Below are 54,930 nucleotides of genomic sequence, written 5' to 3'. Positions count from 1 at the left end.
CTGACCAAGCGCGGCCAGATCTTCGTTCTGGACCGTGAAACCGGCAGGCCGATCTTCGACGTGGAAGAAAAAGCCGTGCCGCAGGGCGCTGTTGAGGGCGACTGGACCGCAGCAACCCAGCCCTATTCGACCGGCATGCCGACCATTGGCGCCGAGCGTCTGACGGAAGCGAAGATGTGGGGGGCGACGCCTTTTGACGCCCTGATGTGCCGCATCGAGTTCCTGTCCTACGACTATGAAGGTGACTTCACCCCCCCGAGCGAAAAGGGTGCGATCATGTGGCCAGGCTTTGCCGGCGGCATGAACTGGGGCTCGGCCTCGATCCAGGAAGAGACCGGCTATCTGGTCTTCACCGAAAGCCGCGCCGCCCATGTCATTAAAATGGTCGGCCGTGAAGAGGCAGACAAAGCCGATGCGAAAGACTCGCACGCGGGTCTGTCGTCGCAGTTCGGCACGCCCTGGGGCGCTGCGAAGTGGTACCTGATGTCGCCGCTCGGCGTGCCCTGCCAGGAACCGCCCTTCGGCACCATGACCGCGATCGACCTGAAAACACAGCAGGTTGCATGGCAGATGCCGCTCGGCACCGTCGAGCACATGGGCCCGCTGAACATCCCGACCCGTCTGCCGATCCCGATCGGGATGCCGGGCACCGGCGGTGCAGTGACCACCCAGTCGGGCCTCGTCTTCTACGGCGGCACCATGGATAAATATATCCGCGCCTTCGATCTGAAGACCGGCCAGGAAGTCTGGAAACATGAAGTGCCGGTGGGCATCCAGGCGACCCCTTCGGTCTATGTCTCGCCGAAAACCGGCCGCGAATATGTGGTCGTCACCGCCGGGGGCACCCGCACCTCGCAGGAGCGCGGCGATTATGTGATGGCCTTCGCGCTGCCGCAGTAAACTTTCCGGAAGGGCCGCCTCAGGGCGGCCCTTTTCATTTGCGCCCCCCCTGCCCGCGTCCGCATTCCCGTCCCGATCCGGCGCAGACTGTGGCAGGATGTGACGCCGCCCCCGGGCTTCAGCGGGCGGCGCAGAAAAATTTTCGGACGGCGGGATAAATTTCTCACCGGCAACGTCAGTAGAGTAATGAGTAACGAATCCGACTCTCTTGCACGGGAACTTCCCGCCCTGCACCGCTTTGCCCTCGCGCTCACGCGCGATCCTTCTGAGGCAGAGGATCTGGTGCAGGAAGCGCTGCTGCGTGGCCATGAACGGCGGCGCAGTCTGCGCGGCGGTGCGCAGCTGAAAAGCTGGCTGTTCTCCATTCTGAAGAACTGCTTTCTCGATGGTCGCCGCAGCGTGAAGGCGCGCCGGAGCCGTGAGGCGGAAATCGCCTCGCTCTCAGAGCAGAGCTTTGATGCGCCGCAGGAGGCCACGGTGCGCCTCGGGCAGCTGCGCGGGGCCTTTCTGGAACTGCCGGTTGAGCAGCGCGAAGCCCTGTCGCTGATCGCGCTTGAAGGCCTGAGCTATGCTGAGGCCGCGCGGGTCGCGGATATTCCCCTTGGCACCCTGATGTCGCGCGTGGCCCGGGCCAGGGCTGCGCTGCGGGCCTTTGAAGCGGGCCAGCCCGCCCCTTCCCTGCGGCTGATCGGAGGTCGTGATGCCCATGAGAGCTGAACCCGGCATGACCGAGCTGGACCTGACGGCCTATGTCGACGGCCAGCTGGATGAATGGCACGCCGCCCGTGTTGAGGCATGGCTCGGCGATCATCCGCAGGATGCCGCGCGGGTCATGCAGGACATCCGGCTGCAGCGCGAGCTGCGTCTGGCGCTCAGCGGTCCGGTCAGCGCGGGGGCGCAGCGGGCCTCTGAACGGCTGGCACGGGGCTTTCGGCGCGATGCCTGGCTGGGGCGGGGGCTGAAACTCACGCCCGCCGTCCTGGTCTGCGCACTGCTTGGCCTGTTTGTCAGCGGCGTGCTGCCGGTTCCGGTCGGCCCGCTGTCCGCCTCGGTGCGCCCGCCGGATTATGTGACCGCCGCCTTCGCCGCGCGGGAGGCGATTGAGGTGCGTCTGCCCATGCAGTCGATGCCCGAAGATCCCTTCATCGACGCCGAGGAGCTGCGGGCGGCGACCGGGATCATTCTACCGCTCTTCGACCGCGACTGGCAGGTGATCGACGCTCAGGTCTTTCCCTCGCCCCAGGGGCCGGGGATTGAGATCCTTTTTGAGACCCCCGATCTCGGGCGGCTGCATCACTTCGCGGTGCGGCCGGGTGATTTTGCGCTGACGCCGCCGCAAAGCCTGATGTCGGGCGGCGCGCCGGTGGCCTGGTTTCAGATCGGCGAGACCGCTCATGTGCTGATCGCCGCACGGGGCAGCGCCGCGGAACTCACGCGCAAGGCTGAGGCACTGAGCGCCAATCTCTACTGACCATTCCCCAAAGGAATCCGGGCCCCTGACCCGGCTGCAAGACTGACTGAAGGAACTACCGCCATGGATCAAAACGACCGTCGTGCCATCGAGGGCCTCTTTGACAGGCTGAACCAGACCGCGCAGACCCACGCACAGCGCGACGCTGAGGCTGAAAGCTTCATCGCGGGCCAGATCGCCCGCCAGCCGGGCACGCCCTATTACATGGCCCAGACCATCGTGATGCAGGACTATGCGCTGCAAAATGCGCAGGCGCGGCTTGAGCAGCTTGAGGCGGAACTCGAGGCCGCCCGGCATCAGGCCGCAGCGCCTGGCACGCAACCCGCAGGCGGTCTTTTCGGGCGTCTTTTTGGCGGCGGCGCGCAGCCTGCGCCCCGAAGCCGGCCCCCGCGCCCCATGGCCGCGCCGCAACCCATGATGTCGCAGCCGCCTCAGGGCGGCGGCTTCCTGGCGGGGGCTGCGCAGACCGCGATGGGCGTGGCCGGCGGCGTGCTTCTGGGCAATGCCATCGGCTCGATGTTTGGCGGCGGAGCAGCAGAAGCAGCCCCCGCGCCGGTTGACGCACCGGCGGAACCGGTTCAGGACTTCGAAGAGGATGCCGGTTACGAAGGCGAGGATGAGTGGGAATAATCCCTGAGCGCGGCGGGCAGCGGCGGCGGGACGGCGGGCGGACCCCTCTGCCCGGCCCCTGCCCCGTCACGCCCCGGCGCGGGAACCGGATTGTCACTTTCTGCCTTTCCCTGCGGATCACTGCGCCGCAGGTCTGACCGGCCGCCGGTCTTTTAAACTGCTTCGGGGCGGAGACACCGCCCCGGGGCCGCCTGCTCCGGGCAGACACCACAGAAGGATCCGACCCAACGTGCCCCCAGACCCCTGTCCTCTTTCTCGCAGGCTTCAGTCACCGCCGCGGGTGCTGCTGTGATTGAAGCGTCTTTATTGTTGCTGATCGGTATTCTGGTCATCGGTGCGAATATCGCGGCCACGGCTTACTTCGTCGCCCAGGAATTCGCTTATATGTCGGTGGATCGCACGCGTCTGGCGGTCCGGGCGCAGGAGGGGGATCCCTCGGCTCAGCGCGCGCTCACTGTGACGAAACGCACGAGCTTCATGCTCTCCGGCGCACAGCTCGGGATCACCATCACCGGGCTTCTGGTGGGCTTTCTCTCAGAACCGCTGCTGGGCGAGCCTCTGGGCGTGCTGCTGAGCGGCCTGGGCATCCCGCCGGAAATCGGCGTCACCATCGGCACGCTGTTCTCGCTGATCGTCGCCACGGTGGTGATGATGATCTTTGGCGAGCTTTACCCCAAAAACCTTGCCATCGCCAATCCCGACCCGCTGGCCCGCGGGCTTTCGCGCTCGACCCTGATCTATCTGAAGCTCTTCGGCCCGCTTATTGGCTTCTTCGATAAATCCGCCAATGTGGTGCTGCGTATGCTGCGCATTGAGCCGGTCCACGACCTTGATGTCAGCGCCTCCGCCGAGGATCTGCCGCGCATCATCGCGGATTCGCGCGAAAGCGGTGATCTGCCGCTGGAGCAGTCGCTGATGATGGACCGGATCCTCGATTTTCCGAACCAGAATGTCGAACATGCCATGGTCCCGCGCTCGCAGGTGGGCTGGGTGCGGCCGGTCACCAGCGTCAGCGATCTGCTGGAGCTGATGTCGCGGGCGCACAGCCGCTATCCGGTGCTCGATGAGACGGATTCCCCGCTGGGCGTGGTGCATCTCCCCGATCTGCTGGAGCGGATGGGAGAGGGGCAGACCGAGGCCACGGCCGCCGATGTCATGCGTCCGGCGACCGTTCTGCCGACGCTGATGCCGCTGCCCGATGCGCTCGAGCATCTGACCGGCTCGCGCAACCACCTGGCCTGCGTGATCGATGAATATGGCGGCTTTGCCGGGGTTCTGACCCTCGAAGACCTCGCCATGGAGATCGTGGGGGAGATCACCGATGAGCATGACGCCAGCGTTCCCGATGCCATCGTTACAGAGGGGCCGGACAGCTGGGTGATGGACGGGGATGTTCACCTCGATGAGGTGCACCGCCTGATCGTCTATGACCTGCCCGAGACCGAGGCTGAGACCATCGCCGGTCTGATGATTGATGAGCTGGGCGCTTTGCCCGCGCGGGGTGACCGCGTCCGCATTGATCTGCCCACGGACCCGGCGGAGCTGATCTCAGACACGCCGATGGACCGCTGGCTCTTGACCGAAGTGCTGAAAATCGAGCGCCATGTGCCCACGCGGGTGCGTGTGAGCCTAGTCGAAGCGGCCATGACGGGGGATGAGAAATGAAAGATCCGCTTGTCGTGATCCTGGTCACTCTGGCGCTGATCGCGCTGAGTGCGCTGTTCGTCATCATCGAATTTGCGCTTCTTGGCGCAAGGCGTCACCGTCTGGAAGAGCTTGCCCCCGAAAGCCTGACCGCGCGTGCGGCGCTCAGGGGGATGAACGATCTGACGCTGATGCTGGCGCTGGCGCAGCTTGGCATCACCGCCTGCACCTTCGCGCTTGGCGCGATCACCAAGCCGGCGGTGGACAGCTGGATCGGCCCGGCGCTGCTGCAGGCGGGTCTGCCACAGTGGCTGGCGGGCAGCGCCTCTTTTGCCATGTCGCTGTTTATCGTGACCTTCCTGCATCTGGTCGTGGGCGAGATGGCCCCGAAGTCCTGGGCCATCGCCCATCCCGAACGCTCAGCCCGCACGATCGGCGTGATCGCGCAGACCCTGGCCTGGCCGCTGCGTCCGCTCCTGCGCTGGATGAACACCATCGCCAACAGCCTGGTGCGCGCCTCCGGCGTCGAGCCGGTGGAAAGCGCGGCTGTGGGCGGCCAGGACATCGCCACCATCCGCCAGCTTGTCGAGCATTCGGCCAAAGTCGGCGCGCTGGAGCCCGGGATGCAGCGCCAGCTCTCGGCCTTCATCGATCTGAGCAGCATCCCGGTCAGCGATCTGGTGGCCAAAGGCAGCCGCCCCACGGCGGTCAGCTCCTTCGCCACTGCGGCTGAGGTGCGCGCGGCCGCGCGGCAGTCGGGCCATATGCGCATCCTGATGCTGCCGGAACGGGGCCGCGCGATGTCCTTCATCCATGTGCGCGACACGCTGATGCTGGCGGATGATACTAAGGCAGCCGGTGTTGCCCGCCCGGCCTTCCGCCTCGATGCCCATACCCCGGTCTATGAGGCTCTGGCCCGTCTGCGCGCCGCCAGCGTTCAGATCGCGGTGGTGACCCGCGATGGCGAGCTTTGCGGGATCATCACCCTTGCGGATATCCTGCGGCTCATGCTGCCCGCAGGTATTCAGATCAGAAAAGAGGCGGAAAACGCCGCTCTGTGACCCCACCCCCGCCGCGCCTTTCAGGAGCGGCGGGGACCTCTCCGCCGCATTGCCCCGAAAAACGACATTCTCTGCGACGGGAATTGCAGAAGCGGGCCCGGTCTTCTTTCCCTACACTCCCGCCGGGACGGCGCGGCACAGAGCCCCGCCACAGAAGGGAGTTTTCACATGCCGACATTCCGGATCTATCTTGACCACAGCAAGGCGGATCAAAGCCGGGTCTTGATCGACCAGGCCTGGCCCATGATGAGGGCGGCAGCGATGGAGGCTTTTGATGTCCCTGCGGGCGTCTGCAAGCTCTCGGTGATCCGCGTCGAAAACGATCCTGACACCTGTCCGATCAGCGTTGAGATCAGCTTTCTGGAGAAATCGGGAAGGACGCCGGAAAAGACCGGCCTCATTTGCGATGCGACCTTTGAGGCGATCCGCAGCCTGACCGGCATCAGTCCCTTCGTCGGCGCCTCGATGCGCGCGCCTGAGACCTTTGTGTTTCGCAAATGAGCGACAGGCCCGCCCGGGGCGGGCCGTTTTCTGATCTCAACTCCGCTCCCAGGTGTTCTCGACCTGAAAGCGTTTCTGCCCGCCCGCCAGCCGCGCGGTCAGAAAATCCAGAAACACCCGGATCTTTGCGGGAATGACCATGCTGTCGAGGATCGCCACATAAAGCCCTCCTGGACGCGCCGAGCTGCTGATTGAGATCTCAGGCAAAAGCCGGACCAGACGCCCCTGTTCGATATCGCGGCGCACCAGATAATCGTCCAGAACCGCCGCCCCGCCCCCGCGCCGCGCCAGTTCCAGAAGCACCGCTCCGTGGTTCGACAGAAAGCGCGGCTGAAACGGCACCCGCTCTTTGCTGCCATCGGCGTGGGTCACCCACCATTGCGCCGTGGTGGTCGTCGAGAGGTAAGCCATGCAGTTATGGCGCTCGAGATCGGCGATGCTCAGGGGCAATCCGCTTCGGGCGATATATTCCGGCGAGGCGACGAGCCAGCGTTCGGAGGAATAGATCCGGCGCCGCCGCACCCCCGGCTCGTCCGGCTCGCTGAGGCGAAAATCGATATCGATCTTTTCGCGCCGCAGATCGGCAGGCTCTTCGCCAAGGATCAGCTCGACGGTGATATCGGGATAGGCCTCAGCAAAGGCCGGCAGCAGCCGGGTCAGCACGCCGATGCCAAACATCGACCGCGAATGAATACGCAGCAGACCCGCCGGAACCGTGCTCAGAACCGACATCGACTGATCAAGCTCTTCGAGACTGGCCAGGATCTCCACCGCGCGGCGGGCATATTCCTCTCCGGCCTCAGTCAGCCGCACATTCCGCGTCGAGCGGGTCAGAAGGCTTTGGCCAACCCGCTCTTCCAGCATGGAGATGGAGCGCGAAACGGAAGTCGAGGACAGCCGGAACATCTGAGCCGTCGCGCTGAAGCTTCCGGTTCTCTTTAAGGAGACCAGCAGCTCAAGGGCTCGGACACGATCGGACATTTCAGCAATTCCCGCATTACTCTGGGAGAAATTCTACAATTATCAGGGCCTCAGGCTAACAGCTAGAACAGCGGGACGCCATATGAGGAGAGGTCAGGGATGAAGTTCGGAGTCTTTATTCTCGCGCAGCGCCGCAGCTATAAGCAAAGCTCTGCCGAGGTCATCCACAATGCCATGGAGCAGACGGTTACGGCTGAGGCGGCGGGATTTAACACCGCCTGGTTTGCCGAGCATCACTTCAACAAGTACTCGCTGACGCCCTCGCCGCTGATGGCCGTGGCCCATGCGGCGGGACGCACCAGGACGATCCGTCTTGGCACGGCGGTCTGCATTCTGCCGCTTTATCAGCCCGCACGTTTTCTGGCGGAAGTGGGCTTTGCCGATACGGTCTCTGACGGCCGCCTGGAACTGGGGGTCGGCTCCGGCTATCAGCAGTTTGAATTTGAGCGCTTCGGCACCACGGTCGATGACTCCTGGCATGTCTATAACGAGTTTCTCGATGTGATCGACATCGGGCTGCAGGGCAAAAACTTCGAGTATCAGGGCAAATACATTCAGATGATGCCGACCTCGATCGCGGTCGATACGGTGCAAAAGCCCGGCGTGCCGATGTGGGTGACCTCAAACAATCCCAAAACGCTGCAGCGCGCGATGCGCGACGGGCATAACCTCTTTGTCACCGCGCTTCTGAAGGGCAATGAGGCGATCCGGGATCTGCGCCTGAAGCTTGAAGGGATCGCGCAGGACGACGGTCAGACCCTCGACGATATGACGGGCAAGATCGGGTTCCTGCGCTGCGGCTATGTCTCGGACAATAAGGCTGAGATCGACCACTATCTCGACTGTGCCCGCTATCAGCGCCGCATCTCGGAAAGTCTCAAACAGCGCCGCCAGCTGACGGATGACGGCTATATGATGAAGGAGGTCCCCATGACGGTCGACCCCGACATTGAAGAGCTCCGCGCCGCCCTTCCGGTCGGCTGCGTCAATGAAGTGGTCGATAAGCTGCTGGCAGAGATTGAAATTCTTAAACCCCGCCACATCGCACTTCAGACCCAGCTGGGCGATTTCGACCAGACGACGATGCTGCGCCAGATCGAACGCTGGGGTGAGCGGATCATCCCGGAAGTTCGCAAGGCCCTCGGCGCAAAAGCCGCCGCCTGAGCCGCTGCCGGCGGCCCCGGCGGGGCGGCCGGCTGTTTTGTGAAATACAGAATTGCGGAAATCGCAAAGAGTTCAGATTTTTCTCCGGCCCGAAGCGGCGGATACTTCTGCACTCTGACAGGCCCGGGGGAGGAGGCCGCGCGCCATCGCGGACCGCCGGGCCGACACTTCAGGGAGGAACCGAAATGACACGATACTTGTCCCGCCGCCTTACGCTGTCTTTGCTGGCGGGGGCGTCTTTTGCAATGACGCAGGGGCTGCCCGCACTGGCCTCTGACGGCCCGATCACGATCATCGTGCCCTATGCAGCGGGGGGAATTAATGACGCTTTTGGTCGCAAAATCGCCGATGGCCTGAGCCGCGAGATCGGACGCACCGTTCTGGTCGAAAACAAGCCCGGTGCAAATGGCATTCTGGCCGCGACCCATGTGGCGCGTGCAAAGAATGATGGCACGACGCTCTTTCTGACCGGGACGGGCCCGCTGTCGCTGAACACCATGCTGCGCGACAATCTGCCTTTCACGGCAGAGAGCTTCGATCCGGTGGCGATGATGTTTGACGGCGTTCTGACCATCTCGGTCCCGACAGCGCTTGGTGTCAGTTCGCTCGAAGAGCTGATTGCGCATGCCCGAAAGACCGGACGCCCGCTGCGCTACGGCACCCAGGGACCGGGGTCGGTGATGGATCTTTACGGCCGCATCTTCAGCCAGCATTTCGGTGTTGAGATGGTGCCGGTGGCCTATAAAAATAACCCCTCATCGCTGGTGGATCTTCTGGGCGGCCAGCTCGAGGTCTCTTTTGTCAGCCCGATGTCGCTGACGGAATATGCCAAAGCGGGAACGGTGAAGATCCTGGCCCTCACCGGCAGCGCGCGCGATCCGAAATGGCCTGATATTCCGACGGTCGGCGAGCTTGGGCACAGCAACCTGGAAATCTCTTACTGGACGGCGATCCACGCACCGGCGGGCCTGCCGGAGGATCTGAAACAGGCCTATGCCGCAGCGATTGTGAAGACCGTTAACAGCCCGGACTTCCTTGAGCTTTTGTCCAACAGTGGCCAATACCCCAAAGCCGGTGGCCCCGAGGTTCTGGCCGCGCAGATGCAGACCGACCGGGAAACCTGGGGCGCGATCATTGAGAAGAACAACCTGCGCATCAGGGAGTAACCCGCCGCGGCACTGACCTCAGGGCCGCCGGAGCATCCTTCCGCCTGAGCGACAGGGTGCTCCCTTCCGCATAAGCGGGCGTGCCGGTCGGGAGAAGCCAAAGGCCGCTTCCGGGGACCGCAGGTCCGGGGGTGATGCGGCCCGGGGCCTGCGTGCCGACTTCAGGGGCAGTCACGGCGGTCGCCGGTGCGCTCTTTGGGGTCGGGGTCTGACCCCGTGGCATCCGGGGATGGTCTTTGGGCCTCAAAAAAGATGAGGGCTGAAGGCCCGTCAGGCCGCCATCGACAGCACAGCCCCGCTCAGCGCCCCCAGGACGACGATGGCCCAGGCAGGAAGGCGCCACTGCATCAGCGCCGACAGCAGGGCCAGCGCGATGGCCAGATCGGTGAGTGTGGCGAGGGTGCCGCTCAGCACCGGCGTATAAAAGGTGGCGGCCAGAATGCCGACGACGGCAGCATTGATCCCCTGCATGGCGCGGCGCAGGCCGGGATGGTTTTGAATCCCCATCCAGAAGGGCAGAACCCCCAGAAGCAGCAGAAAACCGGGCAGGAAGATGGCAATCAGCGCCACCCCCGCGCCGGGCAGACCCGCCGCGCTGACCGCGCCGAGCCAGGCGGCAAAGGTGAAGAGCGGCCCCGGAACCGCCTGGGCCAGAGCATAGCCCGTCAGAAAAAGCGGCTCGCTGACCTGGCCGGAGGCTACCATTTCGGTTTCCAGCAGTGGCAAAACCACATGACCGCCCCCGAAAACCAGCGCTCCGGCGCGGAAGAAGCTGTCAAAGAGCGCGAGCAGAGGGTGCTGCCCGGCGAGTGCCGGCAGGGCAAGCAGCAGAACCGGAACCGCCAGCAGGCAACTGAGCGCCACCCCGCGCGAGAGCGGCAGGCGCAGCGCGGCGGCCCGCTCTCCCTCAGCCGGGGCGGTTGTAAACACTGCCCCGAGCAGGCCCCCCACAAGGATCGCCCCGAACATCCCGAAGGAAAGCGGCAGGACCGCAAGGGCGACGATGGCAGCAATCGCGATGGCGCTGCGGATGCGGTCAGGGCACAGGCTGCGGTACATCCCCCAGAGCGCCTGAGCCACCACCGCCACCGCCGTCAGCTTCAGCCCGTGCAGGATCCCGGCGGCGACCCCGCCCTCCAGGTTCACTGCCAGCAGCGCACAAAGCACCAGCGCCAGGGCGGAGGGCAGCGTGAAGGCCAGAAAAGCCGCCAGCGCGCCGCCCCAGCCTGCGCGCATCAGGCCGATGGCAAAGCCGGTCTGGCTGGATGCGGGACCCGGCAGAAACTGACAAAGCGCCACCAGATCGGCATAGGCCGCATCGCTGAGCCAGTTTCTGCGGGTGACAAATTCCTCGCGGAAATAGCCCAGATGGGCGACGGGCCCGCCGAAACTCGTGACGCCAAGGCGCAAAAAGACCAGGAAAACCTCGGCCCAATGGCCGCGGGGCGATGAGGGCCTGCTCAGATGATCCCCGGACACGGCGGCTCCTTTCCTCTGCGCGAACCGCCCTTCTCGGGCAGTCCGTGTTGACAGAGCCTCTATCGCAAAGATCACATCGCGGTAACAGGGCTCAGCGCAGGGTCATGCGGATGCTGCCACGGCTTTCTTCGGCGCGGATGTGGTGACCCCGCCAGTAAAACTCCGGCCCGTGACGCCACAGCGCGGTGCGCAGGCCGGTCTCAGAGCCGCCCGCCGCATAGGCGGCGGTTTTGATCTGACCATATTCGACCCCGTCCACCCAGACGCGGCGGGCGTGACCGGCCCGCACAAGACCCGCCAGCTCGATGGTGCCGTTGCGGCTGCGGCGCTGCAGCGTTTTGCGGCTGATCCCCAGATGGGCCGCCGCCGCCGTCAGGCTTGGATAGCGCGTCTCACGAATGCAGATTTCATAGGCGTTTTCCATGGGCTTCACATGCTCCTTCATCACTCAGTCCCGCTGAAGGCAGCGGGTCAGTCTCAGTCTTCAAATTCCATTTCCGCAAAGACGCGCCCGGCGTTCTTTGTGGCCAGCTCCTCAAAGGTGTCGAGCCCCTTCCAGCGGGACTGATCGACGTGGAAAGCCCCGGCGAGATCCCCGCCCTCTTCCAGATGCGCCGCAATCTTTTCGCGCAGATCAATGAGATAGTCGCGGGTATAGCGCTGCACCTGCGCCAGATTGGTCGGATGGCCATGCCCCGGGATGACATAGGCCGGCGCGAGCGGGACCAGCTTTTCGTCCCAGGTCTCAATCCAGCAGCGCGTGCAGGTGTCGTCAAAAATCGGCAACATGCGCTCATGAAAGGCAATATCGCCCGCGATCAGCAGCGACCACTGCGGGATCCAGACCTGGGTGTCGCCGGGGCTGTGCGAGGGGCCAAGGTTCAGCACCTCGATGCGCAGATCGCCCATCTCAATGATCCGGCTCTCCTCAAAGGTCTCGCTCGGCGGGGTGATGGTCGTGCCGTCGCTGCGCTCACGGGCATAGGTTTTCAGTGAGGCGAGATCCTGGGGCGCCCCGTCTGCGAAATTTGCGGCTGCGGCTTTATGGGCAAGGATCGGCACGCCCTGGGCCGCCCAGTAGCCGTTCCCGAGCATGGCATGGCCCTGCCCGTTTTCATTGATGACCAGCTTCACCGGCTGGTCGGTGACGGCCTGAATTTCGGCATGCAGCGCCTCCGCCAGCGCCCAAGAGGCACCGGAATTGACCACCACCACGCCGTCGCCGGTCAGAATGAAGGACAGGTTGTTGTTATGGCCGGCGTTCTCATAGGTCGGCGGCGCCGTGGCCCCGATGGCGGAGAAGACATGGGGGATCACCTCAACCGGTTTGGAATAGAGCACCGATTGCGGATATTGATCCGGGATATCCTCAGAGGCAGCGACGAGTCCCGGGGCCAGGGCGGCGAGGGCGATCAGCAGGGCACGCATCTCAGATCTCCTCAAAGCGGAAAGCCGCACCCTCTGCCCGGATCCGGCCCAGACCGCTGCCCGGCAGGTGATAGCCGATCACCGCATCGCCCGAGGCGGCAAGCGCCTTCAGAAGCGCACTGCGGGTCCTGGCGCCGAGCGGCGGATCCTGATCGGAGCTGCTTTCAAACTCCGGACGCTCCAGGGCGATATGTCCGTTGCCGATGGCATCGCCGATCACCCAAAGACGTCCCTCGGGGGTGGCAATCTCATAAGACATATGCCCAGGCGTATGGCCCGCCGTCAGACGCGCGCTGACACCGGGCATCAGCTCTTCGCCGTCCTGCAGCAGCCGGATGCTGTCGGCAAAAGGCTTCAGGCGGCGCATGGCTCCTGCGGCAAAGCTTTCCCGCTCTACGCCGATGGTGGCGGCGGTCCCGGGGTCGGTCCAATAGGCAAATTCGCGCGCGCCCATGGCAAGGGCGGCATTGGGAAAGACAGGCTCATCAAAGTCATCCAGCAGGCCCCAGATATGATCGGGATGGGCATGGGTGATCACGAGATCGGTGATCTCCTCGGGGCTGACCCCGATCGCCTCCAGCGAGGCACTGACCTTTCCCGCCGAGCCCATGAAATCCGGGCCCGCCCCGGCATCAAAAAGAACCAGCCGCTCGCCCTGCCACAGAAGCGTCAGATTGCAGGGCGGTTTGTGCAGATCAGCGGGCAGATTATGCCGCGCGCTCAGATCCGCGATCTCTTCGGGCGAGAGCCCGGTCAGGGCGAAGGCCGGCGGCAGGCTCAGATGGCCGTCGGAAACCGAGGTGATCGCCACATCGCCAAAGTCAATCTGCGTCGCGGCAAAGCTTCGCACCGGAAAAAGCGCCGCCGCAGAGGCCGCCCCCAGAAAAATCCGCCGTGTCAGTTTCATGGTGGTCTCCCCCCTCCAATGGCCTCAGCCAAACATCGCGCCGGTCAGCGCCTGATACCAGGCAGCCGCCTCAGCAGCGGTGGCCCCGAGCGCCTCAGGCCCCTCAGACGGATCGCTGATGAAATTGCGCACAGAGACCGTCGCGCCCGCCTGCGCCTCATAATCGCCGCCGACCTTCAACCCCTCATCGGGGGCGATCAGCGAGTAGCAGATATTGGCCAGCTGCCCCGCGCCCGCATCCTGATGACCAAGCTCCGCAAGCAGGCTCTGCGCCGCCACCAGCGCCTGCGTTGAGGCGGCAAAGGCGCTTTTGGGCATCGCGCCCTGTGCGGCCGCGTCACCGATCACGCGGATATTCGGGTCGATCCGGCTGGTAAATCCGGCTGCATCGACCGGGGCCCAGCCGCTTTCATCGCAAAGCCCGGCCTCGGAGGCCAGATCCCCGGCGCGCTGCGCGGGAATGACATTGCAGACATCGAGCACGAACCCCTCGCCGTCGGCCAGGACCTCCATGCTGCCCGGGCGCACCTCGATCAGATCGCCGCCCATCAGCGGGTCCAGCCGCTCGATCATGCCGGGGTAAAGCCGTTCCCAGGCATTCTCAAAGAGCGTCTGTTTGGAGTAATTTTCTTTCGGATCAAAGATCATAATCTTCGCCCGCGGATTCTGCCGCGACAGGCGATGCGCAACCATGCTCACCCGCTCATAAGGCCCGGGCGGGCAGCGGTAGGGCGCAGGCGGCGCGATCAGGCCAAAAGTCCCGCCCTCGGGCATGGCATCGATCTGCGCGATCAGCCGCGCCAGTTCAGGCTCAGCCTTCCAGGCATGGGGCATGCGCGCGCTGTCACTCTCGCTCCAGCCGGAGACGGAGCCTTCGACAAAGGCAATGCCCGGCGAGAGGATCAGCCGGTCATAAACGATCCGGCTGCCGTCTGACAGATGCAGGCGGCGGGCCTCGCGGTCGATGCCGCTGACCTTCGCGATCACCACCCGGACCCCGGCACGCTCCGCACCCTGATAGCCGTACTCAAAATCCGTGAGAGGCCGCAGCCCGCCCAGAGCCGCATTTGACAGAAAACAGGCGGTATAGCGGGGGTTCTGCTCAATGAGCGTTACCGCGACACCGGCCCGCGCCAGATGCCGCGCGGCCAAAAGCCCGCCCGCACCTCCGCCGACGACCACCACCTGCGGCTCACTTTTTGCAAGTGAGGGGGCGGCAGTTTTTAACAGCGCTGCCGTGGTCAGGGCCTGGCCCAGCAGGCGGCGGCGGGTGATCGGCATGGCGGCCTCCGGTGTTGAAGGGACGGGAGGAGCCTGCCCCCGTCCGCTCAGATCATTGAGAGAAAGACTGCAGATATGCGGTCAGAGCCGCACGCTCATCCTCTTTTTTCAGACCGCCGAAGGCCATCTTGTTTTTCGGCACTGCGGCTTTGGGATCAGCAAGGAAGGCGTCCAGCGTCTCAGCGGTCCAGACCAGCCCCCCGGCCCCCGCGTCCACCATGGGCTGCGAGTAGCGGAAGCCCTCAACCGTGCCTGCGGCTTTGCCGAAGATCCCGGTCAGCGCGGGGCCGGTGCCGTTCTTCGCATCCTCTCCCACTTTATGGCAGGCGGCGCATTTGCGGAACACTTTGGCGCCCGCTTCGACCAGGGCCGGATCGGGGCCGGCCGGAGCGGCGGCCGGAGCCGGGGCCTCGGAGGTGGCGGCGGGTTCTGCGGTCGCGGTGGCGGTTTCCTCAGCCGGAGCCGCTGCGGACGCGCGCAGGAGGTCCGGCATCGACCCTGCGGGACGGCCATCGGGATCGCGCGGCGTCACATTCAGATCGACCGCGCGTTTGGTGACCTTCGGGGCCTCGCTGCGGCAGTTCTCCATGCAGGGCTCGGCAGAGAAGAGCGGATATTCGGTGCTGGCACGATCATCCACATAAAAGCCGTCCTCATTGGGCAGACGCACTTCGGTGAAATTCTCGTGGCTCAGCACGAAGTCGTCTTCGACCAGCCCGTTTGAGTAAAGCAGGAAGGCGGTGATCGCATAGGTGTCATCCACCGAGATCGTCTGCGCTGCGCCAAAGGGCATCGAGCGGTGGATATAATCCCAGACGGTCGAGAGATAGGGCCAGTAGCTGCCGATGGTTTTGACCGGACGCGGATCGCTCAGCGTGCCCTGTCCGCCCGAAAGCGAAGGCCAGCTGTCGAGCCCTTCGGCAAATTCCCCGTGACACGCAGCGCAGGCTTCCAGAAAAACCTCTTCGCCGCGTGCCACATCGCCTGAGCCGGGACGAAGCCCGGTGCCATCGGGGAGGACGGTGACATCCCAGGCGGCGATTTCTTCCAGCGTGGCCGGTCGGCCAAGGCCAAGCCCCTGCGCAAAGGCCGGAGTGGTGGACAGAATTGCAAGCGCGGTGGCCGCAAAGAGCTTACGCGATTTCGACATTCTCGACCTCACCGTTCGGCTGCACCCACCAGGTCTGGATGGAGTTGTTGTGATAGACGTTGTTGGTGCCGCGGATCTCCCGCAGCGCATCTTTGGTCGGCTGCACATAGCCGGTCTCATCGATGCAGCGCGACTGCAGGAACATCTCGGATCCGTCCCAGTCGATATCGAGGTGGAAGCGGGTCAGCGCTTTGGGCTTTGCATCGCCCGAGATACGCGCCTCAGTCCAGGTGTTGCCACCATCCGTCGAGACATCAACCCGCGTCACTTTACCGTTGCCCGACCAGGCAAGCCCGGTGATGACCAGCGGGCCTTTGCCGTGACGGATCGGCACCTGAGGGCTGGGCGAGGTGATGACCGATTTCGCATCCATCACCCAGGTCCATTTGCGCGCACGGCCGTCGGGCATCATGTCGGTATATTTCGAAGTCTCTTCGCGCCCCTCAACCGCCTGGTCATAGATGGCGATGCGGCGCAGCCACTTCACCCACATATTGCCTTCCCAGCCCGGCACCACCAGCCGCACCGGATAGCCATGCTCTTTACGCAAGGCCTCGCCATTGGCGTAGAAGGCGACCATGACATCCTCCATGGCCTTTTCCAGCGGGATCGAGCGGCCGTTGGAGGAGGCATCGGCGCCTTCCACATAGACCCATTTGCCTTCCGGCTTCACACCGGCCTCTGCCAGCAGATCCTTCAGAAGGATGCCGGTATATTCCATGTTATGGATCATGCCCTGGGTGAACTGCACGCCTTCAAGCTGCGCGCCGCCCCATTCCATGCCGCCATTGGCCGCGCATTCGCAAAAGGCGGTCAGCACATGGCGCGGAAAGCGGGTCAGGTCTTCAAAGGTGAAGACCAGCGGCTTCTCGACGAGGCCGTTGATCATCAGGCGGTAGTCGTCTTTCGACAGCTCAATCGCGCCCGAGTGGTGACGCTCAAAGGCGACGCCCTGGGGGGTGATAGTGCCTTCAAGCGCATGGATCGGCGTAAAGTTGATCGAAGAGACCGGGCTTTCGGTCAGCCATTCCACATTGCGGCGGACCACATGGCTCTCAAATCTGATCGGCATGCCATAGGGCGCAGCATCGACCGGATCGCCGAAGCCCGAAGCCCAGTCCTGGACTTTGGTGATCAGCGGATCGCCTTCAGCCGCCGCAGCCCCGGCACCGGCCACCAGGCCTGCACCGCCAAGCGCAGTCGTTTTGAGAAAGCCGCGCCGGCTGGTTCCGGCGGCTTTGGAAGTCGGATCAGACATCGGGGAGATCTCCTCAGATACCGGTCACTTTGACGGTGGTGTTCGGCTCAAGACGCACGGTGCCGGTCCTGCGGATATGGGCTTCGACCACATCCCAGATCTGCGGCCCTTCGGTGCCTTCATTGACCGAGGCCCATCCCGCCACGGTGTAGGATTTCGCAGGCTCCAGCGCGGTGCCGGTTTTTGCCATGCGAAGATTGGTGATCCGTTTGCCAATCGGTTGGCTGACGTCGATGTCATAGGCCAGACCGCCCACGCGCACCATGTCACCGCCCTGCTGGTAATAGGGATCGGGGTTGAAAATATTGTCGGCCACATCTTCCAGAATGGTCTGGATGGTCTCGCCGGTCATCCCGGTGCGGTAGCAGGCGCCATAGGTCATCGAGGTGGCATTGTGGATGTCTTCGCGGGTGATCGCCTCACCTGAAAGCACCGACGGCCCCCAGCGGACGCCCGGCGACATGGCAATCTCGGCATCGCGCTCGGACAGGATCGCCTCGCAGATCAGATCATCCCAGGTGCCGTTGAAGTTGCCACGGCGGTAAAGCGTGGTCTCGGTGGTGCCGATCTTCTCTTCAAGGCTCTCTTTGAAGGGCGCGCGCTCCTGCTCGATCAGCGCGGCCATATCAGCATCGGGCGTGATCACATCCGAGAAAATCGGGATCAGCTTGTGGCGGAAGCCCATCATGCGGCCGTCGCGCACATCGAGATCCACGCGGCTGACGAATTTTCCGTTCGAGCCGGAGGCGATCAGCAGCGTCTCCCCGATCATCACCGGTTCGGGCACAGCGTCATGGGTGTGGCCCGAGAGGATGATATCGATGCCCTTCACCCGTCCGGCCATCTTTTTGTCGACGTCAAAGCCGTTGTGCGAGAGGCAAACCACAACCTCGACACCCTCGGCGCGCAGCTCATCCACCATGGCCTGCATGCGCTGTTCGCGGATACCGAAAGAGAAATCCGGGAACATCCATTTCGGGTTGGCGATCGGCATATAGGGGAAAGCCTGACCAATCACGCCGATCCGGACGCCGCCGCGCTCAAAAATTTTATAGGGCTCAAAGGCCGGCTCATCCCATTCGGCGTCAAAGATATTGGCACCAAGGAAGGGGAACTTCAGATGGTTCTCGACCACGTCTTTCACGCGGTCCTGACCATAGGTCCATTCCCAATGGCTGGTCATCGCATCGACGCCAAGCGCGTTCATGACGTTAATCATGTCCTGGCCTTCGGTCTTCAGCGAGGTCATCGAGCCGTGCCAGGTATCGCCGCCGTCGAGCAGCAGAGCATCCGGCCGCGCGGCGCGCATGGCTTTGACGACCCTCGCCACGCGGTCCATGCCGCCCATGCGGCCATATTCACGCGCCAGCGCCTCAAAATCGGGATAGCTCAGCGCATAGGCCTCGGGCGAGCCGGGCTGAATGCCGAACATCTTCTGAAAGTCCGCGCCGGTGATATGCGGGACCTGGCCCTTTGCCTCACCGATCCCGAGGTTGATCTCCGGCTCGCGGAACCACACCGGCTTCAGCTGGGCATGGATATCGGTGATATGCAGCAGCGTCACATTGCCGAAATCCGCGAACTCCAGCAGCTGATCTTCACTCAGTTTCTGCTGTGCGGCGGCACGCGCCCAGGAGCCATAGCCTGATGCGCCCACGAGCGCAGAGGCCGCCATCGCAGCCTGCACAAATTCGCGGCGGGAAATCATGATGTTATCCTATCGTCTTCGTGAAGCGGCGGCCGCAGTCCGGCCGCCGTCCATGGCCCTGAGGTCAGTGACGCACTGAGATGCCTTCGACGCTCAGCCCGTTGCCGCGCGAGGCGACATAAAGCTCCAGCGCTTTCAGCTCATCCGAGCCCGCCTTAAAAGTCTCGGCCCTGGTGTCGCGGATGCAGCCCACAAAGCGCTGCTGCGCGGTGACCATGCCGGCATCTTTCAGCCGGTAGGTCGGGAAGCCGTTGACCTGACCCTGGCTGAGGTGATCCGCGCGGATCATCATGCCGGCGTTCTGCTCGTGGCAGTTGGCGCAGGCCATCTCAAGCTGACCGTAGCGGGTGTAATACATCTCCCTGCCCTTCGCCCAGAATTCGGCGGCAGGCCCGTCGATGGCGACATTCACCGGCTCCCCGCGCGATTGCAGCGAGATCAGCCCCAGCATGTCCTTCATCTTACCCGAGGTCATGCCCCAGGCCTCTTCGCCCATGCGGGTGGTGACACAGTCGTTGATGTAATCCTCAAGGATCATCAGCTTACCGGTTTTGGCATCCACGCGCGGCAGCACCGCGCGCAGGCCTTTCATGCTCTCCGGCCCCTCGTGGCAGCCCGCGCAGCTCGCGCCGCTCGCCTCCGATTTTGCATTCCAGCGATCAAGCCCGCGGTCCGCAAAGAGCATCCCCGGGTTGTCGAAGTCATCGCGCTGAAGATCGCGGGTGTCATCCTCGCGGAAATGCCAGCCCGACCAGATGGTGTCGAAGGTCTCTGCCAGATGGCCGGGGGCCTTCGTCGTGGTCACGAGAGTGATCTCACCGTCCTCGGCGGTAACGACAAGCTCGTCTTCGACCGGGTCGGCAAAGGCCGCACCGAGGCTCAGGCCCATCGTCAGAGCGGCCGCGATAACCGGGGTCAATCTGCCTTGCATATCGTCTCCTCCCCGAGGCGTTAATCAGGCGATTTCAATGTCTTTGCTGTCTTCGTAGACAGAGCCGTCATCGTCGTACCAGGTGAATTTGAAGGTGCCCGCCGCATCAACGCGGGTGTCAAATTCGAAATAGGGGTTGGTCGAGACCGCCGGTTCAATCGTGGTGTCAACGACCATCTGGCCGTTGAATTCGCAGGTGAAGCGATTGATGATCGAGCGCGGGATGATCTTGCCTTCGGCATCTTTGCGCTGACCGGATTCCATCGTGTGGCTGATCAGGGCTTTGATGGTGACGGCTTCACCGGCTTTTGCCGATTTCGGCACGCGTACGCGCGGTTTTGCATCTTTTGCCATGTGTATTCTCCAATCGTCCGATCAGCCGCCGCAGCCGCCGATGGTCACTTTGACGTTGGCCTGAGCCTGCACCACCGAGCCGTCGGCCATTTTGGCCAGGGCAATCACATCCTGAGTGGTGGCAAGGCGGATCCGGGTGGCCGCACGCTGGGTGGCAGCGCCGGGGCCGAAGGTGAAGGTGGCAACACCCGGGGTCGGGTTGCCCGCGGCCAGCAGCATGATCGCCACTGCGCCCGGCGCATCCACTTCGACCGGCACGGTATTGCCGTTCTCGGCGATTTCCGGCGCGGTCAGGGTGATGCCGCCCTCTTTAGGGGTGGCGCCGCCGGCAAAGGCTGCGGTCAGCTCTGCCACGGTCGCAGCCTGGGCTTTGCTGAGCGGCAGCACCGCTGCCGCAAGTCCGCCAAGCGCAAGGGTCAGCGCATTGCGTCGTGAAAGGGTCATGAAAAATCCTCCTGAAGTCGGCGCGACTTACTCTTTCAAAGTGAGCAGGTAAGCCACGACATCCTCGACCTGCTGTGCGGTCAGGATGGGCGGCAGCGGCTCCTGAGCCGCTTTGCCGGTGTAAGTATCTCCCGGCCGGATATAGCCGGCGGATTTATAGAAGGCCGGCATGAAGCTGCCCTCAAAAGTCATCTTAGCATTCACGACAATGCCGCGAAGCTGCGCTTCACTCCAGCGATCGGCCGCCCCGTCGAGCGGCGGGCCGATATTGCCCGGAAACTCAACATCGGGCATGGCATCGATCACGTGGCAGGCCACGCAGTTGCCCAGTGCCGCCGTGGTCATCACCTTTGCCCCCGAGGCCGCGTCACCCGCCTGCCCGGTCAGGGACTGCTCAATCGCCCCCTCTGCGAAGGTCACATCCACGGGGGAAATTTCTGCGAAGGCGGGTGCTGAATGACCCGCAAGGATCGCAGCCGCCACCCAAAGCCGCTTTGCCATTGAGTCCTCCCTGACTCTGCTTTCCGACAGTCTGCGACAAAACGACACGGCTTACAATAGAGATATAGCAATTCTTGAATATATATTCTTTGCGGTAAAATCTTCCTGCAGCAAAACCTTAAGCGAAACTTAATTCGCGCTCTGAGGCGGGCTGAGAACCTCTTTCAATGTCCGCCCGCTCAACTCTCCCCCGGCCCGCACCCAGTCCATCACCTCGGCCAGCACGGGCGCGGAGGGGCTGCCGGGCAGGACTGCCAGCGCCGCCTGCCGCGCCGTCAGGCCCGGCGGAACCTGAGCGGGCAGGAAGATCAGCGTCGGCGTGAAGTTCACCCCCCAGGCCCGCGCCGTGGCTTTTTCGGTGGCGATGCTGCCGTCGAAATCGGTCACCTCCAGCGATCCGGCCAGATCGACCTGGATCACCCGGAAGTCATCGCGCAGGCGCTGAGCAACCTGCGGATCGGGGAAAATCTCGCTGTGCATCTTTGCGCAATAGATGCAGCCGCGCTGCTCGATCGAGATCAGCAAAGACCGCCCCCCGGCCTGCGCCTCCTCCAGATCTTCGCGCAGATCGAGGAAGCTCTCTTCCAGCCAGTCGGGCTTGTGGAGGCCGTCGTCCCCCAAGGGGACGGCCAGCGGAGCGGCCAGGGCCGAAGATGCCCCCAGCCAGAGGGCAAGAGCCAGTGCTTTCACGGAGACCTCCTATCTTACGGTGCCGGACCAGTCGAAATTGCGGATCATCCAGTCTGCGATCAGCGGCACGCTGCCGGTCAGGATCAGACCGCCAAAAAGCATCAGCATGATCCCCATGGCGATGCGGGCATAATCCGACAGCCGCCGGTGCTTTGCCAGAAAGCGCAGGACGGGCCCGGCGAAAGCCGCAGCCAGCACGAAGGGCAGCGTCATGGCCAGGCCATAGACCACCAGCAAAGCGCCGCCGCGCCAAAGCTCTGCGCTGTCGCCCGCCACCATCAGAATGGCCGCCAGCGCCGGCCCCACGCAGGGCGTCCAGCCAAAGCCGAAGGCCAGCCCCATCAGATAGGCCCCCCAGGCCCCGGCCGGATTGATGCGGCTTTCGCTGCGCGCTTCGCGGTAAAAGAGCGAAATCTGAAGGATCCCGAGGAAGTGCAGCCCGAAAACGATCAGGATCAGACCCGCGACCCAGGACAGGACCTCTTTCCAGGCCGAGAAAGCCTGGCCAAGCGCCGTTGCACTTAAGCCGAGCAGCAGAAAGATCGTGGTGACGCCAAGCGCAAAGCAAAGCGCCCGCCCGATCAGGCGCGCGCGCAGCTTCGGGTTCAGGTTTGCGCTCTCGCCGCGCAGTTCCGCCACCGAGCTGCCCGCCATATAAGAGAGATAAAAGGGCACCATGGGCAGGATGCAGGGGGACAGGAATGACAGCAGCCCCGCCAGCGCCGCCCCTCCCCAGGTAATTTCCGGCATGCACCCCTCCCCGAGTGATCCCTGGACAAGCGCTCAGGCTCTCCATATAAATATTCATATTTTACTATATATGAGTCAATATGCGCTTTCTTCTTTCCCTTCTCCTCCCGCTCTGGCTCGCCACCGGCGGGGCCATGGCGCAGAGCCTGGTGATGGTCGAGCAGCCCGGCTGCCTCTATTGCGCGCGCTGGCATGAGGAGATCGGCCTCGCCTATCCGAAAACTCCGCTCGGAGAGCGCCTCGGGCTGGTGCGGGTGCCGCTCTCCGGGATCGGGGAGCAGCCTTTTACCACTGCCCGACCGGTCACCTTTACGCCGACTTTTCTGCTGATTGTGAACGGACAGGAGGCGGGACGGCTGGAAGGCTATGCCGGGGCGCACTTCTTCTGGCCGCTGCTGGAGGGAATGGTTGACAAGGCAGGTATCGCAAAGGATGGGTAGGCCTGACCGGCCCGCCGCTGCAGGGGGGCCGGTTGCGGGCAACAGGGATGATCTTCGTCGGATATGAGCGGTGCATCGCCGGAAGACACAGCCGAAGCGGGCCTGACCCTTGAAGGGCTGGCAGGGCTGATCGGCAATGCGCAGGAAGCCGCAGGCTTTCTCAAAGCGCTTGGCCATGACGGGCGCCTGACCATCCTGTGCCATCTCTGTGCCGGGCCGCGAACGGTGACCGAGCTTGAAAGCCTTCTGATGTCACGACAGGCCATCGTCAGCCAGCAACTGGCCCGGCTGCGGCTTGAGGGCCTGGTCAGCACCAGGCGCGAAGGTCAGGTCATTTACTATTCCATCCTCGACCCAAGGGTCGCGGAGGTGATCCGTCTGCTGGCCGCTCTCTGGGCGGACAGGGCAGCGGAGCGTTAAGGCAGGCTGCGCCACCGGCGCGCTTAAGGGAGGACTGCCATGGATTTCTTACCCATCGGAGCCTGGGCGGCCCTTGCCGGACTGATCACCGGCAGCGCCTTTGGCCTTGCGGCCCGTCTGGGCGATTTCTGCACCCTGGGCGCGCTGGAAAGCGCGGTCTGGGGCGGCGATCAGCGCCGTCTGCGGCTTTGGGGAATTGTCCTGGCAACGGCCATCGCCACGACCCAGGGACTGGCCCTGGCGGGCCTCATCGATATTGCGGCCAGCCAGTATCACCGGATCTCCTGGTCGCTCGGCGGCTCACTCGCGGGGGGGCTGATCTTTGGCTATGGCATGGCCCTGGCCGGGAACTGCGGCTTTGGCGCGCTGGCCCGGGCGGGTGGCGGCGATATCCGCGCGCTGATCGTTGCGGTGGTCATGGGGATTTCGGGCTTCTTCGTTCTGTCCGGACCGGCCGCGCCGCTGCGGCTGTGGCTTTTCCCCCAGGACTTTGATGCGCCCCCCCAGGGGATCCTGCATGATGCCGCGCAGCTCGGGCTCTCGCCGGTGGTGGTGGTGGTGGTGCTGGTTCTGGGGCTGCTTGGCTGGGCATTGTCCTGCGCCCCTCTGCGCCACTCGCCCCGGATGATCCTCTGGGGCGTGGTCGCGGGGCTTGCGGTCACCTTTGCCTTCTGGTCGACGAGCCGTCTTGCGGCGATCAGCCTTGATGCCGTGCCGGTTGAGGGGCCCTCCTTCACCGCCCCGCTTGGCCGGGCCATTCTTTACGTCATGACCTCCAGCGGCTCGGGGCTGTCGTTCTCAACGGGGCTGGTTTTCGGGGTGATCCTCGGCGGTCTTGGCGGGGCGCTGCTGCGCGGACTGTTCCGCTGGGAGGCCTGCGAAGACCCCCGCGAACTGGGGCGGCAGCTCTCAGGCGCGGTGCTGATGGGCATCGGCGGTGTGATCGCGATCGGCTGCTCCGTCGGCCAGGGGCTCTCGGGCTTTGCGGCCCTGGCCTGGTCGGGGCCGGTGACGCTCGCCGCGATCTCGCTCGGCGGGCTGATCGGGCTGCGCCGCCTGATCGGGGGCGATGCCGCTGTCGATTAAAGGGGCCTCTGCGGGCCGGGCTGGATTAGGAGTTACCCTCACACCGGTTGGCGGGCCGCAACCGGCCCCGGCGGATGCGGCGTCAGGCTTGGGCGAAAGCCGCCCACCAGGCTCAGGGGGGCGGGAGCCGGGCTTAGTCCGGCTGCCCGCCGCGCTGACGCGCGGCCAGTTCAGCAGAGGCGGCCTCGGTCAGCACCACGACTTTCGCGCCGGATCGCACCAGAGTCTCGAGCTCAATCACATCCTGATGGAACATCCGGATGCAGCCCGCCGAAGTGGCATTGCCGATCGAGGTAACATCCGAGGTGCCATGGATGCGGTAGAAGGTGTCCCGGCCCCCGCGGTGCAGATAAAGCGCCCTCGCCCCGAGCGGGTTCATCAGGCCGCCCTCCATCCCCTTCCGCAGGGGGCCATATTGGTCAGGAAACTCACGGATCATATTCTCAGTCGGCCGCCAGGAGGGCCAGGAGCGGCTGTAGGGAATCGTCGCCTGGCCCGAGAAGGCCCGCCCCTCATCCCCCACCGCCACGCGGTAGCGGATCGCGCGGTTTTGCGGCAGCACATAATAGAGATGCCGGGTCCAGGGATCGACGATCACGGCGCCCGGGCGCTCATCTGTCACGAAATCCACTTCCCGGCGCAGGGTCTCAGGCGTCAGATAGCGCGCAGGAACGGCGGGCAGCTCAATCTCTCCATCGGGGCGGCTGCCGTAATGGGCCAGAACCTCCGGCGTCAGATGTGCGGTCCCGATCGGTGGCACAGAGCCCTCGGGCGCGGCGCAGGCCGCAAGCAGAAAAAGCCAGCCCGGAGCCGCGCTCCGTAGTAAAAGACGGCACAGCATCAGGGAATTTCCTTTTTCAGATCAGACAGTCCCTGCCGCAGGGCAGCACGGGAGATCTCGCCGCTGTGGGTGTGGATCACACGCCCCTCAGCATCGACAAAGAGCGTGGCAGGCAGCCCCAAAATCCCAAGGCCCGCCATCAGCCCCATGGCCGGATCGAGGACCGGCCTCATCACCAGCCCCGAGGTGCTGAGATAGTTGCGGATTTTGCCCGGGCTTTCACCCTGGTTCACAAAGTAGACCGGCAGATCCGGATTGGCTGCGGCCTCTTCGAGCATCATCGGCATCTCGCGCCGGCAGGGCGGGCACCAGCTCGCCCAGAGGTTCACAACCCCCGGCCCTTCAAGCGTCATCTGCCTGCCGGCAAGATCTTCGAAGACACGGTCCTGCGGCAGAAACTGCTCATTGGCGCGTCCGAGCTGAGCCAGGATAAAGAGCAAAGTCAGCGCCGCAAGCACGGCGAGTGCCATCCCGGGCGTCATCTCGCGCCTGCGCCACATCAGCGGCAGGGTCACGGCGGCGAAGCCCGCCACACCGCCCCAAAGCGCAAATCCCCCCTGCCAGATCGCAAAAAGGCTCAGCGGATCGGCCAGATAGACATCGGCATTCTGCGCCACAAATCCAAGCCGCGCCCCAAGCAACCCGGCCAGGGTTGCGCGAAAGGCCCAGGGGTTCAGATCGGGCCGCCCCCTGCGGCTGAGCAGCGCCGCCGCACCCCAGAGAACCAGCGTGACAAGGATCCAGATCAGCCGCTCTCCGGACAGCAGGAAGGGACCAAGGGCAAAATCCGTCATTCTCCGGCCTTTCTCAGGGCGTCCGTCAGGGCCTCTGCGGTGAAACCTCCGGTCAGGCGCAGGGCGCTTTTTTCCTGGCCCCGCTCATCGAGAAAGACCAGCGTCGGCGGGCCGATCACGCCCAGATCCTCAGCCAGCGCGCCGCCTTCGCCGCTGAAATCCGTCACATCGGCCTTCAGGAAGGGCAAAGCCGCCAGCGCCTGCTGCACGGCGGGTTGAGGGAAAACATCCCGCTCAAGGGCTTTGCAGATCACACACCAGTCGGCCGTGACATAGACTGCCCGAACCGGACCCTCAGCCCGGGCCAGAGCGCTCCTGAGATCAGCCTGGCTTCGCACAACCCGCGAAGGGGCGGCAGGGGCCACGGCGGGCGCAAAGACCAAAGGCCGCAGCGGGTCAGATCCGCCGGAGCCTGCGCCCGCCAGCTGCAAAAGACCGAAGGCGAAGAACACCATCCCCCCGAAGCGGCGTGGCCAGCCCGGCCCCCAGGCCGCCGCGGCCAGGGCAAAGCCCAGGAGCGCCCAAAGGAACAGCCCGACCGGCCCCGGCAACACCCGCGCCGAGAGCCAGACCGCCATCCCCGCCAGAAGGGCCGCGAGGGCAATCCGGCTGGCCCCGAGCCAGGCACCGCTTTTCGGCAACATCTTGCGGCCAAAAAGCGCGAGAACCATCAGGGGCACCCCCTGCCCCAGCCCCAGCATGGCCAGCGCCGCGGCCCCGAGCGCCACATCGCCGCTTTGCGCGATATAAAGGAGCGCCCCCGCCAGGGGTGCGGTCACGCAGGGGCCCAGGATCAGCACCGATGCCAGACCCGCAAACCCGGCCCCGGTCAGCGATGCGCGCCCACCGAGGCTCTGAAGCCGTCTCGTCACAGCAGCGGGCATTTTCAGAGGGATCAGATCAAGCGAGGCCGCAGCGAGGACAGCAAAAAGCGCCGCCACCGACAGGATCACCAGGGGCTGCTGCAGCCGGAACTGCAACCCCGCCCCCATAAATCCTGCCAGTGCCCCGATCAGGGCAAAGCCCGCCGCCATGCCTGCGACATAGAACACCGCAATCCCCACCCCCCGGCGCGAGCCCGCAGGCGCACCGCCCTGCATGGCCCAGAGCACCGGCAGCATCGGAAAGCTGCAGGGCGTGAAAGAGAGCAAAAGCCCCAGACCCGCAAAGCCTGCCAGAACCCAAGGGATCCCGCCTTCGGACCTGAGAACCTCTACCTCCGTCAGCGGGGCGGCCTCGGGGGCGGGGACTGCGGCGGCTCCCGGCAGGTCAATCACCGCGCTTTGGGGCGCATAGCAGATGCCATTGTCCTGGCAGCCCTGCCAGCCTAGGGTGACCGGCCCGTAAGCGCCACTGAGGCCCAGGGTCATATCCCGGGGATAGACCTCGACCGCGCCGAAGGTCAGATCTTCGCGGATCTCTCCGGCGGGCATTTGCAGCGAAAGATCGCGGCCCCTGCTCTCCCAGGCGGTGAATTTATCGCGGTAAAGATAATAGCCCGGTGCGATGGTCCAGCGGATCTGCACCTGCCCCCCGGCCCCGGGGATCACTTCATAGCGAAAGGCCTGCTCCGGGCTGAGGGGCCCCTCGCTTAGACGTTGAAAGGGGCTGGCAAAGGCCCCCTGGGCGGCAGCCAGCCAGAGGGCGGTGAACAGAAAAAGGGGGCGCATTATCCTCATGCGCCCCCATTGCCCCGCTGGTCTTAACCCAAACTTAAGCCCGCCCGATGGCCCCCACGCGCGGCGTGCAGTCGCCCCGGATCGCGCAGCAGGCGCCGTGCTGGCTCAGGTGAACCTCACCCGTCAGGCGGCTGAGAAAATCTGAGCGCTGCAGCCGGTCCATCACCGGCCCTTTCACCTCCGAGAGGTGAAAGGTGATCCCCGCCTCACTCAGCCGCTCATTGATCGACAAAAGGCTGTCGAGGGCGGAGGCATCGATTTCATTCACCGCTGAGGCCATCAGCACCACATGGCGCAGCGCCGGGCGGGCGGCGACCTCCGCGCTGATCCGGTCTTCAAGCGCGCGGGCATTGGCGAAATAGAGGCTTTCATCGACCCGCAGCGAGAGGACATCTTCGCAGGTCAGCACCTCATGGCGGTCGATATTGCGGTAATGCTCGGTCCCCGGCACCTGGCCCACGATGGCCATATGCGGACGGGAAGAGCGCCAGAGATAAAGCCCGATGGAGAGAGTGACGCCCGCGATCAGCCCCGCCTCAACCCCCCGGCCCAGAGTGACCAGAATGGTCGCCATCTGGGCGGCGAAATCGGGGCGCGAATAGCGAAAACTGCGCCTGAGCGAGCCGAAATCCACCAGGGTCAACACCGCCAGAATGATGGTCGCGGCCAGAACTGCCTGGGGCAGATAGTAAAGCGCAGGCGTCAGGAACATCGCAGCCAGCGCAATGCCGATGGCGGTGAAGACACCCGCCGCAGGTGTGCGGGCCCCGGCCTCAAAATTCACGACCGAGCGGGCAAGCCCCCCGGTCACCGGAAAGCCTGCCGCCAGCCCTGAGGCCAGATTGGCCGCGCCCAGACCGATCAGCTCCTGATCCGGGTCAATCCGCTCACGCCGTTTCGCAGCCAGGGTTTGCCCGACTGAGACGCTTTCGACAAAACCCACGACCGAGATCAGCAGAGCGGGCATCCACAGCGCTTCAATCAGGCCCGGGTTCAGCGAGGGCAGCGCGGGCAGTGGCAGACCGGCGGGCACCTCGCCGACGATACGCAGGCCGCGCCCTGCCAGATCAAAACCCCAGGTCAGCAGCGAGGTGACGGCCACCACCAGGATCGGGGCCGCTTTGGCCAGCATCTGAGCCAGGGTTTTGCCAAGCCCCATGCGGGTCAGCAGCGCAACCAACCCTCTGCGCGCCCAGTATAGGGCCGCCAGAGCGCCAAGCCCGATGGCGAGAGTGACCGGATTGGTCGCGCCGAGCTGGCCTGCCAGCGTCAGAAGAGTGTCAAAGAACTGCTCGCCCCCGCCCGCAACGCCAAGGATATGCCTGATCTGCCCCACCGCGATCAGCAGACCCGCCGCCGTGATGAAGCCCGAGATCACCGGATGCGACAGAAAATTCGCCAGAAACCCCAGACGCAGCACCCCCATGGCCAGGAGCATCCCGCCCGACAAAAGCGCCAGCATCACGGCCGCCGTGGCATAATCCGCCGTCCCCTCCGCCGCGATCTGCCCCACGGCTGAAGCTGTCATCAGTGAGACCACCGCCACCGGCCCGACCGCGAGGGTCTTGGACGTGCCGAAAATCGCATAGGCCACCAGCGGCAGGATCGAGGCGTAAAGCCCCACCTCGGGCGGCACCCCTGCGAGCATCGCATAGGCGAGGCTTTGCGGGATCAGCATGATGGTGACGATCACCGCCGCCAGCAGATCGGCAGAAAGCGCCGCGCTGTCATAGCTGCGCGACCAGGTCAGGATGGGCAGATATTTCGACAGAGGCGACATCTCTCAGACTTTTAGATCAGGATTTGCGAAGGGTTCTGGCGAGAAACAGCCCTGCCAGCATGGAGCCCACAAAGAGAAAAGCCTGCGGCTCGAACAGCCCAAGCGCCGGGATCGCGCCCCCGGGGCAAAAGCCCGCGATGCCCCAGCCGATCCCGAAGAGAGCCGCGCCCCCGATCAGGGCCGGGTCAATGTCTTTGCGCGTCGGCACCTGGAATTTCGCCGCCAGCACCGGCGCGGGGCGCGTCCACACAAGCCGGTAGCCAATGCCGGTCACAATCAGCGCGGAACCCATCACAAAAGCCAGTGACGGGTCCCATGTGCCGGCCACGTCAAAGAAATTCAGCACTTTGGCCGGGTTGATCATGCCGCCCAGCGTGATGCCCGCGCCGAAGATCAGCCCGATCAGGGCTGCAATCACGATCTGCATCTCAGAACCCCCCGAGAATGTGACGCACGACATAGACGGTGACGCCGGTCGTAAACATGAAGGTCAGCGTGGCGAGGATTGAGCGCAGCGAGAGCCGCGATATGCCGCAGACGCCATGCCCCGAGGTGCAGCCCGAAGCGAAATGCACGCCCACCCCCACGATCAGCCCGCCGATCACCAGCCAGAGGTTCGGGGTGGGCGTGGCAAATTCCGGCCGCCAGCCGGTCAGGGCGGCAATCAGCAAGGGCGCGGCAATCGCGCCGCCTAAGAACGCGGCCCGCCAGCCCCAATCCTTGGCAAAAGGCGGAAGAACGCCCTGCAGCATGCCGCTGATCCCGGCGATCCGGCCGTGAAAAGCCATCAAAAGCACGGCCGCCAGCCCGATCAGAGCGCCTCCGGCCATGGACATAAGCGGAGTGAATTCGGTCATCAGACACCTTTCCCGGCCCGGCCGCCACATCGCGGCGGCCTTCGGGCTTACTTACAAAAAATACGGTAAAGCGTGCCGACAAGTGCGCAGACGCGCTCATCGGCCAGGCGGTAGAACATCTCCCGCCCCTCTTTGCGGCCCTCAATCATCCCGGCCTGACGCAATTCGCCGAGCTGCTGCGAAAGGCTTGGCTGGCGCAGACCGAGGCTTTCTTCCAGTTCTCGCACCGAGCGCTCGCCCTGGATCAGGGTGCAGACGATAATCAGCCGGTCCTGATTGGCGAGCTTTTTGAGAAAAGCGGTAGCCTCCGCCGCCCGGTCTTCGAGGGCCGCAATGGCTGGGGCTACGTCTTTGATCTCACTCATCTTTTACCCCCAGGGTGCCTGCAGAAGATCCAGCGGGATCTTCAGATAGCGCCGTCCGTTGCTTTCCGGCTCGGGCAGCCGACCCGCATTGGTGTTGATCTGCAGCGCATGCAGGATCAGCTTCGGCATCGGCAGGGTGGCATCGCGGGCTTCGCGGGCGGCGATGAACTCCGCCTCGGTCTTATAAACCGCCATGTGACTGTTCTTCGCCTTCTGTTCGGCGACGGTGCTTTCCCACATCGGCGCACGGCCCCCCGGCTGATAGTCATGGCCGGTGAAAAGGCGGGTCTCCTCCGGCAGCGCAAAGATCGCCTGAATGCTCTCCCACAGGGCTTTGGCCGAACCGCCGGGAAAATCCGCCCGCGCGGTGCCGCTGTCGGGCATGAACAAAGTGTCATGCACGAAGGCCGCATCGCCGATCACATAGGTCACCGAGGCCAGCGTATGCCCGGGTGAGAGCATCACGCGGGCCGGAATATCCCCCAGCATAAACTCCTCACCCTCGGCAAAGAGCTTATCCCACTGACTGCCGTCATCGGGAAACTCCGGCCGGTTGTAAAAGCCCTTCCAGAGCTTTTGCACATCGCGGACCTTCTCGCCGATCGCAATCGGCGCTCCGGTCTTTGCCTTCAGATAAGAGGCGGCCGAGAAGTGATCGGCATGGGGATGGGTGTCGAGGATCCATTGCACCCTCAGGCCCTGGTCCTGCACAAACTGCAACATCGCATCGGCATTCACCGTGGCGGTCTGGCCGGATTTCTCATCGAAATCGAGTACCGGATCGATGATCGCGCAAAGCCTGGTGGCCGGGTCCGCCACCACATATTGCACCGAAGACGTGCGTTTATCGAAAAAGCCGGTCACTTCGGGTTTCTGGCTCATGATCTTCTCCATCAGGCAGTCGCGCCGCTGCTGAAGGAAAGATAGGACGCTTCATGAATAATGCAATACTTTTTTATAATATATATTTTCGTAAATTTTTCAGCCTCTGCGGGCCTCCTGCACCATCCCCCGCAGGGTGCTCAGCGAGGCCGCCCCCGGATAGATCGCACGACCCGCCATGAAGGCCGGGGTGCCCTGCAGCCCCAGCTGCTGCGCCTGCTGCTCATTGCGCCAGATCAGCGGCATCCAGCGGTCGGCCTGCCGGTCAAAAAGCGCGGCGGCGGCATCGGCTTCAACGCCCGCGGATTTGGCGGCGCGGGCAATATCGGCTTCCGCCAGCCGCCGTCCTGGCAGGCTCATCAGCGCGTTATGCACGGCCTCATATTTGCCCATTGATACCGCCGCGAGCCCCACTTTATGCGCAAAAACCGAAGAACCCCCAAAGATGGGCCAGTCTTTCATCACCAGACGGATCCGGCCGTCCCGGCGCACCAGTTCGGTGACCTCGCCGTGGATCTTCCGGCAGAACGGACATTGGTAGTCGTAAAACTCAATCAGCGTGACATCCCCGGCGGGATTGCCAAGCACGGGCTGGTCAGGCGTATTGGTCAGCGCCCGAAGTTCCTCATCCTGCGCCGCAAGGGCACGCGGGAGCAGCAAAAAGCCGCCCGTCATCGTCAGCATTCTCCGCCGCGTCAGCATATCACACTCTCCTGATCCCTCCGGGCCTGTCTTGTGGCTGCGGCTTAAGTCAGGCTTAAGGCTGGTCCGCAAAATCCCTCATCGTCAGAACAGGTGCCCCGATGCGAGTGTTGATAGTGGAAGACGATGAGATGCTGCGCGACGGCCTGCTGGTCGGGCTGCGGCTGCAGGGGTTTTCGACCGAAGCCGTGGAAAGCCTGGCCGATGCCCGCCAAGCGCTGAGCCAGCCCGGCTTTGAGGCCATGGTGCTTGATCTGATGCTGCCCGACGGCTCGGGCCTTGATCTTCTGCGCGGGATGCGCGGGCGCGGCGACAGCCTGCCGGTGCTGGTGCTGACCGCCCGCGATCAGACGCCTGCGAAGATTGCGGGGCTTGATGCGGGGGCGGATGATTATCTCGCCAAACCCTTTGATCTGGGCGAAGTGGCGGCGCGGCTGCGCGCGCTGATCCGGCGCGCCCAGGGCCGCGCGGCCCCTGAGATGCGCTGGAACGGCCTGGTGCTGGACCCCGCGCGGATGTCGGGCACCTATCTGGGCCGCCCGGTGCAGTTCGGCCTGCGGGAGTTTACGATCCTGCAGGCTTTGATGGAAAATCCCGGGGCCGTCCTGTCGAAATCCCAGCTCGAGGAGCGGCTTTACGGCTGGCAGGAAGAGGTCGAAAGCAACACCGTAGAGGTCCATATCCACAAACTCCGCGCCCGCCTGGCGCCCGGCTTCATCCGCACCCTGCGCGGCGCGGGCTACCGTCTGGCGGATCCGGCATGATCTCAATCCGGCGGCGTCTTTTCATCGCGCTTCTGGCGGCAACGGGCATGGTCTGGCTCTCGGCGGTGATCTGGATCCAGCACTCCACCCGCCAGGAGGTCAGCCATGTGCTTGACCGCCGTCTTGAGGAAAGCGCGCGCATGGTCGCCTCGCTGATCGGGCGGCAGGGGCTTCCGGGTGCGGTCCATGACGCGCAGCCGGGGGCGGGCGGCCTCTTTGGCCCCGATGAGCCGCTCTTTTCGCGCCAGCTTGTCTGTCAGGTCTGGGGGCTGGACGGCCGCTTGAAAAGCGAAAGCGCCGGGGCCCCTGCAGAGCCTCTGGCCGTGGAAGCCGCTTCGGGTTTTTCGCAGCGCGACATCCGCACAGAGGCGGGTCTGCAGCACTGGCGCGTCTATACCTATGTCGATGAAGCGCTTGGCATCCGGGTCATGGTGGGCGATGCGCTGGCCGTGCGCGAGGGGCTGGTGAACGGAGTTGTCATCGGCCTTCTGGCCCCGGCGCTGCTGATCTGGCTGGGGGTGGGCCGGGGGCTGCAGCCTTTGTCGGAATTTGCCCGGCTCCTGCGCGACCGCAGCGCCCAGGATCTGCGCCCGCTGCCCGCAGAGGGCGCGGCGGCGGAACTGACCCCGATGATCGCGGCGCTGAACGGCCTTTTCGCCAGGGTCGAGGGCCAGCGGGAGCGCGAGCAGAGCTTCACCGCCTTTGCCGCCCATGAGCTGAAAACACCGCTCGCGGGGCTGAAAACTCAGGCAGAAATCGCGGCCATGGCCCCGGATGAGGCCACCCGCGCCCATGCCCTGGCGCAGATTTCACGCGGCGTGGCCCGCACCGACCGCCTGGCGCGTCAGCTTCTTGATCTGACCGGAGCCGAAGCTGCCGCCCCGCCGCAGGAGGCGCTTTCGCCCCTGAGGCAGATCCTGAGTGACGTGCTGCAGGATCTGAAAAATCTTTCGCAAAATCTGGGTGTGCCCATCACCTGTGATCTTCCGCCTGAGGCCGCAGAGGCTCTGGTCGGGCCTATGCTCGCCCCCGCCCTGCGCAATCTGGTCGAAAATGCGCTTCAGGCCAGCCCCCGGGGGGAGGCAGTCTCGATCCGGGTCGGCGTTGCGGGAGAGGAGCTGCGGATCCGGGTTTCAGACCGCGGCCCGGGCATCGCCCCGGAGGACCGCCCCCGGATCACCGAGCGCTTCTACCGGGGCAGGCGGCAGAAAAGCGGCGGTGGCAGCGGCCTTGGCCTGACCATCGCTGAGGCCGCAGCAGCCCGCATGGGCGGCAGTCTGACCCTCGCTCCGGCGATCGGTGGCGGCGAGAGTGCAGAGCTGCGTCTGCCCCTCCGGCGCGGATCGGCCTGAGATGTAAAAGGCCGGACGGCCGCCAGGGGCGGAGGCGTCCTTTGGCCTTAAGATCCGCTTAAGCCCGCCCTGTGAGCCTTGAGCGAAAAGGAGCACAGCATGACAGATCTCACGCGCAGAGCGAGCCTTCTGACCCTGGCCGGTGGCGCTTCGGCCCTGATCACCCGGCCGGCTTTCGCCGCAGGGCCGGAAGTGGCGCAGTCGGGAGCCCGAAATATCTCTTCCTTCCGCGCGCTGCGCTGGCAGGATCATTTTGACCGCCTGGGCAAGGGGGCCATCATTGCTGACCTGCCCTCACGGGCGCTGCACTACTGGTCGGGGGATGGCACGCAGTATCGGCTTTTCCCCACCTCAATCCCGATGAGCGAAGATCTGACACGGCGGGGCCGCACCGAGATCGTGCGAAAACGCTCCGGCCCGGACTGGACACCGACGGCAGATATGCGCCGCCGCGACCCCGACCTGCCCGCCTATCTGCCACCCGGGCCGGAAAATCCGCTGGGCACCCATGCCCTTTATCTGTCCGGGCCCGCCTATCTGATCCACGGCACCCATGACACCCGCAAGATCGGGCGGAAGTCATCCTCGGGCTGTATCGGGCTTTACAACGAACAGGTGGCTGAGCTTTTCGCCCTCGCCGAGGTCGGCACGCAGGTTCTGCTGATCTGACCCCTGCCCTCAGGCGCTGCGACAAAAGGAAAGGCCCGGTCCCGAGGGCGACCGGGCCTGAGTGATTGCCTTTTCTGAAAGCTATTTGCTGTTTCCGATCAGGTATTTGTCAATCTGCAGATCGGCGTCGAGAAATTCCTGCTCAAGCCGCTCAAGATCAGCGCGGCGGGTCTCAAGAAGCAGATTTTCAATTTCACCCGGCGCTTCCCCCAGGGCCGACAGCGCCGCCCCCGCGATGGCATAGCCGCTGTCGAGGGTCTCGCGCAGCTGGAAATCGGCGCCTGCACGCATCAGCTCCACCGCATGGGGACGATCAATCGCACGGGCCAGCACCGGCACCAGCGGATGCTCATGCTTGAGATGGGTGACGATGCGCGTGGTCTCCGCAGCATCATCGCCCGCCGCAATCACCAGCCGGGCCTCATGCACACCGGCGGCATGCAGAATGTCCGGGCGGCTGCCGTCGCCGAAATAGACGTGAAATCCATAATCTCTGGCGCGGCGGATCTGATCGGCATTCTTTTCAATGATGGTCAGCTTATAGCCGCGCCGCAGCAGCGGCTGGCTGATGACCTGTCCCATCCGGCCAAAGCCGATCAGCAGGATTGACCCGGCCCGGGCCTCAACCCCCTCCAGATCCTCGGTGGAGAGGCTGCCCTCGCGTTCAAAGCGGCCCTTCACGATCAGGATCAGCGGGGTCAGGACCATCGACAGAATGATGATCGCCGTCAGATTGGCGTTCCATTCCGGCGTCAGAATACCAAAGCTGGTGGCGCTGGCGTAAAGCACGAAGGCAAATTCACCGCCCTGCGCCATCAGCAGCGCCCGGTCGAGGGATTCCGCATGATCGGCTTTGAAAAGCTGCGCGACCGCGTAAATCACCAGCATTTTCAGGATCATATAGGCGGGCACCGAGATCAGGATCACAGACCAGTTGGCCGCAATGATCGTCAGATCCAGCGCCATGCCGACGCCAAGGAAGAAGAGCCCCAGCAAAAGCCCGCGGAAGGGCTCAATATCGGCCTCAAGCTGATGGCGAAAGCTCGATTCCGACAGCAGCACCCCGGCGAGAAAGGCCCCCATCGCCATGGAGAGCCCGCCGCTGGCCATCAGAACGGCAGAGCCGAGTGCCACGAAAAGCGCCGCCGCCGTCATCACCTCGCGCGCGCCAAAGCGCGCCAGCAGCCGGAACATCGGATCAAGCAGCCAGCGCCCGGCAACCACCAGCGCCAGGATCGCACCAAGCCCGATCAGCACCGACCAGAGCCGGTCGGCCAGGGTCACCTCTGCCCCGCCCGGGGCGAGAAAGGCCACCAGCGCCAGCAGGGGCACGATGGCCAGATCCTCGAAGAGAAGCACCGCAACCATCTTCCGGCCACGCGGATGCGACAGCTCTCCGCGCTCGGCCAGGACCTGCATCACAATGGCGGTCGAGGTCAGCACAAAGCCCGTGCCCGCGATGAAGCTGGCCTCAATCGGGAAGCCCTGAGCGACGCCGACCCAGATCAGCACCGCAATGGCCAGCCCCACCTGCAAAGCCCCAAGGCCGAAAATCTCCCCCCGCATGGCCCAGAGGCGCGAGGGCTGCATCTCCAGCCCGATGACGAAGAGAAAGAGCACCACCCCCAGTTCCGCGACATGGATGATGGATTGCGCATCGTTGAAAAAGCCAAGGCCGAAGGGCCCGATGGCCAGACCCGCGGCCAGATAGCCCAAGACCGAGCCAAGGCCGATGCGCCGGAACAAAGGCACCGCGATGATCGCGGCAGCCAGAAGAATAACGATGGGAAGGGGGTCAAACGCGGCATGAGCGGCATGAGCCGCATCGGTCGGACTGGCCATAAATCACCTGAACTGGAAAAAAGGCGCCCGTTGCCGGGCGCCGCACCTGATGTTCGCGCGATCAGCGCGCGCTCTCCCGCGCCAGAACCCGCTGCACGGCCGGATCTGCCGCCAGTCGATCATGCAGACGGGCCACATTGGGATAGCTGCCAAGCCCCCCCTCCAGCAGTTTCGCGCCCCAGCGGATCATCGGGAAGGCGTAGGCATCGATCACCGAGCGGCGGCTCAGGATCCAGTCACGGCCCTCAAGATGACGATCAAGCGTGGCAAACTGCTTTGCCGCCAGCGCTTTGCCCGCCGCCACAACGGCGGCACGCGCCTCGGGGCTCTGGTCGGTGGTATAGCGGTCGGGCATGAAGACCGGCCAGAAAGCGGCATGCATATCCGAGGTCAGAAAGGCCGACCAGCGATGCGCCTCTGCCCGCTCGCGCAGGCTCTCGCCGCCGGTCAGATCCGCTTCGGGATGTTTATGGGCCAGATAATCCAGGATGGCCCCGGCCTGGGTCAGAAGCCAGCCATCCTCCTCACGCAGCGTTGGCACCGCGCCTGCGGGGTTAACCGCCAGAAGTTCGGGCGAGCCGTAATTCACGCGCACCGCCTTATAGGGGGCACCGATCCATTCGAGGACGATATGCGGCGCCAGCGAACAGGCCCCGACAGCATAATAAAGAACAGGCATAGATCTCTCCGACAGATTTCAGGCAGCTCGCCTGCGCGGACAACGCCCGCGCAGGCCTTCGGTTCACTTCGACGTGAGCGTGGTGTAGCTGTTGATCAGGTTGCGATAGTCGGGAATGTGGTTCGAGAAGAGCGCGCCCAGCCCCTCGACATCATTGCGCCAGTCGCGGTGCAGCTCGCAGGCGGTGCCAAACCAAGTCATCATCTGCGCCCCGGCCGCTTCCATCCTGGCCCAGGCCGCATTGCGGGTCATCTCATTGAAGGTGCCCGAGGCATCTGCGACCACAAAGACCTCATAGCCTTCGGCCAGCACCGAGAGCACCGGGAAGGCCACGCAGACCTCAGTCACAACGCCCGCCACGATGAGCTGCTTTTTGCCCGTGGCTTTCACAGCGGTCAGGAAGTCTTCATTATCCCAGGCGTTGATCTGTCCGGGGCGCGCGATATAGGGCGCATCGGGGAATATCTCTTTCAGTTCCGGAACCAGAGGACCGTTGGGCCCATCCTCAAAGCTCGTGGTGAGAATGGTCGGCAGATTGAAGTATTTCGCCAGATCCGCCAGGGCGAGGACGTTGTTTTTAAACTTATCCGGATCGATGTCGCGCACCAGCGACAAAAGCCCCGTCTGATGGTCGACCAGCAATACAGCCGCATCGTCTTTGTTCAGTCGGACATAGGGTTTGGTCATGGGAGTTCTCCTTTCAGGTCAGGTCGTCCGGTCCGGCCCCGATGCCCGGGACCGGAGAGGGGCCGCAGGTCACAGACGCCCGTAACGGCCCGCGTTGTCGTCAGTGATAGCGGCCCGCGATCACCCGGATCTGCGCCGCGCCCTCGGTGACGGTGGGGATCAGATCCCGGGTCATATTCTGATATCCCGGGGCCGCGGATTTATGCTTCGCCGCAAGATTGACCCAAAGCTGCACCATCTCAAATGCACCGCCCCGGGCCGTGACGTCAGCCGAGTGATATTCCTGGTGCAGAATGCCGCTTCCGGCGGTCATCCACTGCACATCACCCGGCCCGATGACGCCCCCCGTCCCGGTGGAATCGCGATGCTCGACCTCGCCGTGAGAAACGAGGGTCACCGTCTCAAAGCCCTTATGGGGATGAGCGCCGACGCCGCGCGGGGCACCGGCCTTTGGGCCAAAGTGATGCGGCCCGGCGTCATCGAGCAGCAGAAAGGGGCTGGCCGCCGCAGCGCTGCGCTCAGGCGACAGAAGGCTGCGGAGGGGGAAGCCGTCCCCGACCCAATGGGGGCGTTTCTCGCTGTTGTAACTGACGATCTGACGCATCTGCGGCTCCTTTCCGGCCGGACCCTGATGGCCCTGCGCTGAAAATTGTTCTATTTCCGGAATGAAAATCGGCATAGGCAGGGATTTGCCATTTCAGTGTTCCGTATTTGAGACAATTGCCATGATGGACCTCAACGACTTCGCCCTCTTTGCCGTGCTGGTGGAGGAGCAGGGCCTCGCGGCGGCGGGGCGGCGGCTTGGCCTGCCGCGCTCGACCGTCAGCCGCAGGCTCAGCACGCTTGAGGCGCGTCTGGGCGTGGCCCTAGTCCGCCGCTCCACCCGCAGTTTCAGCGTCACCGATCTGGGTCAGGATTTTTATCAGTACTGCCGCGCCATGCTCAGTCAGGCCGAAGCCGCGAGCGATCTGATTGAGCAGCAGAAATCGGAACCTCAGGGCGTCATCCGCGTGGCCTGCCCCTCTTCGATGATCCAGTTCCAGCTTGCACCCATGGTGGCCGATTTTATGACGCGCTATCCGAAAGCGGTGGTGATCCTGGAGAGCACCCATCGTCGCGTTGATGTTCTGCGCGAGGGGTTTGATCTGGCGATCCGCGTGCGGTTTGAGCCGATTGAGGACAGCGGGCTCACGCTGCGCCGCTTTGGCTCAGATGAGCAGCATCTGGTCTGCGCGCCGGGCTGCCTGCCGCAGGGCCCGCTGCGCGGCCCCGAGGCGCTGAGCGGGCTGCCGAGTCTCTCGTGGAATCCCGATCAGACGCGGCATTTCTGGACACTGAGCGGCCCGGAGGGCCAGGAGGTGCAGCACCAGCACCACCCCCGCCTGATCACCCAGGATATGGCCGCGCTGCTGAGTTCAGCCCTTGCCGGTGTCGGCATTGTGCAGCTTCCCCGCGCCGTGGCGGAGCCGCTTCTGAAGTCCGGCCGGCTGGTAGAGGCGCTGCCCGGCTGGAAGCCGCGCTCGGGGATTATCCATGCGCTTTACCCCAATCGCCGGGGTCTCCTTCCGGTCACGCGAAAATTCCTCGAGGCCTGCGCCGCCCATTTCGCGGGCGACCGCTGAGGGGCCATTTCCGACCGGCGTGGAACCCCGCGCAGGTGTCGGGCCAGAGCTGCTGAGGGCGGGCGGACCTTCCCGGCCCCTCCCGCATGGGCCTGCGCAACCGGTTTCTCGCGCTGACGCAGTTCCGCCGCCCCTGATTTTCACAGAACTATTACCGATCTGTCGGACGCATGTTTCCGGCCTCGCGCAATGACACCCCCGATGGCCCGCGAACCTGTGGCGGGCCGATGGCGGGAGAACATGTGCGGATGGCTTCATCTTTAACGATCAATACCGTGGTCAAACGCTATGGCAGCCAGACGACGCTGAAGGGCGTGAGCCTGGATGTGAAACCGGGTGAGTTTATGACCCTGGTCGGCCCCTCGGGCTGCGGGAAGTCAACGCTTTTGCGGATCATCGCGGGCCTGCTCGCCCAGGATGAGGGGCAGGTTTCGGTGGACGGCCAGCCGATTGACGCGCTGTCGCCCGCCGCGCGGGATATGGCGATGGTGTTTCAAAGCTATGCGCTTTACCCGCATATGAGCGTGGGCGAAAACATTGCCCTGCCGCTTCAGACCCGCGATCTGCCGCTGCCCGCCCGTCTGCTGGGTCGCGCCTGGCCCTTCCATGGTGCAGAGAAACGCGCGATCCGCGAAGAAGTGGCCCGGGTCGCGGATCAGGTGGAACTGGGGCATCTGCTGAACCGCCGCCCTGCTGCCCTTTCGGGGGGCCAGCGCCAGCGCGTGGCCCTGGCCCGCGCCATCATCCGCAAGCCGCGGATTTTCCTGATGGATGAGCCGCTCTCCAACCTCGACGCCCGTCTGCGGGTGCAGATGCGCGCAGAGATCACCGCGCTGCAACAGCGCCTGGGCGCGACCTTCATCTATGTCACCCATGATCAGACCGAGGCGATGACCATGTCCTCACGCGTCGCCCTGATGATGGAGGGCGAGATCGTGCAATGCGACAGCCCCGCAAAACTCTATGCCGATCCGCAGGATCTGCGGGTGGCGCAGTTCATCGGCTCGCCGGGGATGAATGTGATCGGCGCGGATGATCTGGCGCTCTGGGGCGAGGCAGGGGCTTTGCTGGCGGCGGATCACCGCAATCCGGTGCAGTTTGCCCTGCGCCCCGAGCATATCCACGCCGGCACGCCGAAGACCCCCGACGCCCTGGTCACTCGTCTCAGGATCGAGCGGCTGGAGGATCTGGGTCACAGCGGGCTGGTCTTTGGCGCCGATGTGCAAAGCGGCGCGAAGGTCACCCTGCGGCTGGCGCCGGGCGCCGCGCAGCGGATGGATCTGAGCAGCGGCCTGCTGCCCGTTCACGCCGATCCCGCCGATGCCCTGGTCTTTGACGCGATGGGCAAACGCCTGACGGGGCGGGGGGCTTCCCCCAAAGCGCGCTCGGGGGCGCTGCTTCATGTCTGATCTCTCCCTCTCTCACCCGCCGCTCAGCCGCCGAAGCCACGGGGCCTTGCGCTTCACCCGGGCGGCCTGGGGGCTGGCGCTGCCTTCAACCCTTCTGCTGATCGGGCTGATGCTGGTGCCGGTGGCGCTGATCATTCTGATGAGCTTTACCGATTACAGCTTCGGTGACAGCAGCTTCAGCTGGGTCGGCTTTGAGAATTACCTGGCGCTGGCGGAAGATGACGTCTTCTGGAACGCGCTTGGCAATACGCTGCGCTATGTCGCCATCGTGGTCCCCGGAGCCGTAGGCTTAGGCCTTCTGAAGGCGGTGCTGGTTCATAACCTGCGCCACGGCCGCAAGCTTTATCAGCTTCTGCTGTTTTTGCCGGTGACCTCAACCCTCGTCGCCATGGCCACGGTCTGGAAATATCTGCTCCATGGCAACATCGGCCCGGTGAACTTCTTTCTTGAGGCCATCGGCATTGGCAAGCTGGAGTTTTTCGGCAGCCCCGATCTGGTGCTCTGGGCTCTTGCGATCATCGGGATCTGGGGGCTTGCGGGCTTCAATATGGTGATCTTCACCGCCGGTCTGACCTCGATCCCGCAGGATCTTTATGAGGCGGCATCCGTCGACGGCATGGAGAACCCGCTCGACCGCTTTTGCCGCATTACCCTGCCGATGCTGGCCCCGACCATGGTCTTTGTGGTCATCACCAGTTCCATCACCGCCTTCAAGATTTTCGACACCGTGGCGGTGCTGACCCGGGGGGGGCCGCAGGGGGCTTCGGATGTGCTCCTCTACACAACCTATCTGGAAGGCTTTCAATATCTGCGCATGGCCCCCGCCGCCGCGATGACGGTGGTCTTTCTGATGATCATTCTGGCACTGGCCCTGCTGCAGAACCTTCTTCTCGACCGTAAGGGAGGCAAAGCATGAAAGCGCTGAGCTTTAAGGATCTCGCCGCGCATCTGGTGCTTCTCGCGCTGACCTTTGCGACGCTTTATCCCTTCTTTTGGATGATCGTGACCTCTTTCCGCCCGGCGCAGGAGGTCTTCACCGAAAGCTACAGCTGGCTGCCCCAGACCTTCACGGGGCTGACCCATTACATCACCGCCTTTGAGCAGGCCCCCATGCTGCGCTTCATGCTCAACGGGGTGATTGTCTGTCTGGGCGTGCTGGTGGTGCAGCTTCTGACCGCCATTCCCTGCGCTTATGCGCTGGCGAAGTTTGAGTTCCGGGGCGCAAAGCTTCTCTTCGGCGCGGTCCTTCTGATCCTGACCGTGCCGATCCAGGTCCCGGCGCTGCCGCTCTTCATGGCGCTGGCGGAACTGGATCTCCTCGACACCTATTTCGCGATGATGCTGCCCTTCTTCCTGTCGGTCTTTGCGATTTATCTCTTCCGCCAGACCTTCCGGGCTTTCCCCGATGAGATCATCCAGGCCGCCCGCATGGAAGGCATGGGCGAATGGGAGATCCTGTGGCGCGTGGTTGTCCCGGCCGCCAAACCTGCGATCGCGGCCTTTGCGGTCTTTTCCATCACCGCGCATTGGAATGACCTTTACTGGCCGCTGATCGTCATCACCGACACCAGCCTCGCGCCGCCGCCGCTGGCGATGATGTATTTCGCCGACAATGAAAGCGGCGCGAATTTCGGCGCGCTGATGGCCTCAGCCACCGTGCTCAGCGCCCCGCTGATCCTGCTTTACCTCTGTGCCCAACGCCAGTTCGTCGCCGGCATCACCATGACCGGCGTGAAGTAATCCCGCCTTTTCAAACCTTTCCACAAGATTTCGGAGTTGAGATGTCCTCTCACGCTGTCACCCGCCCGCTCACGGCCCTGGCCGGTCTTACCGCCACGCTGCTGGCCGCGCCCGCCATGGCCGACAAAGTCACCATCGAAGTGCTGCAGGCTTTTCCGGGCCATGCCCATTTCCATGAGGCCGTCGCCAAAGAATTCATGGCCCAGAACCCTGACATCGAGGTGAAATTCCGCATCGGCAACGGCTCTTATGATGAGACCCATCAGGTCATGCTGCGTGCCGCCATGACCAACCGCATGCCCGATGTCTATCACTCGGGCTATCACCTGCTGCCCGAAGTGGTCACCCATCTGGCCGAAAAGGGCAAAGTGATCCCGCTCGACAGCTATATCGCCGCCGAGGCGCCGGATTTTGTTGAGAAAAACTACGCCCCCTCGCTTTTCTCACAGTGGCAGGTGGACGGCACCACCTGGGGGATCGGCTTCAACGCCTCGACACCGATCTTCTTTGTGAACGGTGATCTGGTGCGCAAAGCAGGCGGTGATCCGGAGGCGCTGCCGGATACCTGGGACGGCCTCATTGATCTCGCGGGCCGCATCTCGGCGCTTGAAGGCGATGCCGATGGCATGGCTTTTGACATCCACTCCTGGCCCGATGACTGGCTCTGGCGCGCGCTCATCATTGAGCAGGGCGCGAAAATCATGGCCGAAGATGGTCAGACCGTGGCCTTTGACGATGCCCATGGCGTGAAAGCCCTGACGCTTGCGAAACGCATGGTCGATGAAGGCGGCATGGCGCTGCGCGATTATGAGCAGTCGCGCCAGCAGTTTGCCGCGGGCCAGATCGGCTTCATCATGGCCTCGCCGAACTCGAACCGCTCATTTGCGGATCTGGTGGGGGACAAATTTGAGCTGCGCACCACCACCTATCCGGTCAGCAACAAAGAGACCGGCCGCATCCCCACCGGTGGCAATGCCATGATGATCACCGCTCAGGATAAGGCAAAACAGGACGCGGCCTGGAAATATATCAAATTCGCCTCCGGCCCGAAGGGTCAGGAGATCGCGGTCCTGGGGTCAGGCTATAAGCCCACCAATATCGCGGCGCTCGCCCCGGATCTGCTGGGCAAATTCTACGCTGAGAATCCGAACTTCAACACCACCAACCTCCAGATTGACCGCGCTGCCGCCTGGGAAGGCTATCCCGGCACCAATGGCGTCGAGATCTGGCGCGCGCAGCGCAAAATCATCGGGGAAGTGATGACCGGCGCGCAGAGCGTTGAGGCGGGCCTTGCCGCCATGGTCGAGACCACCAACCGCCTGATCGCGAAGTAATCCTGCCCCCTCTGCCGCCGGATCGCCCGGCGGCAGAGACCAGACGATCTGACAGAAGAACCGGACCCGTTATGAAATTCATCCATCTGACCGACACCCATGTCATCGCCGAAGGCCGCACCCTTTACGGGGCAAATCCGGCCCGCCGCCTGAAACTCGCGGTCGAAAGCATCAACCGCGAGCATGGCGATGCCGCCTTCGTCGTGGTGACCGGCGATCTGACCCATTGGGGTGATGAGGAGGCCTATGAGGCCTTCTCCCGCGCCATCGCGGATCTGCACGTCCCCCTGGTGCTGATGGTCGGCAACCACGACGACACCCCCGCCTTCACCGCCCGCTTCCCGCAGGCGATGCGCGATGAGAACGGCTTTGTGCAGGGTGCGCGCCAGACCGAAGAGGGGCTCTGCCTTTTCCTCGACACCCGGGTGCAGGGCTTCCATTACGGCGGCTATTGCCCTGCCCGTCTCGCCTGGCTTCAGGCGCAGCTGGAGGGCAGCACGGGGCCGGTGTTCCTCTTTATGCACCACCACCCCTTTGAGATCGGCTGCGGGCATATGGACGACATCCGCATGCTCGATCATGAGGCTTTCCGCGCCGTGATTGAGCCGCATAAGGACCGCATCCGGCATCTTTTCTTCGGTCATGCCCATCGGCCGATCTTTGGCAATTGGGACGGGATTTCCTTCTCCTGCATGCGCGGGCTGAACCATCAGCTTGGCCTGTTCCTGCGTCCTGAAAACGGCGTGGTGCCGGGCAATCTGGCGGAGCCGGCCTATGGCGTTGTGCTGGTGCAGGACCGCAATGTGATCGTGCATATGCATGAATTTGCCCTGCGCGCGCCCGCCTTTGATCTGGCCCCGCCCCCTGGTGTCGACAGCGCCACCTGGGCGCTGGAGATGAAACACCCGGGCTTCACCGACTACTGATCGCCCCGCAGACCTTCGACGGGCGGGGCCGGGGCAAACGCTCCGGCCCCCCTGTCTTCAGAGGGGCTTCCCCTCTCCCTCAGGCGCGACCCTGCAGAGACGACAGCCCGAGGCTGCGCAGTCCGCCGCAACCACCGCAGGGACCGCGCCGCCGGTCACAAAGTGATGCGCCATGCTGACCCGGCCAAAGGCATGGGCGGCGCTGCGGCCGAATTTACTGCTGTCGGCCACCAGAATGCGGACCGCCGCCCCCTGCATCAAAGCGCGGCGCAGGCGGATTTCATCCATGTTGAAATCCAGAAGATCCCCGTCCGCCGAGATCCCCCCAAGACTGCTGATCGCAAAATCCGGCCTGAGCCCGGCGAAGAACTCACAGGCCTCCGCCCCGATCATATCAAGATCCCTCAGCCGCACCTGCCCCCCTGAGAGCGTGACACGGACCTCAGGCGCGTCCTTCAGCGCGGTCAGCACCGCAATGCTGTTGGTGAAAACCCGCAGCCCCCGGTGGCGCATAAGGGCGCGGGCGCAGGCCTCAACGGTGGTGCCCGTGCCCAGAGAGAGGCTTGCGCCATCGGGGATAAGGGCCGCCACTCTGGCCCCGATCCGGGCCTTTTCCCCCTCATTGAGGGTGCTGCGCCGCAGATAGCTGATGTTGTCGGGCGCGGGTGGCAGGGTGGCGCGGCCATGGCGGCGGCGGATGCGCCCGGCCTCTTCCAGCGCGCGCAGATCGGACCGCAGGGTCTGGACGCTGACACCAAGATCGCGGGCCAGATCGGCAGGGGTGACTTCGCCCTGACGGCTCAGGCGGTCAAGGATCCGCGCACGGCGGGCCTCAGGGGCATCAGAGGAATGCGGGGAATGGGGGTCAGAGGTCTGCATGTTCGGACGAAAGCATGCAGCCGCCCCCGCTGTCAGCATCTGATTTGCGCGCGGGCGAATTTAATAAAACTATCAATAACCTGTCACGTAACTGTCATGCAGCACCGCCAGAAGGGCAGCAACGGAAGCAGATGGCTTTCGAACGAAAACGCCGCTCAGGAGTTACGATATGACCCGCTTCGCCCTCAGCCTGGTTCTGCCTCTGGCGCTCCCCTTTGCTGCCTCTGCCGAAACGCTGAAGCTTTATACCTCGCAGCCCAATGCCGATGCGCAAAAGACCGTCGACGCCTTTCAGGCGGCCCATCCCGGCATCACCGTGGACTGGGTCCGCGACGGCACCACCCAGCTGATGGCGCGGATGAATGCCGAGAAAGCCGCCGGGGCTGGTCAGCCCGATGTGCTGCTGATCGCAGATTCCGTTACCCTTGAAGGACTGGTGAAAGAAGGCCGCATCGCCGCCTATAAATCCCCCGAGGCAGCGGCCTATGACCCGGCCCTTTACAGCGCCGAGGGCTATTACCACTCGACCAAGCTGATCACCACCGGCATCGCCTATCACACGGAAGCCAAACAGATCCCGGCCTCCTGGGCGGATCTGGCAAAGCCGGAGTATAAGGGCCTCGTGGCCATGGCCTCGCCGCTTTATTCGGGCGCTGCGATGATCCATATGACCACGCTCACCTCGGATGCAGCGCTTGGCTGGCCCTATTATGAGGCCCTGGCCGCCAATGAAACCCGCGCCGATGGCGGCAATGGCGGTGTGTTCAAGGCGGTGGCTTCGGGGGAGAAACCCTATGGCGTGCTGGTCGATTACATGGCGCTTCGGGCGAAAGCCGAGGGCTCGCCCATTGAGTTCATCATCCCCGAAGAGGGCGTGACCTGGGTGACCGAGCCGGTCGCCATTGTTGAGGGCACCAAGAACCTCGAGGCCGCGCAGAAATTCGTCGACTTCGTGATCTCCGAGGCCGGTCAGAACCTCGTCGCCGAAATGGGCTATATTCCCGCCCGCAACGGCATCGACAGCCCCGCAGGGTTTCCCGCCCGCGACAGCCTGAAGCTTCTGACCTTTGAGGCCGGTGCGGCGCTCGAGGCGACCGAGACCAACAAAGCGAAATTCTCTGAGATCTTCGGCATCAAATGAGCGGCACCGCGACTTTACAGGGGGGCAGCCGGTTTTCCGACCGGCTGATCCCGATTCTTCTGATCCCGGTCTTTGTGATTGCACTGGGGCCGGTGATCCGTCTCGGGATTGAGGCTTTCGGCGGCACAGGGGGCATGACCCTCTCGCACCTGGGCGGGGTGCTGACGCGGGAAAGCACGCTCACCGCGCTTGGCCATTCGCTGATCACCGCCGGGGGCGGCACGCTGATCTCTGTTCTCATCGGTTCTGTTTTTGCCTTTCTGGTCGCGCTGACGGACATCCGGGGCAAAGCCGCGCTGATCTTCTGTCTGATGATCCCGATGATGATCCCGCCGCAGATCACGGCGCTGGCCTGGATGCAGGTCACGGGGCCGTCTTCGGTTCTGCTGAAAACCCTTGGCCTTGCGCCGCCGATGGGCAGCCCGCAGCCGCTGCATTCGGCAGGCGGGATTATCCTTCTGCTCGGCATTCAGCATGTCTCGATCGTTTTTCTGACGCTTCGGGCCAGCCTGAGGATGATCCCTTCGGATCTGGTCGAAGCCGCCCGCATCTCGGGTGCGCGGGGCCTGCGGGTCTGGGCGCAGGTCGTGCTGCCGCTGAGCGCAGCCGGCCTTGCCGCCGGTGCGGCCATGACCTTTGTCACCGCGCTTGGCAATTTCGGCATCCCGGCCATGCTCGGGATCCCCGCCCGCTATTCGACGCTGCCGACGCTGATCTATCAGCGCCTCTCAGGCATGGGGCCTTCGGTTCTGCCGGAAGTGGCGGTGCTGGCGCTGCTGATCGGCTCGGTTGCGATCCTTGGCGTGGTGGCCAACCGTCTGCTGCTGAAGCGGCGCAGCTATAACCTGGTGGGCCTCTCGGGGCAGCCGCTGTCGATCCGGCTGGGCCGGGCGCGGCTGGCGGTGGAAATCGCGCTCTGGGCCTTTATTTTCCTGATCCTGGTGGTGCCGCTGGCAGCCCTTCTGGCGACCTCGCTCATCCCGGCCTACGGTGTGGCACTGAGTGCCGAGACCGCCACGCTCAAAGCCTGGGCGGAGGTGCTCTTCCGCCAGCCGGTCACGCAGCGGGCCTATCTGAACTCCCTGGGGCTGGCGCTGGCGGCGGCGGTGATCCTGATGGTGGTGGCGGTGCCGCTGGCCTGGGTGATCGCACGGCGCCCGACCCGGCTGACCCGGGCGCTCGATCTCCTGGTGGATCTGCCCTATGCGCTGCCCGGTGTGGTGCTGGCCATTGCCGCCATCCTGACCTTCATGCGGGTGCCGCTTCTGGATGTGACGCTTTACGGCACGCTGACGCTGATCCTGCTGGCCTATCTGGCACGGTTTCTGGTGGTCATGCTGCGCCCGGTGCAGGCCGCTGTGGGTCAGCTCGACATCGCCATGGAGGAGGCGGCCGCCAGCACCGGTGCGGGGCTTCTGCGCCGCCTGGTGACGATCGTTCTGCCGCTTTGCGCCCCGGCGGCGGCGGCGGGCGCGATCCTGGTTTTCCTGACGGCGGTCAATGAGCTGACGGTCTCCGCCCTGCTCTGGGCTGCCGGGACCGAGACGCTCGGCGTGGTGATCTTCTCGCTTGAGGAAAGCGGCGAGACGGTCATGGCCTCAGCGCTCGCCGCCTCCATCGTCTTTCTTGTCATTCTTCTGATGGGTCTTGTGCAGATCGCCTCGGCCCGCCTTCCGAAAGGAGCTGTGCCGTGGCAGAGCTGACATTCTCGGGTCTGAGCAAGACCTTCAATGGTGCCCCGGCGCTGCGCGGGATCGATGCGACCATCGGCTCGGGGGAATTTGTGGCGCTGCTTGGCCCCTCGGGCTGCGGCAAGACCACCCTTCTGCGGCTGACCGCAGGTTTTGAAGCCCCGACCGGGGGCAGCCTCTCCCTTGGCGGGCGTGTGCTGGCCGATGCCACCCGCCCCCGCGCCTTTGTCACCCCCGAAGAGCGCAACATCGGCATTGTGTTTCAGTCCTATGCGCTCTGGCCGCATATGTCGGTGGCACGCAACATCGCCTATCCGCTGGAGGTGCGCAAAGTGCCGCGCGCAGAGCGCGAGCTTCGGGTCGCCGCCGCCATGGCGGTGACGGGGCTTACGCCCTATGCCCACCGCGCACCTGCCGAGCTTTCGGGCGGGCAGCGGCAGCGGGTGGCGCTGGCGCGGTGCCTCGTGGCCGATCCGCAGGCAGTGCTGCTTGATGAGCCGCTCGCCAACCTGGATCTGGCGCTGCGGGCCGCGATGCAGGAGGCTTTTGCCGCCTTTCACCGCCGCACCGGGGCAACCATGCTCTATGTCACCCATGACCAGAGCGAGGCCCTGGCCCTCGCCGATCGGGTGGCCGTCATGAAAGAGGGCGTGATCCGTCAGTTCGATGCGCCCGAGGTGCTTTACTCACGCCCCTGCGACAGTTTCGTGGCAGGCTTTGTCGGCGACGGCGCGGTGGTCTGCGTCAGCCGCGCGGGGCTTTTCAATGCGGACATGATCCGGGTTGAGGCCATGGGCCAGCAGATCCTGGCGCGGGCCGCAGGCCCTCAGGTGAGCCATCTGTGCATCCGCCCCGAAGACGTGCAGATCACGCCCGAGGGGCCGATTTCAGCCCGCGTCAGCAGCTGTACCTATACCGGCGGTGCCTTCCGGCTGGGCCTTGAAACCGAGGGCGAGACGCTGATCGCGCGCTCTGCCACCCGGGCCCGTCCGGGTGAGACGCTGCGGCTGGCGCTGCGCAGCCCCTGGGCCTTTCGCGACACGCAAAGCCCCGCCGTCCTGCCCCTGAGGGAGGCGCAGCATGCGTGACTATCCGATGACCGCCCCCGATCAGGGGCAGCGCGGCACCCTGCCCTATATTGAGGTGCTCTCGGGTCTTGGCGAGAAGGGCCCCGCCTGTATCCGGCTCTGGACGGGGCGGCGGATGTGGCTTCTCGATGCCGGTTTCGGACCGGAGGCCAGCTCGCCCTTTAACCCCGACTGGCTGATCGGTGCGGATGAGGTCTTTATCACCCATGACCACATCGACCATATCGGCGGCGCGGCCCATGTGATCCGGGCGGGCCTTCCGATCGCCTGCACCGCCCGGACCGCCCGCGCCCTGCCCCCCGGCGCGCGCCTGCGCCTGCTGCCCGAGAAGGGAGAGACGGTGATCGACGGGGTGACCCTGACGACGGGGCGCAACGGCCATGCGCTTGGCGGGGTCTGGATGCATTTCAACCTGGGCGCAGAGGGGCTTTTTTATTCCGGCGACTGGTCAGAGGAATCCACCTGGTTTGCCTTTGATCCCCCGCCTGCGGCAGGGACCGCGCTGATCGACTGCTCGTATCAGATGGAAACCGTCAGCCAGGAAGAGCGCCGCCGCCTTCTCGACGCGGCACTTGATGCACTGGAGCCGGAGGTGCAGGTGCTCTTTCCGGTGCCCCCCTCAGGCCGCGCCGGAGAACTGGCGCTGCATCTGCTGCCCCGTGGCTCAGTCACACTGGATGACGCCTGCCGCGATGCGATTGCCCAAGGGCTGGCCTCCGGCGGGGTCACGAAGGCGGCAGCGGCCCTGCGCCCCCTGCTAGACCAGCCCTTTGATCCCGCGGCGCGATATCTGCTCTGCGACACGCCCAATGCCGATGGCGGCATGGCCTGGCGTCTGGTGCAGGACTGGCGCGACAGCGGCCGTCTGGGGCGGCGCGGGGTGGTGATTTTCACCGGCCATATGACGGCCCATGCCCGGGCCGTCGCGGCCCATGGCGGGCAGTTCCTGCGCTGGAACGTGCACCCGCCGCTGGCCGATCAGCGCGCGCTCCTGCGCCGGATCGGGGCGCGGCGCTTTGCACCGCTCTTCTGCCCGGTGCCGGAAGATTATCTGCTGGAATCCGGGCCCGATGTGCTTTTGGGCGGAAAGGTTCTGCTGTGAGCCTGCCGCAAAAAGCCTTCGTGCTGATCCGCCACGGCCAGACCGACGCCAACCGCGACGGCGTGATCGCAGGCCGGACCGAGGCCATGCTGACCGGAACCGGGCGGGCGGCCGCCGCAGCCCTCTCAGCCCGGCCCTGGCCCCGGGAAATCCGGGTGTTCTGCAGCCCGCAGCAGCGCGCTAAAGACACCGCCGCGCTGATCTTTCCAGGGCACAGCCTGACCGCCCACCCTGGCCTGCGGGAGCGGGACTGGGGCCTCTTTGAGGGCCGCCCCCTGAGCGAGCAGCCCCCGCGCCTGTCGCATCCCTCAGGCGGCGAGGCCTGGGAGGAGATGCTGGCCCGCGTGGCCCTGGCGCTCCGGGACTGCCTTGGCGCGGCCGGCCCCGCTCTGCCGGTGCTGGTTGCACATTCCGGCGTCATCCGCGCCGCCCGCGCCCTGACGGGGGGCGACTACGGCGGCGCGAGCCCGCCAAACACCACCCCCCTCCTGTTCACGCCCCGCACCTCCGGCGGCTTTGAAGAAACTGTTTTTGACGGAAAGACCCCCCTATGAGCTGCGTCATCTTTGACATCGACGGCACCCTTGCGCATTTCGACGCCGACCGGCTGGGCCACCTGGTCCATGGCGAAGAGAAACACTGGGAGGCCTTTCACGAGGCAATGTCCGAAGCCCCGGTTATCGCGCCGGTCGCCAAGCTGCTGTCGTATCTGAAAGAAAGCGGGGAACAGATCGTCCTTTGCTCGGGCCGCCCCTCTGGCTGGCAGCCGCGCACCGAGGCCTGGCTTTCGCAAAACGGCATCCCTTTTGACGCGATCTATCTGCGCCAGCCCGATGAGGATGCTCTGCCCGATCCGGTGGTGAAATCCCGCGCCCTGAGCCGCATCCGCGCGGACGGCTATGCCCCCTGGCTGGTGGTGGACGACCGCAGCTCCGTGGTGGCTTTCTGGCGCGAGGCGGGTCTGACCTGTCTGCAATGTGCCCCGGGGGATTTCTGAGCCCCCCGCTCCGGCGCTCCATCGGTGAGCAAAAGACGGCAGCGCGGCCCCGGGAGACTGAGGCCGCGCTGCAATGCGCTGTTCTTTTTCATCTTCCCGCCAGGATCCGGGCGCGGCGCTGCGTCTTCCACAGGGAGTGAACTTTTCTGAATGAGACGACGCTGATGCCTGATCTGATCCGCCTTTGTGCAGGGACCGCCCTGGGGCTTCTCGCCCTGCCCTGGACTGCCGCCCGCTCTGCCGAAACCCTGCCCTATGACTGCGCCACGCTTGCAATAACGATCGGTGCCCCGGCAACCGAAATGACCCCCGCCCCCGATGAGGGCTGGCAGCACGCCCCGGATGAGGCGCGCCTCGTCTGCACCTGGTACAACCGGCCTGCGGCAAAAGCCCTGGAGGGGAAAACGCTGGCGGGAGAGGACTGGAGCGCCCCAAGCGCGCTGACCGCGCAGATCGTTGTGCACGAAAGCCCCCTGCCCAGGGCGGCCGCCGCTGTGATCAAAGCGGCTTATGATCTGCCCGAAGAGATCGGCAAAGACCTTAAGGGTGCTTGGCTTATGTTCTTGAAAACGCCGGAATTTTCAGAAGCTCTCGGCATGCTGGCCCCGGAGCTTTATCTTGAGAACCTGAGTGTCAGCATCGCATGGGCGAACGGCTTTGCCGCGCCGCAAAACACCGAAAGCGCCCTGACCGTCGGCTGGTCCGTCGAAAGAGCCGCCCGTGTGATGTCTGAGATCGTCACCTTCCCGTGACAGGCGGCTGTCACGCCAGACGATCAGCGCGAGGGGGGGCCGCCTGTACCGGCAGCCCCCCGCAAGGCGGTCTTACTCTTCGTAGCGCGCGGCGCGCTTCTCCACAAAGGCGGCCTGGGCTTCATTCGCCTCGCGGCTGCGCGACATGGCTGCGGTCAGGCCCTGCTCAAAGCGATAGGCATCGCGCGGGGCCATGCCGTCTCCGGTGACGAAGGCGCGTTTTGCGGTGGCGATCGCCAGGGCGCTTTTGGCCGCGATATCGCGCGCGAAGGACATGGCCTCTTCCATGAGCGCGTCACGCGGGACAACACATTCCAGCACACCCAGCCGGTAAAGCTCTGAGGCCGGGTATTTCCGGGCCGTCATATACATCGCCCGCGACCGGCTTTTGGAGAAGGTATTGGCGACGAAAGCATTGCCGCCCGACAGGCCGACATTCACTTCCGGCATCTGGAACCAGGCGTTCTCTGAGGCCAGCATGATGTCGCTGGCCAGCATCAGCGCAAAGCCCGCGCCGATGGCGGGGCCGTTCACCGCCGCGATCACCGGCTTTTCACAATCGGCAATGGCGTAGAAATACTCGCGGACCTGACGGTTGTGACGGACGTAATCCCCCTGCTCGGTGGTCATGCCGCGACGCTCTTTGATGTCAGCGCCGGCCGAGAACACATCGCCCGAGCCGGTCAGGATCACCACACGCACCTCAGGCGCATCGCTCAGCCAGTCGAAGAGGCGGATCCCCTCTTCGCGCATCCCGCGGTTTTGCGCGTTCACCGGCGGACGGTTCATCGTGACGACAGCGATCCCCTCCGAGATGGTCAAGTTATGATGCTGAAGTTCCATGAAAAGTCACCCTTCTGATCTCTGATCCGTCTATACAGGCTGAGCCTGTCCCGATCCCGCTGCGAGAGTGAAAAGTAGCTGTTCGGATTTCAGAAATGGTCCTCGCGCGCGAAGATGCGATAAAGGGTTTATGGACAGGGAGGCAGGCCTATGCAGATCGGAAAATTTCACCTCACGCGGCTGCGCGAGATGGTGGCATCAGAAGGGCTTGGCCTGTTTCCCGGACTTGAGACGCCGGATCTGAATGACCCGCGGATCGTCTCAGCGCCCTTTTTCGACCCCGTGGGGGATCTCTTCCTGACCTCGATCCATCTGTGGGTCATCCGCGGCGAAGGCAAAGTGATCCTGCTCGATGCCGGGGCGGGGGCCGGGAAGGACCGGCCGATGAGCCCGCGTTTTCACAATCTGCCGGGCGATCTGAACCGGCTGCTCGCGCCTGCCGGGATCGGCCCGGAGGATGTGACCGATGTGGTCATCACCCATTGCCATGTCGATCATATCGGCTGGTGCACCATCAATGGCCCGCAGGGGCCGGTCCCCGCTTTTCCGGGCATTCCCCATCACATTCCGGGCGCCAATCTCGATGCGCTGGCCCCCTCTGCGGCACCGGCGGGGCGCGATCCGCGCTGGAACAACCCCTGGGATGACAGCATTGCGCCGCTTCTCGAGGCAGGCCTTGTCCGGCGCATCGGCCCGGGCGCGCAGATCGGCCCGCTGGAGGCCATTGCCGCCGATGGCCATACGCCGGGGCAGATGGCCTACCGGCTCCGGGACGGCGGTCAGGGCGTGCTCTTTGCCGCAGATGCTCTGCATCACCCGGTGCAGATCCTGAACCCTGACCTCAACAGCCGCTACTGCAGCGACCCCCAAACCGCCCGCGCCACCCGCCGCCGTCTGCTGACCCTGGCCGCGGACGAGGGGCTGCGCCTCCTTCCGGCGCATTTCGACAGCGACACCGGCGCGGAAATCTTCCGCACCCAGGAGGGCGGCTTCGACTTTCGCTGAGATCAGGCGGGGCCCGAGCGCCGGAAAGCCCCGTTGTTTTTCAAATCATTCACCAGAAAATCGAGGAAGTGCCGGATTTTGCTCGGCACGCCCCGGTTTTTCTCACACTACACGACTCGCAACCTCAGGCTCTTCGGAATGACGATTTTCCGGTCGACGATGG

The 54,930-nt window shown here is 64.4% G+C and carries 59 protein-coding genes (1 of these 59 only partly in view); 29 read left to right on the top strand and 30 right to left on the bottom strand.

The window, feature by feature from the left end; genetic code table 11:
* The 7 genes from EP867_RS10775 to EP867_RS10745 all read left to right on the top strand — a co-directional run.
* Nucleotides 1–900, top strand: the end of a protein-coding gene (locus EP867_RS10775; protein WP_128489036.1) for a membrane-bound PQQ-dependent dehydrogenase, glucose/quinate/shikimate family. It extends 1,557 nt beyond the left edge of the window; the window shows 900 of its 2,457 coding nt (coding positions 1,558–2,457); its start codon lies beyond the left edge, outside the window; the stop codon is at nt 898–900.
* Nucleotides 901–1,086: 186 nt separating this feature from the next.
* Nucleotides 1,087–1,617 (top strand): sigma-70 family RNA polymerase sigma factor, encoded by a 531-nt coding sequence (locus tag EP867_RS10770; RefSeq protein WP_128489034.1) that lies wholly within the window; start codon nt 1,087–1,089, stop codon nt 1,615–1,617.
* Nucleotides 1,601–2,371 (top strand): anti-sigma factor family protein, encoded by a 771-nt coding sequence (locus EP867_RS10765; protein ID WP_128489032.1) that lies wholly within the window; start codon nt 1,601–1,603, stop codon nt 2,369–2,371. The genes EP867_RS10770 and EP867_RS10765 overlap by 17 nt, the downstream gene beginning before the upstream one ends.
* Before the next feature lie 63 nt (nt 2,372–2,434).
* Entirely contained in the window at nt 2,435–3,001 is a 567-nt protein-coding gene (locus EP867_RS10760) for a DUF2076 domain-containing protein (protein WP_128489030.1), read from the top strand.
* Nucleotides 3,002–3,289: 288 nt separating this feature from the next.
* Complete coding sequence (locus EP867_RS10755) at nt 3,290–4,666, top strand: hemolysin family protein (RefSeq protein WP_128489027.1); 1,377 nt, start codon at nt 3,290–3,292, stop codon at nt 4,664–4,666.
* Nucleotides 4,663–5,706 carry a CNNM domain-containing protein gene (locus EP867_RS10750; protein WP_128489025.1) on the top strand — a complete coding sequence of 348 codons (1,044 nt, stop codon included), beginning with the start codon at nt 4,663–4,665 and terminating at the stop codon, nt 5,704–5,706. Before EP867_RS10755 ends, EP867_RS10750 begins: the two co-directional genes overlap by 4 nt.
* Before the next feature lie 168 nt (nt 5,707–5,874).
* Entirely contained in the window at nt 5,875–6,207 is a 333-nt protein-coding gene (locus EP867_RS10745) for a hypothetical protein (protein ID WP_128489023.1), read from the top strand.
* A gap of 36 nt (nt 6,208–6,243) precedes the next feature.
* Here EP867_RS10745 and EP867_RS10740 read toward each other — a convergent pair whose 3' ends face one another.
* On the bottom strand, nt 6,244–7,188 hold the full coding sequence (locus tag EP867_RS10740) for a LysR family transcriptional regulator (RefSeq protein WP_128489021.1): 945 nt from the start codon (nt 7,186–7,188) through the stop codon (nt 6,244–6,246).
* Nucleotides 7,189–7,287: 99 nt separating this feature from the next.
* Between EP867_RS10740 and EP867_RS10735 the strand changes: the two genes are divergently transcribed.
* Nucleotides 7,288–8,352 carry an LLM class flavin-dependent oxidoreductase gene (locus EP867_RS10735; RefSeq protein ID WP_128489019.1) on the top strand — a complete coding sequence of 355 codons (1,065 nt, stop codon included), beginning with the start codon at nt 7,288–7,290 and terminating at the stop codon, nt 8,350–8,352.
* Nucleotides 8,353–8,537: 185 nt separating this feature from the next.
* Nucleotides 8,538–9,518: a tripartite tricarboxylate transporter substrate binding protein gene (locus tag EP867_RS10730; RefSeq protein WP_128489017.1), complete on the top strand. Its 981-nt coding sequence runs from the start codon at nt 8,538–8,540 to the stop codon at nt 9,516–9,518.
* Between the two features lie 270 nt (nt 9,519–9,788).
* Here EP867_RS10730 and chrA read toward each other — a convergent pair whose 3' ends face one another.
* From chrA to EP867_RS10660, 14 genes are all read right to left on the bottom strand, one after another.
* Nucleotides 9,789–10,997, bottom strand: a complete 1,209-nt coding sequence (gene chrA / locus EP867_RS10725; protein ID WP_241656888.1) for a chromate efflux transporter — start codon at nt 10,995–10,997, stop codon at nt 9,789–9,791.
* A 91-nt stretch (nt 10,998–11,088) separates the two neighbouring features.
* Nucleotides 11,089–11,442, bottom strand: coding sequence for a hypothetical protein (locus tag EP867_RS10720; RefSeq protein ID WP_128489015.1), 354 nt, complete (start codon nt 11,440–11,442; stop codon nt 11,089–11,091).
* A 32-nt stretch (nt 11,443–11,474) separates the two neighbouring features.
* Nucleotides 11,475–12,425, bottom strand: a complete 951-nt coding sequence (locus EP867_RS10715; RefSeq protein WP_128489013.1) for an MBL fold metallo-hydrolase — start codon at nt 12,423–12,425, stop codon at nt 11,475–11,477.
* A 1-nt stretch (nt 12,426) separates the two neighbouring features.
* Entirely contained in the window at nt 12,427–13,332 is a 906-nt protein-coding gene (locus EP867_RS10710) for an MBL fold metallo-hydrolase (RefSeq protein WP_128489011.1), read from the bottom strand.
* A gap of 24 nt (nt 13,333–13,356) precedes the next feature.
* On the bottom strand, nt 13,357–14,613 hold the full coding sequence (locus EP867_RS10705; RefSeq protein ID WP_128489009.1) for an NAD(P)/FAD-dependent oxidoreductase: 1,257 nt from the start codon (nt 14,611–14,613) through the stop codon (nt 13,357–13,359).
* Between the two features lie 52 nt (nt 14,614–14,665).
* Nucleotides 14,666–15,763, bottom strand: a complete 1,098-nt coding sequence (locus EP867_RS10700) for a c-type cytochrome (protein WP_128489007.1) — start codon at nt 15,761–15,763, stop codon at nt 14,666–14,668.
* Complete coding sequence (gene soxC, locus EP867_RS10695) at nt 15,747–17,021, bottom strand: sulfite dehydrogenase (protein ID WP_128489004.1); 1,275 nt, start codon at nt 17,019–17,021, stop codon at nt 15,747–15,749. Before soxC ends, EP867_RS10700 begins: the two co-directional genes overlap by 17 nt.
* Before the next feature lie 13 nt (nt 17,022–17,034).
* Nucleotides 17,035–18,729 (bottom strand): thiosulfohydrolase SoxB, encoded by a 1,695-nt coding sequence (gene soxB / locus EP867_RS10690; protein ID WP_128489002.1) that lies wholly within the window; start codon nt 18,727–18,729, stop codon nt 17,035–17,037.
* A 64-nt stretch (nt 18,730–18,793) separates the two neighbouring features.
* Nucleotides 18,794–19,660 carry a sulfur oxidation c-type cytochrome SoxA gene (gene soxA / locus EP867_RS10685; RefSeq protein ID WP_128489000.1) on the bottom strand — a complete coding sequence of 289 codons (867 nt, stop codon included), beginning with the start codon at nt 19,658–19,660 and terminating at the stop codon, nt 18,794–18,796.
* 24 nt (nt 19,661–19,684) lie between these two features.
* Nucleotides 19,685–20,014, bottom strand: coding sequence for a thiosulfate oxidation carrier complex protein SoxZ (soxZ, locus tag EP867_RS10680; RefSeq protein WP_128488997.1), 330 nt, complete (start codon nt 20,012–20,014; stop codon nt 19,685–19,687).
* A gap of 21 nt (nt 20,015–20,035) precedes the next feature.
* A complete protein-coding gene (gene soxY, locus EP867_RS10675; protein ID WP_128488995.1) occupies nt 20,036–20,458 on the bottom strand; it encodes a thiosulfate oxidation carrier protein SoxY in 423 nt (140 codons plus the stop codon).
* Between the two features lie 27 nt (nt 20,459–20,485).
* Nucleotides 20,486–20,959: a sulfur oxidation c-type cytochrome SoxX gene (gene soxX, locus EP867_RS10670; RefSeq protein ID WP_128488993.1), complete on the bottom strand. Its 474-nt coding sequence runs from the start codon at nt 20,957–20,959 to the stop codon at nt 20,486–20,488.
* 129 nt (nt 20,960–21,088) lie between these two features.
* Entirely contained in the window at nt 21,089–21,649 is a 561-nt protein-coding gene (locus tag EP867_RS10665) for a thioredoxin family protein (protein ID WP_128488991.1), read from the bottom strand.
* A 9-nt stretch (nt 21,650–21,658) separates the two neighbouring features.
* Nucleotides 21,659–22,399 carry a cytochrome c biogenesis CcdA family protein gene (locus EP867_RS10660; protein ID WP_128488989.1) on the bottom strand — a complete coding sequence of 247 codons (741 nt, stop codon included), beginning with the start codon at nt 22,397–22,399 and terminating at the stop codon, nt 21,659–21,661.
* A gap of 80 nt (nt 22,400–22,479) precedes the next feature.
* Between EP867_RS10660 and EP867_RS10655 the strand changes: the two genes are divergently transcribed.
* The 3 genes from EP867_RS10655 (at nt 22,480) to EP867_RS10645 (ending at nt 24,345) form a co-directional block, all read left to right on the top strand.
* A complete protein-coding gene (locus tag EP867_RS10655; RefSeq protein ID WP_128488987.1) occupies nt 22,480–22,839 on the top strand; it encodes a thioredoxin domain-containing protein in 360 nt (119 codons plus the stop codon).
* 63 nt (nt 22,840–22,902) lie between these two features.
* A complete protein-coding gene (locus EP867_RS10650) occupies nt 22,903–23,259 on the top strand; it encodes an ArsR/SmtB family transcription factor (protein WP_128488985.1) in 357 nt (118 codons plus the stop codon).
* A 39-nt stretch (nt 23,260–23,298) separates the two neighbouring features.
* Nucleotides 23,299–24,345, top strand: a complete 1,047-nt coding sequence (locus EP867_RS10645; RefSeq protein ID WP_128488983.1) for a YeeE/YedE family protein — start codon at nt 23,299–23,301, stop codon at nt 24,343–24,345.
* A gap of 133 nt (nt 24,346–24,478) precedes the next feature.
* Here EP867_RS10645 and EP867_RS10640 read toward each other — a convergent pair whose 3' ends face one another.
* The 9 genes from EP867_RS10640 to EP867_RS10600 form a co-directional block, all read right to left on the bottom strand.
* Nucleotides 24,479–25,186 carry a L,D-transpeptidase gene (locus tag EP867_RS10640; protein ID WP_128488981.1) on the bottom strand — a complete coding sequence of 236 codons (708 nt, stop codon included), beginning with the start codon at nt 25,184–25,186 and terminating at the stop codon, nt 24,479–24,481.
* Nucleotides 25,186–25,980: a TlpA disulfide reductase family protein gene (locus tag EP867_RS10635; RefSeq protein WP_128488979.1), complete on the bottom strand. Its 795-nt coding sequence runs from the start codon at nt 25,978–25,980 to the stop codon at nt 25,186–25,188. Before EP867_RS10635 ends, EP867_RS10640 begins: the two co-directional genes overlap by 1 nt.
* On the bottom strand, nt 25,977–27,650 hold the full coding sequence (gene dsbD, locus EP867_RS10630; protein ID WP_164888833.1) for a protein-disulfide reductase DsbD: 1,674 nt from the start codon (nt 27,648–27,650) through the stop codon (nt 25,977–25,979). The genes EP867_RS10635 and dsbD overlap by 4 nt, the downstream gene beginning before the upstream one ends.
* 43 nt (nt 27,651–27,693) lie before the next feature.
* Nucleotides 27,694–29,439 (bottom strand): SulP family inorganic anion transporter, encoded by a 1,746-nt coding sequence (locus EP867_RS10625; RefSeq protein WP_128488974.1) that lies wholly within the window; start codon nt 29,437–29,439, stop codon nt 27,694–27,696.
* Between the two features lie 16 nt (nt 29,440–29,455).
* The gene (locus EP867_RS10620) at nt 29,456–29,866 is read right to left on the bottom strand and encodes a DUF6691 family protein (RefSeq protein WP_128488972.1); all 411 of its coding nucleotides are present in this window, start codon (nt 29,864–29,866) and stop codon (nt 29,456–29,458) included.
* Nucleotide 29,867: 1 nt separating this feature from the next.
* A complete protein-coding gene (locus EP867_RS10615) occupies nt 29,868–30,296 on the bottom strand; it encodes a YeeE/YedE family protein (RefSeq protein WP_128488970.1) in 429 nt (142 codons plus the stop codon).
* 47 nt (nt 30,297–30,343) lie between these two features.
* Nucleotides 30,344–30,661 carry an ArsR/SmtB family transcription factor gene (locus EP867_RS10610; protein ID WP_128488968.1) on the bottom strand — a complete coding sequence of 106 codons (318 nt, stop codon included), beginning with the start codon at nt 30,659–30,661 and terminating at the stop codon, nt 30,344–30,346.
* A 3-nt stretch (nt 30,662–30,664) separates the two neighbouring features.
* Complete coding sequence (locus EP867_RS10605; protein ID WP_128488966.1) at nt 30,665–31,543, bottom strand: MBL fold metallo-hydrolase; 879 nt, start codon at nt 31,541–31,543, stop codon at nt 30,665–30,667.
* A 99-nt stretch (nt 31,544–31,642) separates the two neighbouring features.
* Complete coding sequence (locus EP867_RS10600) at nt 31,643–32,245, bottom strand: DsbA family protein (RefSeq protein WP_128488964.1); 603 nt, start codon at nt 32,243–32,245, stop codon at nt 31,643–31,645.
* 101 nt (nt 32,246–32,346) lie between these two features.
* On the opposite strand from EP867_RS10600, the gene EP867_RS10595 reads away from it, so the two are divergent.
* From EP867_RS10595 to EP867_RS10585, 3 genes are all read left to right on the top strand, one after another.
* On the top strand, nt 32,347–33,009 hold the full coding sequence (locus EP867_RS10595; protein ID WP_128488962.1) for a response regulator transcription factor: 663 nt from the start codon (nt 32,347–32,349) through the stop codon (nt 33,007–33,009).
* Nucleotides 33,006–34,361: an ATP-binding protein gene (locus tag EP867_RS10590; protein WP_128488960.1), complete on the top strand. Its 1,356-nt coding sequence runs from the start codon at nt 33,006–33,008 to the stop codon at nt 34,359–34,361. The genes EP867_RS10595 and EP867_RS10590 overlap by 4 nt, the downstream gene beginning before the upstream one ends.
* A 99-nt stretch (nt 34,362–34,460) precedes the next feature.
* Nucleotides 34,461–35,030 (top strand): L,D-transpeptidase, encoded by a 570-nt coding sequence (locus EP867_RS10585; RefSeq protein ID WP_128488958.1) that lies wholly within the window; start codon nt 34,461–34,463, stop codon nt 35,028–35,030.
* An 81-nt stretch (nt 35,031–35,111) separates the two neighbouring features.
* Here EP867_RS10585 and EP867_RS10580 read toward each other — a convergent pair whose 3' ends face one another.
* The 4 genes from EP867_RS10580 to EP867_RS10565 form a co-directional block, all read right to left on the bottom strand.
* On the bottom strand, nt 35,112–36,872 hold the full coding sequence (locus EP867_RS10580) for a monovalent cation:proton antiporter-2 (CPA2) family protein (protein ID WP_128488956.1): 1,761 nt from the start codon (nt 36,870–36,872) through the stop codon (nt 35,112–35,114).
* 61 nt (nt 36,873–36,933) lie between these two features.
* Nucleotides 36,934–37,551: a glutathione S-transferase family protein gene (locus tag EP867_RS10575; RefSeq protein ID WP_128488954.1), complete on the bottom strand. Its 618-nt coding sequence runs from the start codon at nt 37,549–37,551 to the stop codon at nt 36,934–36,936.
* 63 nt (nt 37,552–37,614) lie between these two features.
* A complete protein-coding gene (gene ycaC, locus EP867_RS10570; RefSeq protein WP_128488952.1) occupies nt 37,615–38,238 on the bottom strand; it encodes an isochorismate family cysteine hydrolase YcaC in 624 nt (207 codons plus the stop codon).
* Between the two features lie 100 nt (nt 38,239–38,338).
* Nucleotides 38,339–38,842, bottom strand: a complete 504-nt coding sequence (locus tag EP867_RS10565; RefSeq protein WP_128488950.1) for a pirin family protein — start codon at nt 38,840–38,842, stop codon at nt 38,339–38,341.
* 121 nt (nt 38,843–38,963) lie between these two features.
* Between EP867_RS10565 and EP867_RS10560 the strand changes: the two genes are divergently transcribed.
* The 6 genes from EP867_RS10560 to EP867_RS10535 all read left to right on the top strand — a co-directional run bounded on the left by EP867_RS10560 (nt 38,964) and on the right by EP867_RS10535 (nt 45,269).
* Nucleotides 38,964–39,860: a LysR substrate-binding domain-containing protein gene (locus EP867_RS10560; protein WP_128488948.1), complete on the top strand. Its 897-nt coding sequence runs from the start codon at nt 38,964–38,966 to the stop codon at nt 39,858–39,860.
* Between the two features lie 248 nt (nt 39,861–40,108).
* Nucleotides 40,109–41,269 (top strand): ABC transporter ATP-binding protein, encoded by a 1,161-nt coding sequence (locus EP867_RS10555; protein ID WP_128488946.1) that lies wholly within the window; start codon nt 40,109–40,111, stop codon nt 41,267–41,269.
* A complete protein-coding gene (locus tag EP867_RS10550; protein WP_128488944.1) occupies nt 41,262–42,185 on the top strand; it encodes a carbohydrate ABC transporter permease in 924 nt (307 codons plus the stop codon). Before EP867_RS10555 ends, EP867_RS10550 begins: the two co-directional genes overlap by 8 nt.
* The gene (locus tag EP867_RS10545) at nt 42,182–43,009 is read left to right on the top strand and encodes a carbohydrate ABC transporter permease (protein ID WP_128488942.1); all 828 of its coding nucleotides are present in this window, start codon (nt 42,182–42,184) and stop codon (nt 43,007–43,009) included. Before EP867_RS10550 ends, EP867_RS10545 begins: the two co-directional genes overlap by 4 nt.
* A 41-nt stretch (nt 43,010–43,050) precedes the next feature.
* Entirely contained in the window at nt 43,051–44,343 is a 1,293-nt protein-coding gene (locus EP867_RS10540) for an ABC transporter substrate-binding protein (protein ID WP_128488940.1), read from the top strand.
* Between the two features lie 71 nt (nt 44,344–44,414).
* Nucleotides 44,415–45,269: a phosphodiesterase gene (locus tag EP867_RS10535; RefSeq protein WP_128488938.1), complete on the top strand. Its 855-nt coding sequence runs from the start codon at nt 44,415–44,417 to the stop codon at nt 45,267–45,269.
* A gap of 57 nt (nt 45,270–45,326) precedes the next feature.
* On the opposite strand, the gene EP867_RS10530 is transcribed toward EP867_RS10535, so the two are convergent.
* Nucleotides 45,327–46,148, bottom strand: coding sequence for a DeoR/GlpR family DNA-binding transcription regulator (locus EP867_RS10530; protein ID WP_164888832.1), 822 nt, complete (start codon nt 46,146–46,148; stop codon nt 45,327–45,329).
* A 169-nt stretch (nt 46,149–46,317) separates the two neighbouring features.
* Between EP867_RS10530 and EP867_RS10525 the strand changes: the two genes are divergently transcribed.
* From EP867_RS10525 to EP867_RS10495, 7 genes are all read left to right on the top strand, one after another.
* On the top strand, nt 46,318–47,289 hold the full coding sequence (locus tag EP867_RS10525; RefSeq protein WP_128488934.1) for an ABC transporter substrate-binding protein: 972 nt from the start codon (nt 46,318–46,320) through the stop codon (nt 47,287–47,289).
* A complete protein-coding gene (locus EP867_RS10520; RefSeq protein ID WP_128488932.1) occupies nt 47,286–48,992 on the top strand; it encodes an ABC transporter permease in 1,707 nt (568 codons plus the stop codon). Before EP867_RS10525 ends, EP867_RS10520 begins: the two co-directional genes overlap by 4 nt.
* A complete protein-coding gene (locus tag EP867_RS10515; RefSeq protein ID WP_128488930.1) occupies nt 48,980–50,068 on the top strand; it encodes an ABC transporter ATP-binding protein in 1,089 nt (362 codons plus the stop codon). The genes EP867_RS10520 and EP867_RS10515 overlap by 13 nt, the downstream gene beginning before the upstream one ends.
* Nucleotides 50,061–51,170, top strand: coding sequence for an MBL fold metallo-hydrolase (locus EP867_RS10510; RefSeq protein WP_380049741.1), 1,110 nt, complete (start codon nt 50,061–50,063; stop codon nt 51,168–51,170). Before EP867_RS10515 ends, EP867_RS10510 begins: the two co-directional genes overlap by 8 nt.
* Complete coding sequence (locus EP867_RS10505; RefSeq protein WP_128488928.1) at nt 51,167–51,724, top strand: histidine phosphatase family protein; 558 nt, start codon at nt 51,167–51,169, stop codon at nt 51,722–51,724. Before EP867_RS10510 ends, EP867_RS10505 begins: the two co-directional genes overlap by 4 nt.
* Nucleotides 51,721–52,167: a phosphatase domain-containing protein gene (locus EP867_RS10500; protein ID WP_128488926.1), complete on the top strand. Its 447-nt coding sequence runs from the start codon at nt 51,721–51,723 to the stop codon at nt 52,165–52,167. Before EP867_RS10505 ends, EP867_RS10500 begins: the two co-directional genes overlap by 4 nt.
* Nucleotides 52,168–52,331: 164 nt before the next feature.
* A complete protein-coding gene (locus tag EP867_RS10495) occupies nt 52,332–52,919 on the top strand; it encodes a hypothetical protein (RefSeq protein ID WP_128488924.1) in 588 nt (195 codons plus the stop codon).
* A 72-nt stretch (nt 52,920–52,991) separates the two neighbouring features.
* Here EP867_RS10495 and EP867_RS10490 read toward each other — a convergent pair whose 3' ends face one another.
* Entirely contained in the window at nt 52,992–53,762 is a 771-nt protein-coding gene (locus EP867_RS10490; protein ID WP_128488921.1) for an enoyl-CoA hydratase/isomerase family protein, read from the bottom strand.
* A gap of 150 nt (nt 53,763–53,912) precedes the next feature.
* On the opposite strand from EP867_RS10490, the gene EP867_RS10485 reads away from it, so the two are divergent.
* Nucleotides 53,913–54,767 (top strand): MBL fold metallo-hydrolase, encoded by an 855-nt coding sequence (locus tag EP867_RS10485; RefSeq protein ID WP_128488919.1) that lies wholly within the window; start codon nt 53,913–53,915, stop codon nt 54,765–54,767.
* Nucleotides 54,768–54,930: the final 163 nt, after the last annotated feature.

The sequence above is a fragment of the Falsigemmobacter intermedius genome (assembly GCF_004054105.1).
Classification (GTDB): domain Bacteria; phylum Pseudomonadota; class Alphaproteobacteria; order Rhodobacterales; family Rhodobacteraceae; genus Wagnerdoeblera; species Wagnerdoeblera intermedia.
Note: the sequence above shows the minus strand (reverse complement) of the source record. Positions and strands in the feature narration are given on the sequence as shown.

Coding starts and splice junctions, on each gene's coding strand:
- EP867_RS10770 (WP_128489034.1), top strand. CDS start 1,087: ATGAGTAACGAATCCGACTCTCTTGCACGGGAACTTCCCGCCCTGCAC.
- EP867_RS10765 (WP_128489032.1), top strand. CDS start 1,601: ATGCCCATGAGAGCTGAACCCGGCATGACCGAGCTGGACCTGACGGCC.
- EP867_RS10760 (WP_128489030.1), top strand. CDS start 2,435: ATGGATCAAAACGACCGTCGTGCCATCGAGGGCCTCTTTGACAGGCTG.
- EP867_RS10750 (WP_128489025.1), top strand. CDS start 4,663: ATGAAAGATCCGCTTGTCGTGATCCTGGTCACTCTGGCGCTGATCGCG.
- EP867_RS10745 (WP_128489023.1), top strand. CDS start 5,875: ATGCCGACATTCCGGATCTATCTTGACCACAGCAAGGCGGATCAAAGC.
- EP867_RS10740 (WP_128489021.1), bottom strand. CDS start 7,188: ATGTCCGATCGTGTCCGAGCCCTTGAGCTGCTGGTCTCCTTAAAGAGA.
- EP867_RS10735 (WP_128489019.1), top strand. CDS start 7,288: ATGAAGTTCGGAGTCTTTATTCTCGCGCAGCGCCGCAGCTATAAGCAA.
- EP867_RS10730 (WP_128489017.1), top strand. CDS start 8,538: ATGACACGATACTTGTCCCGCCGCCTTACGCTGTCTTTGCTGGCGGGG.
- EP867_RS10720 (WP_128489015.1), bottom strand. CDS start 11,442: ATGAAGGAGCATGTGAAGCCCATGGAAAACGCCTATGAAATCTGCATT.
- EP867_RS10715 (WP_128489013.1), bottom strand. CDS start 12,425: ATGCGTGCCCTGCTGATCGCCCTCGCCGCCCTGGCCCCGGGACTCGTC.
- EP867_RS10710 (WP_128489011.1), bottom strand. CDS start 13,332: ATGAAACTGACACGGCGGATTTTTCTGGGGGCGGCCTCTGCGGCGGCG.
- EP867_RS10705 (WP_128489009.1), bottom strand. CDS start 14,613: ATGCCGATCACCCGCCGCCGCCTGCTGGGCCAGGCCCTGACCACGGCA.
- EP867_RS10700 (WP_128489007.1), bottom strand. CDS start 15,763: ATGTCGAAATCGCGTAAGCTCTTTGCGGCCACCGCGCTTGCAATTCTG.
- soxC (WP_128489004.1), bottom strand. CDS start 17,021: ATGTCTGATCCGACTTCCAAAGCCGCCGGAACCAGCCGGCGCGGCTTT.
- soxB (WP_128489002.1), bottom strand. CDS start 18,729: ATGATTTCCCGCCGCGAATTTGTGCAGGCTGCGATGGCGGCCTCTGCG.
- soxA (WP_128489000.1), bottom strand. CDS start 19,660: ATGCAAGGCAGATTGACCCCGGTTATCGCGGCCGCTCTGACGATGGGC.
- soxZ (WP_128488997.1), bottom strand. CDS start 20,014: ATGGCAAAAGATGCAAAACCGCGCGTACGCGTGCCGAAATCGGCAAAA.
- soxY (WP_128488995.1), bottom strand. CDS start 20,458: ATGACCCTTTCACGACGCAATGCGCTGACCCTTGCGCTTGGCGGACTT.
- soxX (WP_128488993.1), bottom strand. CDS start 20,959: ATGGCAAAGCGGCTTTGGGTGGCGGCTGCGATCCTTGCGGGTCATTCA.
- EP867_RS10660 (WP_128488989.1), bottom strand. CDS start 22,399: ATGCCGGAAATTACCTGGGGAGGGGCGGCGCTGGCGGGGCTGCTGTCA.
- EP867_RS10655 (WP_128488987.1), top strand. CDS start 22,480: ATGCGCTTTCTTCTTTCCCTTCTCCTCCCGCTCTGGCTCGCCACCGGC.
- EP867_RS10650 (WP_128488985.1), top strand. CDS start 22,903: ATGAGCGGTGCATCGCCGGAAGACACAGCCGAAGCGGGCCTGACCCTT.
- EP867_RS10645 (WP_128488983.1), top strand. CDS start 23,299: ATGGATTTCTTACCCATCGGAGCCTGGGCGGCCCTTGCCGGACTGATC.
- EP867_RS10640 (WP_128488981.1), bottom strand. CDS start 25,186: ATGCTGTGCCGTCTTTTACTACGGAGCGCGGCTCCGGGCTGGCTTTTT.
- EP867_RS10635 (WP_128488979.1), bottom strand. CDS start 25,980: ATGACGGATTTTGCCCTTGGTCCCTTCCTGCTGTCCGGAGAGCGGCTG.
- dsbD (WP_164888833.1), bottom strand. CDS start 27,650: ATGCGCCCCCTTTTTCTGTTCACCGCCCTCTGGCTGGCTGCCGCCCAG.
- EP867_RS10625 (WP_128488974.1), bottom strand. CDS start 29,439: ATGTCGCCTCTGTCGAAATATCTGCCCATCCTGACCTGGTCGCGCAGC.
- EP867_RS10620 (WP_128488972.1), bottom strand. CDS start 29,866: ATGCAGATCGTGATTGCAGCCCTGATCGGGCTGATCTTCGGCGCGGGC.
- EP867_RS10615 (WP_128488970.1), bottom strand. CDS start 30,296: ATGACCGAATTCACTCCGCTTATGTCCATGGCCGGAGGCGCTCTGATC.
- EP867_RS10610 (WP_128488968.1), bottom strand. CDS start 30,661: ATGAGTGAGATCAAAGACGTAGCCCCAGCCATTGCGGCCCTCGAAGAC.
- EP867_RS10605 (WP_128488966.1), bottom strand. CDS start 31,543: ATGAGCCAGAAACCCGAAGTGACCGGCTTTTTCGATAAACGCACGTCT.
- EP867_RS10600 (WP_128488964.1), bottom strand. CDS start 32,245: ATGCTGACGCGGCGGAGAATGCTGACGATGACGGGCGGCTTTTTGCTG.
- EP867_RS10595 (WP_128488962.1), top strand. CDS start 32,347: ATGCGAGTGTTGATAGTGGAAGACGATGAGATGCTGCGCGACGGCCTG.
- EP867_RS10590 (WP_128488960.1), top strand. CDS start 33,006: ATGATCTCAATCCGGCGGCGTCTTTTCATCGCGCTTCTGGCGGCAACG.
- EP867_RS10585 (WP_128488958.1), top strand. CDS start 34,461: ATGACAGATCTCACGCGCAGAGCGAGCCTTCTGACCCTGGCCGGTGGC.
- EP867_RS10580 (WP_128488956.1), bottom strand. CDS start 36,872: ATGGCCAGTCCGACCGATGCGGCTCATGCCGCTCATGCCGCGTTTGAC.
- EP867_RS10575 (WP_128488954.1), bottom strand. CDS start 37,551: ATGCCTGTTCTTTATTATGCTGTCGGGGCCTGTTCGCTGGCGCCGCAT.
- ycaC (WP_128488952.1), bottom strand. CDS start 38,238: ATGACCAAACCCTATGTCCGACTGAACAAAGACGATGCGGCTGTATTG.
- EP867_RS10565 (WP_128488950.1), bottom strand. CDS start 38,842: ATGCGTCAGATCGTCAGTTACAACAGCGAGAAACGCCCCCATTGGGTC.
- EP867_RS10560 (WP_128488948.1), top strand. CDS start 38,964: ATGATGGACCTCAACGACTTCGCCCTCTTTGCCGTGCTGGTGGAGGAG.
- EP867_RS10555 (WP_128488946.1), top strand. CDS start 40,109: ATGGCTTCATCTTTAACGATCAATACCGTGGTCAAACGCTATGGCAGC.
- EP867_RS10550 (WP_128488944.1), top strand. CDS start 41,262: ATGTCTGATCTCTCCCTCTCTCACCCGCCGCTCAGCCGCCGAAGCCAC.
- EP867_RS10545 (WP_128488942.1), top strand. CDS start 42,182: ATGAAAGCGCTGAGCTTTAAGGATCTCGCCGCGCATCTGGTGCTTCTC.
- EP867_RS10540 (WP_128488940.1), top strand. CDS start 43,051: ATGTCCTCTCACGCTGTCACCCGCCCGCTCACGGCCCTGGCCGGTCTT.
- EP867_RS10535 (WP_128488938.1), top strand. CDS start 44,415: ATGAAATTCATCCATCTGACCGACACCCATGTCATCGCCGAAGGCCGC.
- EP867_RS10530 (WP_164888832.1), bottom strand. CDS start 46,148: ATGCAGACCTCTGACCCCCATTCCCCGCATTCCTCTGATGCCCCTGAG.
- EP867_RS10525 (WP_128488934.1), top strand. CDS start 46,318: ATGACCCGCTTCGCCCTCAGCCTGGTTCTGCCTCTGGCGCTCCCCTTT.
- EP867_RS10520 (WP_128488932.1), top strand. CDS start 47,286: ATGAGCGGCACCGCGACTTTACAGGGGGGCAGCCGGTTTTCCGACCGG.
- EP867_RS10510 (WP_380049741.1), top strand. CDS start 50,061: ATGCGTGACTATCCGATGACCGCCCCCGATCAGGGGCAGCGCGGCACC.
- EP867_RS10500 (WP_128488926.1), top strand. CDS start 51,721: ATGAGCTGCGTCATCTTTGACATCGACGGCACCCTTGCGCATTTCGAC.
- EP867_RS10495 (WP_128488924.1), top strand. CDS start 52,332: ATGCCTGATCTGATCCGCCTTTGTGCAGGGACCGCCCTGGGGCTTCTC.
- EP867_RS10490 (WP_128488921.1), bottom strand. CDS start 53,762: ATGGAACTTCAGCATCATAACTTGACCATCTCGGAGGGGATCGCTGTC.
- EP867_RS10485 (WP_128488919.1), top strand. CDS start 53,913: ATGCAGATCGGAAAATTTCACCTCACGCGGCTGCGCGAGATGGTGGCA.